Source organism: Alistipes finegoldii DSM 17242 (genome assembly GCF_000265365.1).
GTDB classification, from domain to species: Bacteria; Bacteroidota; Bacteroidia; order Bacteroidales; family Rikenellaceae; genus Alistipes; species Alistipes finegoldii.
The window spans coordinates 1,208,657-1,266,327 of the sequence record NC_018011.1; the positions used below are offsets into that span (position 1 = coordinate 1,208,657).

49 protein-coding genes and 2 tRNA genes (2 of these 51 running past the window's edge) are annotated in these 57,671 nt (G+C 61.6%); 36 read left to right on the forward strand and 15 right to left on the reverse strand.

Annotated features, from left to right (window positions below; translation table 11 throughout):
• From ALFI_RS05445 to ALFI_RS05460, 4 genes are all read right to left on the reverse strand, one after another.
• On the reverse strand, window positions 1-586 hold the 5' portion of the coding sequence (locus ALFI_RS05445; RefSeq protein ID WP_014775083.1) for a pirin family protein. 131 nt of this gene lie to the left of the window's left edge; the window shows 586 of its 717 coding nt (coding positions 1-586); it begins with the start codon at window positions 584-586; the stop codon falls past the left edge of the window.
• Window positions 587-682: 96 nt separating this feature from the next.
• Entirely contained in the window at window positions 683-1,783 is a 1,101-nt protein-coding gene (locus tag ALFI_RS05450; RefSeq protein WP_014775084.1) for an acyltransferase family protein, read from the reverse strand.
• 172 nt (window positions 1,784-1,955) lie between these two features.
• Window positions 1,956-4,052 (reverse strand): KamA family radical SAM protein, encoded by a 2,097-nt coding sequence (locus ALFI_RS05455; protein WP_014775085.1) that lies wholly within the window; start codon window positions 4,050-4,052, stop codon window positions 1,956-1,958.
• Between the two features lie 444 nt (window positions 4,053-4,496).
• Window positions 4,497-4,571: transfer RNA gene (locus tag ALFI_RS05460), tRNA-Pro, on the reverse strand.
• A gap of 80 nt (window positions 4,572-4,651) precedes the next feature.
• Here ALFI_RS05460 and ALFI_RS05465 point away from each other — a divergent pair.
• The 5 genes from ALFI_RS05465 (at window position 4,652) to rpsT (ending at window position 8,228) form a co-directional block, all read left to right on the forward strand.
• Window positions 4,652-5,806, forward strand: coding sequence for an ABC transporter substrate-binding protein (locus tag ALFI_RS05465; RefSeq protein ID WP_014775086.1), 1,155 nt, complete (start codon window positions 4,652-4,654; stop codon window positions 5,804-5,806).
• Between the two features lie 17 nt (window positions 5,807-5,823).
• The gene (locus ALFI_RS05470) at window positions 5,824-6,831 is read left to right on the forward strand and encodes an iron ABC transporter permease (RefSeq protein WP_014775087.1); all 1,008 of its coding nucleotides are present in this window, start codon (window positions 5,824-5,826) and stop codon (window positions 6,829-6,831) included.
• Between the two features lies 1 nt (window position 6,832).
• Window positions 6,833-7,597, forward strand: coding sequence for an ABC transporter ATP-binding protein (locus tag ALFI_RS05475; protein WP_009596677.1), 765 nt, complete (start codon window positions 6,833-6,835; stop codon window positions 7,595-7,597).
• A gap of 100 nt (window positions 7,598-7,697) precedes the next feature.
• Window positions 7,698-7,769 (forward strand) — tRNA-Glu (locus tag ALFI_RS05480).
• Window positions 7,770-7,976: 207 nt separating this feature from the next.
• Window positions 7,977-8,228: a 30S ribosomal protein S20 gene (gene rpsT / locus ALFI_RS05485; RefSeq protein ID WP_009596675.1), complete on the forward strand. Its 252-nt coding sequence runs from the start codon at window positions 7,977-7,979 to the stop codon at window positions 8,226-8,228.
• Between the two features lie 226 nt (window positions 8,229-8,454).
• Here rpsT and thiL read toward each other — a convergent pair whose 3' ends face one another.
• Window positions 8,455-9,492: a thiamine-phosphate kinase gene (gene thiL, locus ALFI_RS05490; protein ID WP_014775088.1), complete on the reverse strand. Its 1,038-nt coding sequence runs from the start codon at window positions 9,490-9,492 to the stop codon at window positions 8,455-8,457.
• 93 nt (window positions 9,493-9,585) lie between these two features.
• On the opposite strand from thiL, the gene ALFI_RS05495 reads away from it, so the two are divergent.
• From ALFI_RS05495 to rplI, 5 genes are all read left to right on the forward strand, one after another.
• Entirely contained in the window at window positions 9,586-10,158 is a 573-nt protein-coding gene (locus ALFI_RS05495) for an adenylate kinase (RefSeq protein WP_014775089.1), read from the forward strand.
• Between the two features lie 667 nt (window positions 10,159-10,825).
• Window positions 10,826-11,767 carry a hypothetical protein gene (locus ALFI_RS05500; RefSeq protein ID WP_014775091.1) on the forward strand — a complete coding sequence of 314 codons (942 nt, stop codon included), beginning with the start codon at window positions 10,826-10,828 and terminating at the stop codon, window positions 11,765-11,767.
• 163 nt (window positions 11,768-11,930) lie between these two features.
• Window positions 11,931-12,275 (forward strand): 30S ribosomal protein S6, encoded by a 345-nt coding sequence (rpsF, locus tag ALFI_RS05505; protein ID WP_009596691.1) that lies wholly within the window; start codon window positions 11,931-11,933, stop codon window positions 12,273-12,275.
• Window positions 12,276-12,278: 3 nt separating this feature from the next.
• The gene (rpsR, locus tag ALFI_RS05510) at window positions 12,279-12,557 is read left to right on the forward strand and encodes a 30S ribosomal protein S18 (RefSeq protein ID WP_009596680.1); all 279 of its coding nucleotides are present in this window, start codon (window positions 12,279-12,281) and stop codon (window positions 12,555-12,557) included.
• 18 nt (window positions 12,558-12,575) lie between these two features.
• Entirely contained in the window at window positions 12,576-13,016 is a 441-nt protein-coding gene (rplI, locus tag ALFI_RS05515; protein WP_009596674.1) for a 50S ribosomal protein L9, read from the forward strand.
• A gap of 272 nt (window positions 13,017-13,288) precedes the next feature.
• Here the strand turns inward: rplI and ALFI_RS05520 are convergent, their stop codons facing one another.
• On the reverse strand, window positions 13,289-14,209 hold the full coding sequence (locus ALFI_RS05520) for a DMT family transporter (RefSeq protein ID WP_009596679.1): 921 nt from the start codon (window positions 14,207-14,209) through the stop codon (window positions 13,289-13,291).
• Between the two features lie 239 nt (window positions 14,210-14,448).
• Between ALFI_RS05520 and ALFI_RS05525 the strand changes: the two genes are divergently transcribed.
• Complete coding sequence (locus ALFI_RS05525) at window positions 14,449-14,970, forward strand: YciE/YciF ferroxidase family protein (protein WP_009596673.1); 522 nt, start codon at window positions 14,449-14,451, stop codon at window positions 14,968-14,970.
• A gap of 124 nt (window positions 14,971-15,094) precedes the next feature.
• Here the strand turns inward: ALFI_RS05525 and ALFI_RS05530 are convergent, their stop codons facing one another.
• The 3 genes from ALFI_RS05530 to ALFI_RS05540 form a co-directional block, all read right to left on the reverse strand.
• Window positions 15,095-15,748 carry a DKNYY domain-containing protein gene (locus tag ALFI_RS05530; RefSeq protein ID WP_042493345.1) on the reverse strand — a complete coding sequence of 218 codons (654 nt, stop codon included), beginning with the start codon at window positions 15,746-15,748 and terminating at the stop codon, window positions 15,095-15,097.
• 282 nt (window positions 15,749-16,030) lie between these two features.
• The gene (gene rpsA, locus ALFI_RS05535) at window positions 16,031-17,866 is read right to left on the reverse strand and encodes a 30S ribosomal protein S1 (protein WP_014775093.1); all 1,836 of its coding nucleotides are present in this window, start codon (window positions 17,864-17,866) and stop codon (window positions 16,031-16,033) included.
• 334 nt (window positions 17,867-18,200) lie between these two features.
• Window positions 18,201-19,625, reverse strand: a complete 1,425-nt coding sequence (locus tag ALFI_RS05540) for a bifunctional metallophosphatase/5'-nucleotidase (protein ID WP_009596762.1) — start codon at window positions 19,623-19,625, stop codon at window positions 18,201-18,203.
• Between the two features lie 70 nt (window positions 19,626-19,695).
• On the opposite strand from ALFI_RS05540, the gene ALFI_RS05545 reads away from it, so the two are divergent.
• The 11 genes from ALFI_RS05545 (at window position 19,696) to ALFI_RS05600 (ending at window position 33,814) form a co-directional block, all read left to right on the forward strand.
• Window positions 19,696-21,366: a nucleoside kinase gene (locus tag ALFI_RS05545; protein ID WP_014775094.1), complete on the forward strand. Its 1,671-nt coding sequence runs from the start codon at window positions 19,696-19,698 to the stop codon at window positions 21,364-21,366.
• Window positions 21,367-21,507: 141 nt separating this feature from the next.
• The gene (gene gcvP / locus ALFI_RS05550; RefSeq protein WP_014775095.1) at window positions 21,508-24,333 is read left to right on the forward strand and encodes an aminomethyl-transferring glycine dehydrogenase; all 2,826 of its coding nucleotides are present in this window, start codon (window positions 21,508-21,510) and stop codon (window positions 24,331-24,333) included.
• A 558-nt stretch (window positions 24,334-24,891) separates the two neighbouring features.
• Window positions 24,892-25,431 carry an FKBP-type peptidyl-prolyl cis-trans isomerase gene (locus ALFI_RS05560; protein ID WP_014775097.1) on the forward strand — a complete coding sequence of 180 codons (540 nt, stop codon included), beginning with the start codon at window positions 24,892-24,894 and terminating at the stop codon, window positions 25,429-25,431.
• 59 nt (window positions 25,432-25,490) lie between these two features.
• Entirely contained in the window at window positions 25,491-26,162 is a 672-nt protein-coding gene (locus ALFI_RS05565; protein ID WP_014775098.1) for a pentapeptide repeat-containing protein, read from the forward strand.
• Window positions 26,138-27,484, forward strand: coding sequence for a WG repeat-containing protein (locus ALFI_RS05570; RefSeq protein ID WP_014775099.1), 1,347 nt, complete (start codon window positions 26,138-26,140; stop codon window positions 27,482-27,484). The genes ALFI_RS05565 and ALFI_RS05570 overlap by 25 nt, the downstream gene beginning before the upstream one ends.
• A gap of 40 nt (window positions 27,485-27,524) precedes the next feature.
• On the forward strand, window positions 27,525-29,255 hold the full coding sequence (locus ALFI_RS05575; RefSeq protein WP_042493350.1) for a DUF4954 family protein: 1,731 nt from the start codon (window positions 27,525-27,527) through the stop codon (window positions 29,253-29,255).
• A gap of 7 nt (window positions 29,256-29,262) precedes the next feature.
• The gene (locus ALFI_RS05580; RefSeq protein WP_014775101.1) at window positions 29,263-30,120 is read left to right on the forward strand and encodes a vWA domain-containing protein; all 858 of its coding nucleotides are present in this window, start codon (window positions 29,263-29,265) and stop codon (window positions 30,118-30,120) included.
• Between the two features lie 2 nt (window positions 30,121-30,122).
• Entirely contained in the window at window positions 30,123-31,145 is a 1,023-nt protein-coding gene (locus ALFI_RS05585) for a WG repeat-containing protein (RefSeq protein ID WP_014775102.1), read from the forward strand.
• A 22-nt stretch (window positions 31,146-31,167) separates the two neighbouring features.
• Complete coding sequence (gene trxB / locus ALFI_RS05590; RefSeq protein WP_014775103.1) at window positions 31,168-32,100, forward strand: thioredoxin-disulfide reductase; 933 nt, start codon at window positions 31,168-31,170, stop codon at window positions 32,098-32,100.
• A 38-nt stretch (window positions 32,101-32,138) separates the two neighbouring features.
• Window positions 32,139-33,062 (forward strand): ribonuclease Z, encoded by a 924-nt coding sequence (locus ALFI_RS05595; RefSeq protein WP_014775104.1) that lies wholly within the window; start codon window positions 32,139-32,141, stop codon window positions 33,060-33,062.
• The gene (locus tag ALFI_RS05600) at window positions 33,059-33,814 is read left to right on the forward strand and encodes an RNA methyltransferase (RefSeq protein WP_014775105.1); all 756 of its coding nucleotides are present in this window, start codon (window positions 33,059-33,061) and stop codon (window positions 33,812-33,814) included. The genes ALFI_RS05595 and ALFI_RS05600 overlap by 4 nt, the downstream gene beginning before the upstream one ends.
• Before the next feature lie 305 nt (window positions 33,815-34,119).
• Here ALFI_RS05600 and ALFI_RS05605 read toward each other — a convergent pair whose 3' ends face one another.
• Entirely contained in the window at window positions 34,120-34,482 is a 363-nt protein-coding gene (locus tag ALFI_RS05605; RefSeq protein ID WP_014775106.1) for a hypothetical protein, read from the reverse strand.
• Between the two features lie 357 nt (window positions 34,483-34,839).
• On the opposite strand from ALFI_RS05605, the gene pdxA reads away from it, so the two are divergent.
• From pdxA to ALFI_RS05630, 5 genes are all read left to right on the forward strand, one after another.
• The gene (gene pdxA / locus ALFI_RS05610) at window positions 34,840-35,934 is read left to right on the forward strand and encodes a 4-hydroxythreonine-4-phosphate dehydrogenase PdxA (protein WP_009596720.1); all 1,095 of its coding nucleotides are present in this window, start codon (window positions 34,840-34,842) and stop codon (window positions 35,932-35,934) included.
• A 225-nt stretch (window positions 35,935-36,159) separates the two neighbouring features.
• Window positions 36,160-38,112 carry a threonine--tRNA ligase gene (gene thrS / locus ALFI_RS05615; RefSeq protein ID WP_014775107.1) on the forward strand — a complete coding sequence of 651 codons (1,953 nt, stop codon included), beginning with the start codon at window positions 36,160-36,162 and terminating at the stop codon, window positions 38,110-38,112.
• Window positions 38,113-38,249: 137 nt separating this feature from the next.
• Window positions 38,250-38,873: a translation initiation factor IF-3 gene (infC, locus tag ALFI_RS05620; RefSeq protein WP_081488085.1), complete on the forward strand. Its 624-nt coding sequence runs from the start codon at window positions 38,250-38,252 to the stop codon at window positions 38,871-38,873.
• A gap of 328 nt (window positions 38,874-39,201) precedes the next feature.
• Window positions 39,202-40,167, forward strand: coding sequence for a long-chain-fatty-acid--protein ligase (locus ALFI_RS05625; protein WP_014775108.1), 966 nt, complete (start codon window positions 39,202-39,204; stop codon window positions 40,165-40,167).
• Window positions 40,168-40,220: 53 nt separating this feature from the next.
• Window positions 40,221-40,874, forward strand: coding sequence for an acylneuraminate cytidylyltransferase family protein (locus ALFI_RS05630; protein WP_009596761.1), 654 nt, complete (start codon window positions 40,221-40,223; stop codon window positions 40,872-40,874).
• An 82-nt stretch (window positions 40,875-40,956) separates the two neighbouring features.
• Here ALFI_RS05630 and ALFI_RS05635 read toward each other — a convergent pair whose 3' ends face one another.
• Window positions 40,957-41,841 carry a hypothetical protein gene (locus ALFI_RS05635; protein ID WP_014775109.1) on the reverse strand — a complete coding sequence of 295 codons (885 nt, stop codon included), beginning with the start codon at window positions 41,839-41,841 and terminating at the stop codon, window positions 40,957-40,959.
• Window positions 41,842-42,027: 186 nt separating this feature from the next.
• On the opposite strand from ALFI_RS05635, the gene ALFI_RS05640 reads away from it, so the two are divergent.
• Together ALFI_RS05640 and ALFI_RS05645 are read left to right on the forward strand one after the other, a co-directional pair.
• A complete protein-coding gene (locus ALFI_RS05640) occupies window positions 42,028-42,957 on the forward strand; it encodes a glycosyltransferase family 2 protein (protein ID WP_009596739.1) in 930 nt (309 codons plus the stop codon).
• Window positions 42,958-42,974: 17 nt separating this feature from the next.
• Window positions 42,975-43,871 carry an extracellular catalytic domain type 1 short-chain-length polyhydroxyalkanoate depolymerase gene (locus ALFI_RS05645; RefSeq protein WP_014775110.1) on the forward strand — a complete coding sequence of 299 codons (897 nt, stop codon included), beginning with the start codon at window positions 42,975-42,977 and terminating at the stop codon, window positions 43,869-43,871.
• 142 nt (window positions 43,872-44,013) lie between these two features.
• On the opposite strand, the gene clpB is transcribed toward ALFI_RS05645, so the two are convergent.
• The gene (gene clpB / locus ALFI_RS05650) at window positions 44,014-46,611 is read right to left on the reverse strand and encodes an ATP-dependent chaperone ClpB (RefSeq protein WP_014775111.1); all 2,598 of its coding nucleotides are present in this window, start codon (window positions 46,609-46,611) and stop codon (window positions 44,014-44,016) included.
• Between the two features lie 339 nt (window positions 46,612-46,950).
• Between clpB and dnaX the strand changes: the two genes are divergently transcribed.
• From dnaX to ALFI_RS05675, 5 genes are all read left to right on the forward strand, one after another.
• A complete protein-coding gene (dnaX, locus tag ALFI_RS16490) occupies window positions 46,951-49,254 on the forward strand; it encodes a DNA polymerase III subunit gamma/tau (protein WP_014775112.1) in 2,304 nt (767 codons plus the stop codon).
• Window positions 49,255-49,385: 131 nt separating this feature from the next.
• Window positions 49,386-50,684, forward strand: coding sequence for a tyrosine--tRNA ligase (tyrS, locus tag ALFI_RS05660; RefSeq protein ID WP_009596737.1), 1,299 nt, complete (start codon window positions 49,386-49,388; stop codon window positions 50,682-50,684).
• Between the two features lies 1 nt (window position 50,685).
• Window positions 50,686-51,039 carry a dihydroneopterin aldolase gene (gene folB / locus ALFI_RS05665; RefSeq protein ID WP_009596750.1) on the forward strand — a complete coding sequence of 118 codons (354 nt, stop codon included), beginning with the start codon at window positions 50,686-50,688 and terminating at the stop codon, window positions 51,037-51,039.
• 52 nt (window positions 51,040-51,091) lie between these two features.
• On the forward strand, window positions 51,092-52,441 hold the full coding sequence (locus ALFI_RS05670; RefSeq protein WP_009596751.1) for a sodium-dependent transporter: 1,350 nt from the start codon (window positions 51,092-51,094) through the stop codon (window positions 52,439-52,441).
• Between the two features lie 51 nt (window positions 52,442-52,492).
• Window positions 52,493-53,917: a calcineurin-like phosphoesterase C-terminal domain-containing protein gene (locus tag ALFI_RS05675; RefSeq protein ID WP_014775113.1), complete on the forward strand. Its 1,425-nt coding sequence runs from the start codon at window positions 52,493-52,495 to the stop codon at window positions 53,915-53,917.
• Between the two features lie 263 nt (window positions 53,918-54,180).
• On the opposite strand, the gene ribH is transcribed toward ALFI_RS05675, so the two are convergent.
• Window positions 54,181-54,711 (reverse strand): 6,7-dimethyl-8-ribityllumazine synthase, encoded by a 531-nt coding sequence (ribH, locus tag ALFI_RS05680; protein WP_009596738.1) that lies wholly within the window; start codon window positions 54,709-54,711, stop codon window positions 54,181-54,183.
• Window positions 54,712-54,719: 8 nt separating this feature from the next.
• On the reverse strand, window positions 54,720-55,403 hold the full coding sequence (locus tag ALFI_RS05685; RefSeq protein WP_009596731.1) for a tetratricopeptide repeat protein: 684 nt from the start codon (window positions 55,401-55,403) through the stop codon (window positions 54,720-54,722).
• A gap of 191 nt (window positions 55,404-55,594) precedes the next feature.
• Between ALFI_RS05685 and recF the strand changes: the two genes are divergently transcribed.
• Entirely contained in the window at window positions 55,595-56,941 is a 1,347-nt protein-coding gene (gene recF, locus ALFI_RS05690; protein ID WP_014775114.1) for a DNA replication/repair protein RecF, read from the forward strand.
• 14 nt (window positions 56,942-56,955) lie between these two features.
• Window positions 56,956-57,228: a DciA family protein gene (locus tag ALFI_RS05695; protein ID WP_039939733.1), complete on the forward strand. Its 273-nt coding sequence runs from the start codon at window positions 56,956-56,958 to the stop codon at window positions 57,226-57,228.
• A gap of 359 nt (window positions 57,229-57,587) precedes the next feature.
• On the opposite strand, the gene ALFI_RS05700 is transcribed toward ALFI_RS05695, so the two are convergent.
• Window positions 57,588-57,671, reverse strand: the 3' portion of a protein-coding gene (locus tag ALFI_RS05700; protein WP_014775115.1) for an OmpA family protein. It continues 1,116 nt past the right edge of the window; the window shows 84 of its 1,200 coding nt (coding positions 1,117-1,200); its start codon lies beyond the right edge, outside the window; its stop codon occupies window positions 57,588-57,590.

The window sequence follows — 57,671 nt, forward strand, 5'->3', positions numbered from 1 at the left end:
CTTCGATCACGAAGACGTAGGCGCCGTGGCCGCGGGTATTCATGCGGTATTCGACCACACGATCCTTGTCGAGGTCCAGCGTATAGAACCAAGCGTCCTGATGCACCCATCCCACATGCTCGCCGCCGCGGCCTTCGGGCGCCACGATCACATGCGGAACGTTGCGCTTGGCGGGCGCCAGCTCGACCTGATTGTAGCGGGGCGTGTGGTTCTGCGCGTCGGTCAGCACCCATATCTGCAGGAACTTGACCGGCTCGGTCTCGCTGGCGTTCATCTCGCTGTGCGTGATGCCCGTGCCGGCCGACATCACCTGAATCTCTCCCGGACGCAGGACTTTCATGTTGCCCATGCTGTCGCCGTGCCTGAGCGCGCCTTCCAGCGCGATCGACACGATCTCCATGTTGTCGTGCGGATGGGTTCCGAAACCCTCGCCCGGAGCCACGGTGTCGTCGTTCAGCACCCGGAGGGCGCCGAAATGCACCCGGCGGGGATCGTAATAGTTTGCAAAACTGAACGTATGGTGAGTCTGCAGCCAACCGTGGTCGGCATAACCGCGCGACTCGGCGCGGTGAATCGTCTTGTTCATAACGGGATTTTTTGATTTTAAACTTTAACGGACCGGGGAGCAAACTCCGCGCCAGTCGCACCTCCGCGCGGCACATTACGGAATCCGCAGATGCGACTACACTTTCAGAAAAACGTTCTTTCTGTAAAGGAAGTAGAGAAACAGCCAGCAGACGGCCACATAACCCGCACTGCTTATCACGGCAGCCACGGCCTCAGGGCATTTCGATGCGATGCCGCCGAGGAAGAAGTCGGATATACGTCCGAAGCCCACGATACGCTGGGCCAGATAAATCGTAATCGAATTGAGTCCGACGACACGGAAAAAGAGCGTCCAGCGGCGCCAGCCCCGCACGTCGATCAGGTAGTAAAACAGGGCGAACATCCCCAGCGAGTAGGCTCCCACGACGCATACGAAGGTGCTCGACCACAGTTTCTTGTTCACGGGCAGCACCCCGCTGAAGGCCAGCCCCGCCGCCAGCAGCGCCGCGGCCGCCGCGGCCATCCAAAGCGTCTTGCGGCCGCCCCGAATATCGCCGCGCCTTACGAATTCGCCCGTAAACATGCCCAGCATGGCTGTCACCACGGCGGGCACCGTGCTGAGCAGCCCTTCGGGATCGAACGACCCGTATATCAGCTTTCCGGGCAGGAACTGCCGGTCGATATAGCCTGCCAGATTCCCCTCGAAGGTCAGCGGCCCGGCGCCTGCGGCGTCGGGCGCCGCGACCAGCGCCGAAAGCGCTCCGTAACCGGCCAGCACCGCGACGGCGATTGCCGCACGGGTCTTCACGCCGAAATTGAGATACAGCACCGCGGCGATGCTCCACGCCAGTCCGATGCGTCCCAGTACGCTCGCGATCCGCAGATTCTCGAAATCGAGCTTGAACAGTCCGTTGTAAACCATGCCCAGCACGACGAGCGTCAGTCCCCGGCGGACGATCTTGGCATAGATGCGCCCTTCGGACATTCCTCCCGCACGCTGCTTGGCGACCGAGTAGGGAAAGCTGACCCCGGCAATGAAGAGGAACAGCGGAAAGATCGTATCGTGATGGGCGAAGCCGTCCCACGCGACATGGCTCATCGAAGCGGCTGCCGCATCGGTCACGGCCGAAGGCCACAAGCCGCACACGGCCACGACGAGCGACGCGAACCCCATGATGAAGAGCATGTCGAACCCGCGGAGGGCGTCGAGCGACATCAATCTTTCGGACTGTTTCATAATTCTGCCTGCACGAAAACCGGAACATGCCCCGAACGGCGCTCCGGACATCGGCGCCGGTCTTCATTTATCGTTCTTACAAAGATAATAAATATTCCTGATATATGCAACAGTTTCGAGGCCCGGCCGGAATCGCTTCCGCCGGGCCTCCTCATCGCTGTTTCGTACCGAATCACTCCAGTTCAAGGTTGCTCACCCGCCCGGTCACCCCGAACGGGAAATCGGGGTATACGTAAAGCCCGAACCGGGGTTCGGTCTCGCCGTGCGTATAGTTCCAGATGCTGGCGTAATCGTCCGCATCCTCGCCCATGTTTTCCAGCTGGCGCAGGTAGGCGGCCAGCGATTTGTTCTCGACGATATAGATTTCGCCCATCCGGTCGATGATCGGACTGTGGCGGCGCGTGCGGTCATGGTCGAAGCGCAGGATGCGCCTGCCTTCGGGCGTAATGCCCACCAGCCTGAACGACATGCTCTTGCCGATGGCCGGCAGGTTCAGCACGCTGCGGTCGGTCGCAAGGAACGGCAGCCGGTGTCTCTTCATAAAGCGGCGGAGCCGTTCGGCCGTGTCGCCGCCCTTCTCCAGCTCTGCATCCAGCTCCCCGGCCTGTTCGGGCGTCAGCCGGCCGTAAATCTTCTCCTCGTGCTGTTCCTGCAGCGACCGGCTGTTGGGCGTAAAGACGGCGTAATTCTCCTGAAACCCCTTCACCGAGAAGGTGTAGTAGCAGACCACGCCCAGCGCATTGAGCACCTGCCGCAGCCGGGTCGTATGCCCGCGGCGCGACGCCGCGACGGTATAGACCAGCTGGTTGGTGACGAGCCACCCGGCCGCGAGTATCCTGCGGATCGCCTCCTGCGCTTCGGGCGTCACCTCCAGCGGCGACTGGAAATGGGTCTGGATGATGAACTGCCGCACGCCGACGGCCGAAGCCTTCTGCTTGAACTCCCTGAGCACCTCCACCAATCCGTCGTCGATACGCATCGGCAGATAGGCCGGCAGGCGCGAACCGAGACGCACGCGCTGCAGTTCGGCGTATTTCTCGCCGTCGGGCCGCCCGGCGTTGGCCTTGCGCTTGCGGCAGGCCATGCGGTATACGGCCTCCAGTATATTGTGCAGCGTCTTGTTCTGGCTCATCAGGGCGTCCCCGCCCGTGATAAGGATGTCGCGCAGCTGCGTGTCTTCTTCGAAATAGGTCATCAGGCGGCGCAGCTTGTGGTCCCAGCTCTCCTTGGGCCGCAGGCTCTCGAACTCGAAGTTGAGCCGTTCGCTCTGAAAATCGTACATGCGCTGGCACGACGCGCACAACCCGCCGCAGGCGCGTCCCATCGTGTCGGGAATCAGGATCGCCACCTCCGGATAGCGGCGGTGGATATTGTGGCCGTCGGGCAGCAGCCACCCCGCGGCATTGGGCTTTCCGGCTTCGACGACGTCCTCCTTCTCCCACGCGCGGATGCTGCCGTAGGTCTCGACCAGCTGCGGCGAGTAGAGGATATAGCTGCGGATCGCCTCATCGCCGTATCCTTTTCCGGTCACGTCCAGCAGCGAGAGATAATAGGGCGTGGCGAAGAACGGCATCCCCTTCTTGCGGGCCTTCGACAGCAGGTACATGGTCTCCGCCGAAAGCGAATTGCCCAGAAAGCGGTTCAGCTCCGAGGGGCTTTTCACCGCCATCGCCAGATGAAACCTGAAATCGTTCCACCAGATGGCCACCTGACGGTATTTGTCTTCATAACTCATCCCCTCCGCGAAACGGAACCGCGAGGGCGTCGATTTGCGGTTCTCGATCTTCTGCACCAGCAGATGCAGCATGCGCTCCCTGTTGTCGGCCCTGATCTCCCGCACCTCGGCATCGAGTCCCGAAGGCCAGCGCTCGGAGCGGATGCGGACACGCTGCATCGAAAGCGGCGGCAGTTCCGCTCCTCCGAGACGTTTGAACAGGTAGAACAGGTCGATAAACAGGTCCGTGCGCATCTCCACATTCTCCAGACAGCCCGTAAGAAACTGCCACAACAGCGTCAGCGTCCGCACCGGCATCCGCTCGCCGGTAGACAGTTCATCGACCTCCCGCCCGTCGTAATCGATCAGCAGCCGAATCTGCTCGCCCGCATCGCCCTGCGCGGACTCCGAACGGGAGACCCACTCGCCCAGACGCCTTCGGAACTGCACGGCGTCGCCGCTCGCCTCGGCGGCGGCGACAAGTTCGGGTAACTCGTGACGGTAAAGCTGTCCAAGCTGGTAGAGCGTGAGCGCAAGCATTTTTCTTTGTTTCATAAGCTGTTGTTTTTCGTGTTAAGCATCTGTTGACAGGGGACCGCCGCAATCCCGCATCGCGGGCGTCGTCTCACGAAGTGCGGGACAGGCCCGGCGCGAAAAAAAATCGCAGAAATCCGCTGATCGCAAGAAACCCCGGCAAATTCCTCCGCATTTGAAAAACATTCCGGGGAAAATCGACATTTTTTCCGCCGCAAACATCCAGAATTGCTATCGAAGGGGTATAAAGGCAAAAATCTGCGGTCTGCACGACATGAATAATAACGGCCGCAACACGGGGTTTTGTGCAAAGATACGAAAAAAAATCGACATTCCCCGGCCCGGCGTCCGACGGCCCCGCCCCTTTTCCCCGTCGGCCGTGGCGTCAGCCGCCCGTTTCAGCCACTGCCGCCAAAACAAAATCAGCCGCCTATGTTTTCACATAAGCGGCTGACTCTCAGCTTGTCGGGGTGACAAGATTCGAACTTGCGACCACGCGCCCCCCAGACGCGTACTCTAACCGGGCTGAGCTACACCCCGTAGCGTTTCGGAGTGCAAATATAGTATATTTTTCACAAACCGGCACATTTCTGCAAGATTTTTTTCTAATTTTGTCCTCGATGAAAAGATTCCCGCCCCTCATACCGCTCCTGCTGGCGCTTCTCGGCACTGCCTGCGGAGGCTCCGCGAGCTACACTCCGGCCGATTTCACGACCGAAGTCTATACCCCTGCATACGCTTCGGGATTCGACATCCGCGGCACGGAACGCAATGCGGCGACGCTCGTCACCGTCCGCACCCCGTGGCAGGGCGGTAGCGGCGTCGAACAGCATCTGCTCGTTCTGCGCGAGGGCATCGAACCTCCCGCCGGTTTCGACGGCCAAATCGTGAAAGCCCCCGTACGCCATGTGGTCTGCATGTCGTCGAGCCACGTAGCCATGTTCGACGCCATCGGTCAGATACGTCGCGTCTGCGGCGTCTCCGGAATCGACTACATTTCCAACGCCTATGTCAACGAACACCGCTGCTGCGGCGAGGTCCTCGACGTGGGCTACGACACGAACCTCAACTTCGAGCGGCTCGCCGCCATGCAGCCCGACCTGATGCTGCTGTACGGCGTCACGGGCGAAAACACCGTCGTCACGGGCAAACTCCGCGAACTGGGCATACCCTATATATATGTAGGCGACTACATGGAAGAATCGCCGCTGGGCAAAGCCGAATGGCTGATGGTCGCCGCCGAACTCTGCAACGACCGCAGCCGGGGCGCCGAAACCTTCGGCGGCATCGCCGAACGCTACAGAGCCGTCAAAACCGCCGTCGCCGGTTCCGCACCCGCCGTCCGCCCCAAAGTGATGCTCAACACCCCTTACCGCGACACTTGGTTCATGCCTTCGTCGCGCAGTTTCATGATCCGCCTGATCGAGGACGCCGGGGGTGAATACGTCTACACGAAGAACGACTCGGACACCTCCGTCGCCGTAGACCTCGAAGAGGCCTATCTGCTGGCCAGCTCGGCAGACGTCTGGCTCAACGTAGGCCCGTGCAACACCCTTGCGGAACTGACGGCCCAGAACCCGAAATTCGCCGGCATCCCGGCCGTCCGCAACCGCATGGTCTTCAACAACAACCGCCGCCAGACCCCGGCCGGCGGCTCCGACTTCTGGGAATCGGGCGTCATACACCCCGATCTGGTGCTGCGCGACCTGAGCCTGATCCTCGGCGGCAAGCCTGCCGAAGAGGGAGAACTCCACTACTACAAACGTCTGGAATAACAAACACCCCGCTCGCAATGTCCGGACGCCGCACCGCCATACTTTTCACCGTTCTGTCGCTGCTGACCGCCGCGCTTTTCACGGCCGACCTGCTGATCGGCTCGGTCGCAGTGGCCCTGCGCGACATCTGGGCCGCGCTCACGGGCGGTTCGTGCGACCCGGCCGTGCGCGACATCATCCTCAAAATCCGCCTGCTCAAAGCCGTCACGGCGCTCTTCGCCGGCGCGGCCCTCGCCGCCAGCGGCCTGCAGATGCAGACCCTCTTCCGCAATCCGCTCGCCGGTCCCTACGTGCTGGGCATCAGTTCGGGCGCCGGTCTGGGCGTGGCGCTGTTCCTCTTGGGCGCGCCCCTGCTGGGCGTCTCGGCGCACTCGTTCGTCCAGTCGCTCGGCATCGCGGGCGCAGCGTGGCTCGGCGCGGCCCTCGTGCTGCTGATCGTCATGGCCGTCAGCCGCCGCATCAAAGACATCATGGTGATCCTGATCCTCGGCATGATGTTCGGTTCGGGCGTCAGCTCCGTGGTCGAAATCCTCCAGTACCTTTCGAGCGAAGCGGCGCTCAAATCGTTCGTCATCTGGACCATGGGCTCTCTGGGCGACGTCACGGGCGGCAACCTCGTCCTGATGCTCCCGGTCATCACCGCGGGTCTCGCGCTCTCCGTCGCCGTCATCAAGCCGCTCAACCTGCTGCTGCTGGGCGAAAACTACGCCCGCACGATGGGTCTCAACATCCAGCGCACCCGCACGCTGCTGTTCCTCTCCACGGTCCTGCTCGCAGGCACCGTCACGGCCTTCTGCGGCCCGGTGGGATTCATCGGACTGGCCGTGCCGCACCTCGCGCGCATGCTCTTCGCCAGCGCCGACCACCGCGTCCTGATGCCCGCGTCGATGCTTTCGGGCGCCGCCCTGCTGCTGGTCTGCGACCTTATTTCCAAATCGCTGGCCCTCCCGATCAACACCGTCACGGCCCTGATGGGCATCCCCGTGGTGATCGTCGTAGTCGTCCGCAACCGCAATCTCTTCTGAAATGAGCATCGCCCTTCGCCATATCACCCTCGCCTACGGCCAGCGCATCCTGCTGCGCGACGTCTCGGCCTCGGTCCCTCCGGGATCGCTCACGGCCCTGATCGGCCGCAACGGCACCGGCAAGAGCACCCTGCTGCGGACCGTCGCCGGTCTGGGCGCCGCCGCGTCCGGCGGGATCGAACTCTGCGGCAAACCCCTCGCAGCGCTCACCCCGCTCCAGCGGGCTTCGACCGTCAGCTTCGTCACCACCGACAAGGTGCGCATCGCCAACCTCGCCTGCGAAGACGTCGTGGCCCTCGGCCGCGCCCCCTACACCAACTGGATCGGACGCATGCAGGAGACCGACCGCGACATCGTGGCCCGTTCGCTCCGGCTGGTCGGCATGGAGGCTTTCGCCTGCAAAACGATGGACCGCATGTCCGACGGCGAATGCCAGCGCATCCTGATCGCCCGTGCGCTGGCGCAGGACACCCCCGTGATCCTGCTCGACGAACCCACCGCCTTCCTCGACCTTCCGAACCGTTACGAACTGGCGACGCTGCTGCGCCGTCTGGCCCACGACGAGGGTAAATGCATCCTCTTCTCGACGCACGACCTCGACGTCGCGCTGGGATTGTGCGACGCCGTCGCGCTGATCGACACGCCCGACCTGCACTGCCTTCCCGCCTCCGACATGGCCTCCAGCGGCCATATCGAGCGGCTTTTCGCCGGCGCCGGCATCTCGTTCGACCCCGCGACGCTGACGATCCGGCTCACAAAAAAGTAACGAATTCAATATTTTTCGGCTTTTTTTTTGTTCGACTCACTTTTTTGTTTACCTTTGCACCGCTAAAGTTACCCTTACAAGGGGCAGCAATAGTGGTAAAGGCCCATTCGTCTATCGGTTAGGACGCAAGATTTTCATTCTTGAAAGAGGAGTTCGACTCTCCTATGGGCTACTAACGAGGAGACCTGCGGGCCGGCACGAAACCAGAGAGGGGAGGGGAGGCGAATCCCGGAACTTCGGAAAGCCGCAAGGCGGACGGCGGCATGCGGATCTCTACGGGTGATACTTTTCGAGGAGCGGACCGAGCGTCTATCCACACGCAGCCACGGCTGTTTACCGATTTAGCAACTGAAAAAGTAAAAAATAAAAAACTGGAATTATGGCAAACCATAAGTCATCGAAAAAGCGAATTCGTCAGACGCTGACCAAGCGCGCCCACAACCGTCTTTACCACAAGACGGCACGCAATGCCGTGAAAGCGCTCCGCAACACCACGGAGAAGAGCGCCGCCGAGGCCCTGCTTCCCAAGGTAACCGCCATGCTGGACAAACTTGCAAAGCACAACATCGTGCACAAGAACAAGGCCGCCAACCTCAAAAGCGCCATCCAGCTGCACGTGAACGCGCTCTAAGCCACTTCGCCCAAAATTCAAAGCCGCCCGACGAAGGCGGCTTTTTCATTTCATCACCCCACCTAACCTTTCGGCTCACCGCTTCCGGAAACACCCCGCCCCCTCGCCGTAGTCCAGCCGCCACACCGCCGCTGTCCGACATCCCGACATACACCGTCAAAAAGAAGCCGCCCGCACACCTGCGGACGGCCCGTTCTCCAACCCTTTCGGGAAATTCCCGCACGGTTTACTCCTTCTCGGCAAACCCCTGCGCCCGCAGCCGGATATCCGACCCGTCGGGCGTCACCAGATAGGCCCCGGTCGATTCGGGCGTAATGTGGCCGATTACATCGACGCACCCCATCTTCATCACCTGCTCCTGCATCGCCAGCGGCACCGTGAAGAGCAGTTCATGATCCTCCCCGCCGTTCAGGGCCGCCACCACGGGATCGGCGTGCAGCTCCTCGGCCAGCGCATACGTCTGCTTGGCGATCGGAATCCGGTCCAGATAAATCCGCGCCCCGCACTTCGAGGCCTTGCAAATCTGCAGCAGGTCGCTGGCCAGTCCGTCCGACAGGTCGATCATCGACGTCGGAACGATGCCCTCCTCCGCCAACGCATCCACAATGTCCCTGCGCAGACGGGGTTTGAGGTATTTTTCGAGCAGGTACTCATATCCCCCGAACTTCGGTTCGGGATTCTCCACGTCCGCCAACACGCGCTTCTCGCGCTCCAGCAGCCGCAGCCCCATGTAGGCCGCTCCGAGGTTGCCCGAAATGCAGATCAGGTCGTTCTGCTGCGCTCCGCCGCGCGACACGATCCGCTCCTTGGGGGCATGCCCTGCCGCCGTCAGGCTCAGCACCAGCCCCGTCACCGAAGCCTTCGTGTCTCCTCCAACCAGATCGATCCCCTGCTCCCTGCAGGCGAAAGCGATCCCTTCGTAAAGCTCCTGCAACGCCTCGACCGACATCTTGGCCGACACGCCCAGCGAGACCATCAGCTGCGAAGGCCGGGCGTTCATCGCCAGAATATCGCTTCCGGCCACCGTCACGGCCTTGTAACCCAGATGTTTGAGCGGGAAATAGGTCAGGTCGAAATCGACGCCTTCCGTCAGCAGGTCCGTCGAGCAGAGCACGGCTTCGCCCGCAGGAGGCAGCATGACAGCCGCGTCGTCGCCCACGGCCCGCAGCGTCGAGTCGTTCGTCGGTTCGACCCCGCTGGTCAGCAGATCTATCAGGCCGAACTCTCCCAATTCGGCGATTTCGGTACGTCGTTTCTTTTCCATATTATAAATTTTTTTACAAAATTAGGGAATCTTTGCTCTTTCCCAAAAATTTAACGTATTTTTGTCCGGTAAATCCCAAAAACGGTTTCTATAATGATAAACATCGTCTTATTCGGTGCGCCGGGCTGCGGGAAAGGCACGCAGGCGCAACGGCTGAAAGCACACTACGGCATCGAGCACGTCTCGACGGGCGAGGTTATCCGCGACGAGATCCGCCGCGGCACGGAACTCGGACGCAGTATGGAATCCTACATCAAAGCGGGCAAACTGGCCCCCGACGAAATCGTCATCGGCATGATCGCCAACTACGTCGCCGAACACAAGCACGCCAAGGGCTGCATTTTCGACGGTTTTCCCCGCACTACGGTTCAGGCCGAGGAGTTCGACAAAATCCTCGCCGGACACGGTCTTCAGGTCGACATCATGATCGACATCCACGTTCCCGAAGAGGAGCTGATCCAGCGCATCCTGCTCCGCGGCAAGGATTCGGGCCGCGCGGACGACGCCTCTGAGGAGGTCATCCGCGGCCGTCTCGACGTCTACCGCCAGCAGACGGCCGTCGTGTCGGACTACTACGCCGCACAGGGCAAATACGCATCGGTAAACGGCACGGGCACGATGGACGACGTCTTCGCCCGCATCACCGACGTCATCGCTCAACTTTAACCGCAGCGCCCCCCCCAAAAAAAACACAAATCCGGAACGCACGATGCGTTCCGGATTTTTCTTGCCCCCGGTTTTCTCCCGCTCCGCCGCTCTGCCCCTGCTCCGCCGCCCTACCCCCTGCTCCGCCGTCCTACCCCCTGCTCCGCCGTCCTGTCCCTGCTCCGCCGTCCTGTCCCCGCCCCGGCTGACCTCCCGCGCACGGTCCGACATCTCCGCCACGCCCCGTCGCCATGCCCCATCCCGCGCCCCAATCCCCCGTTCCTCGCCCCGCTCCCGCCGTCCACCCTCACACGGCCAATCACCCTTACACGCCCCAGCCCCCACATGCGGCCCTGCCCCGCCCCGGCACAAAAACGCCCCGCCCCGGCACCACGTTTCCTTTTTTTCGTTATATTTGCACTTAAGGCGTTATGGTGACGCCTTATCCCACTTAAATTTTTAATACCATGAAAAAATCCTTACTCTACGCAACGCTCCTCTGCGCAGGATTCTATGCGGCGTCCTGTTCCGACAACGAGGGGGGGGGAAAGAGCCTGACCCCGCACCCGAATATTTTCGGGTAGCCTTCGACGGCCCCGCACTGGCGGCCGAACTCAACACCGACTTCACGGCATTCTGCCGTAAGTATGCCGAATACGTCGCCGATCCCGCCGAAAACGCCTTCTCCATGCGGCCGTCGTCCGCCGCTCCGAGCATGAACATGCCCCAGCCGCCCTCCGTCTTCTACTTGGGCAGCTACCTCAAAACCCCGACCGACAGCATCCTGCTCACCCTCTGCGTCGAAAAGGACGATTACGACAACGTGAAAACGATCACGGCCGCACCCGAAGATCCGGCCAAATCCCTCGACGTCTGGCAATACGGTCTGACCGCCTCCGAAACGCTCCGTCTGGGCGCGTTCCTCGGCACCAAATACAAAAGCCCCTCTTCGTCGGGCGTATTCCAGACCATCGACGACACCCTGAACCACATCGCCCAGCACGGCACCGCCGAAACGCTCGCCTGCACGATCTTCGGCGTCGTTCCACAGGCCGCATACGCCGTCTTCCAACTCGACAACGGGGCCTTCACCGCCCGGCTCATGAACAGCTACCTTAAGCTGGACTATCCCGCAATGCGCCGCTGGCTCGGCGGCGACCACGCCGCCTTCGCTGCGGAGTACTACGTTCTAGGCAACAAGATCAACGCCTTCGGCGACCTCTACGTCTACTTCTACTATGCCAAGGACACCGCCGGCAACACCTTCACCGTCGACGTACACGCCGACAAGAACGGCGAGAAAATCTCCGAAATCGACGTCTACGTCAGCGCCGACCGCAACGACGCCGACAAGCAGCTGGCCATCTGGAAGGAATACGCCCGCGACTACGCGGACAAAGGTCTGGGCGCCTTCAAAGAGGCCTATACGACCGATTCGTGGGGCGACCGGAAGGAGACGTTCGCCGATCTTGCCGCAGCGGTCGCCCATGTCGAATCCAACGGCCGGCCGGGTCCCTTCGACGGCGGCATCATCGTCGTTTTCGAAGCCGACGGCGTCGCCACGAATCTGGTGATGAACCAGCAGTACATCTACCTGCTGATCAAGGACCCGAACTACAACGTCGAATAACCTCACACACAGCCGCAAACCCCTCCGGCAGGCCGTCCCCGGCCCTCCGGAGCGAAATTAACCGGCCGAATGTCAAAAAAAGGGGCGCTTCCTTGCGGAGGTGCCTTTTTTTTCTTACATTTGCACCCGCTGAAAAGCGTAAATTAATTTAATTCCAACAATTATGAACAATTACGAAACCGTTTTCATTGTCACGCCGGTTCTGTCCGATGCTCAGGTTCAGGAGGTTGCTGACAAATTCCAAGGTGTCATCACCGAGAACGGCGGTCAGATTGTGAACAAGGAGTCGTGGGGCCTTCGCAAGCTCGCCTATCCTATTCAGAAGAAGACCACCGGTTTTTACTTCTTGGTAGAGTTCACGGGCGAAGGCATGCTCATCAACACGCTCGAAACGCAGTACCGCCGCGACGAGCGTATCATCCGTTTCTTAACATTCAAGCAGGACAAATTCGCCGTCGAGTATTCGGAGAAGCGTCGTGCAAAACTTTCTAACAAATCGGAGGAGTAAACCATGGCACAGGAGAACAAAGCACAGTCTGAAATCCGTTACCTCAACCCGGTGTCGGTAGACGTCAAGAAAAAGAAATACTGCCGCTTCAAGAAACTCGGCATCAGATACGTGGACTACAAGGACGGAGAATTCTTGAAGAAGTTCCTCAACGAGCAGGGCAAGATCCTTCCCCGCCGCCTGACGGGTACTTCGCAGAAGTTCCAGAAGAAGGTCGCACAGGCCGTGAAGCGTGCGCGTCACCTCGCCATTCTGCCCTTCGTAACCGATTGCATGAAATAATTAAAGGAGGAAGAGACAATGGAAGTTATTCTGATCAAAGATATGGAAAATCTGGGTTACGCCAACGACATCGTGAACGTAAAACCCGGTTACGCGAACAACTACCTGATCCCTCAGGGTTACGCCAAGGCTGCCACGGCATCCGCCAAGAAGGTCCTCGCCGAGAATCTCCGCCAGCGCGCTCACAAGGACGCCAAGATCCTCGCCGACGCTCAGGCGCTCGCCGAGACCATCGCCAACCTGCCGCTGTCGCTGGCCGTGAAGGCCGAGGAGGGCAAACTCTTCGGTACGGTTACCGCCGCCGATCTGGCCGAGGCGCTTGCCGCCAAAGGCATCGAGCTCGACCGCAAGGTGATCGTCGTTGACGCCATCAAGACCGTCGGCGAATACGAGGCTGTCGCCAAACTCCACAAGGAGGTCAAGGCAGTCATCAAATTCTCGGTTACCGCCGCCGAATAATCCGGGGACGGAGGACCTGCCACCGGGTGCGGCGACAATCCCGGCAACGGGGTCCGAGTCCGGCAAGACAGTAAAAAGGAGAGCTTCAGGCTCTCCTTTTTCATTTTCGCCGGCGCTCCTTTTCCATTTCGGGCAGTTCCCGGCTCCGCCCCGGCATTTCGCATCTCTTTCCGCATCCGTCTCTCTACACTCCCCAAATTCCCCTTCACCTTCCACCGAATTTCACTTCGGGCGCCATCCGGAGCCCCGGCCACACCGTAACCGTCTGCGCCCTAATGCGGCGCGGCCGTCGGCGGATCTACATGCCGCGGCGGCACCGAGTAGGAGCGGAGCACCAGCCCCACCCCGACGAAGATCACCAAGGCGAAAATCACCGTGTCGGCGTGCAGTTTGTCGAGTCCCATGCCCACCGAAATGGCGATCGCCAGTACGGGCTGCAAATAGGTGTATATGCTCGACACCGTCGCGGGCACGCTCTTCAGCGCATAGTTGAGCATCAGGTTGGGAAGATAGGTCGGCACCGTCAGCACGAACAGCGTCGGGAAAAGCGCATGCTTCGCAATGGCGGCGTAATCCGTATGAACGATCTCCTTCAGGCCGAAGGGCAGGGCGACGACCGCCGCCACGCAGTAAAGCCACCTCAACACGGTCGTAATCCGGTATTTGGCGATCAGCCGCTTGAACCACACCATGTAGAGCGACGTAACGCAGGCGCAGAGCAGAATCATCACGTTGCCCCAGAGGTGCGAATGCTGGTGCGACGACGACGCGCCCGCCAGCACCACGGCCACGGCACCCGCCATGCCGAGCACCAGCCCCGCGATCTTCAATTTCGTGAAACGGTCCATCCCCAGCAACACCGAGAGCAGCAGCACCAGCAGCGGCACGATGGTGTCGATGATCGAGCCGTCGATGGGCGAAGTCATCGAAAGGCCGTACATGATGAACACCTTGCGCAGCACGCCGATCAGCAGCGCGGCGCCGATCAGCTTGCGCACGTCGGCCTTTGCGACCTTTTCGGCCTTCTGCCACAACAGCGGCACCAGCGAAAAGAGCGCCGTCGCGATCAGCGACCCGGAGACCATCGCCATCGGATGGACGTAACGCGGCAGCACGATGTTGTAAAAAGGGTAGTCCATGGCCCATACGATATTGCAAATCAGCAGGGCGATATGGGGTTTGAATCTGTTCATCCGTTTCGGGGTTTATCCCGCCCAAAAACAAAAACAGTGTCCGTCCTCCCGTCCCGTCTCCTTCGCGGCCATGCCGCCCGCAGCACCGCCCAAAGGCCGTCCGTCGGACGACGCGCCCGCTCCGCACCTCCTCCGAAGTGCTGCGCCGGAGAGGGCTGGCATGGAAGTTGTTTTTTAAAAGACCGATTTTGCTGCAATCGCAGCCCCCTTGCACATTAAAAACTTTAAAACGAAACGTTATGAACACCAAGAAAAACAAAAAAACCGATTCGCCCCACTTCCGTGAATTCTTCCTCGACCAGATCAAAGACGTCTACTGGGCCGAGAAACACCTTTCGTCCGGACTCAAAAAGATGAGAAAGGCCGCCACCAGCCCGAAGCTGGCCGCCGCATTCGAGAAACACATCGAGGAGACCGCAGGCCAGATCGAACGGCTGAAGCGGGTTTTCGAACTGCTGGGCAAAACCCCGCAGGCCAAGAAGTGCGAAGCCATGGAAGGACTTGTCTCCGAGGCCGAAAGCATGATCGAGGACACCCGGAAAGACTCCTATACGCGGGATGCGGGCCTTATTCTGGCCGCCCAGAAAGCCGAACATTACGAGATCGCCTCGTACGGCACGCTGAAAGTCTTCGCCGAGATGATGGGCGAGACCGAAATCGCCCGCGAACTGGGCATGATCCTCAAAGAGGAGGTCTCCACCGACTCGCTGCTCTCGTGTCTGGCCGAAGAGGATGTGAACGAAATGGCCGTGGCCGAATAATGCCCGCCCTCCGGGCCGGAAAGGCCGAACCTCCGACCCGACTATAACGATTTTCCCCTGCCGCAGATCGTCGCGGCAGGGGAAAATCGCTTCCGGGCCCTTTCCCGGTCGCTGCGTCGTGCCGTCACCGCCGCTGCGAAGGGACTTCAAACGTGGCCGGAGACGCGCCGTCGATCTTTTCGCCCCGGTAATAGACGCTCCACGCATCCTTTCCATACCCTTTGCCGATATTTTCGAACGACGAAGCCGAAGCGCCGCCGACTTTGCGGCCCTGAAAAAACACCGTCCACGCATCCTTTCCGTATCCCCCGCCGAGACTGACGAACGAACCGGCCGCAGCCCCTTCCACCTCGCGCTCCCGGTAATAGACCGTCCAGCTGTCTTTGGAATAGCCGCCGCCCAGCGTCCGGGTCATCTTCGCATTCGCACGCTGCCGCTCCCCGTACAGATAGGTATTCCAATTATCCCTGCCGCGTCCCTTTCCCAGACTCTCGAACGACGAAGCCGAAGCGCCCTTTACCTCTTCACCGCAGTAAAACACCTTCCAGTTGTCCTTGCCGTAGCCGTCCCCCAGATCGACGAACGACGAAGCCGAAGCCCCCTCGACCTTCAGCCCCCGGTAATAAACCGTCCAGCTGTCCTTGGAATACCCTTCGGGCCTTCTGTCCCGCCCCGAATGCACGCCGCCGTGCCGGGCAGCGCTCACCTGAGCGAAACACGCATCCCCGCCCGACAGAAGCGCGAAGGCGGACAGCAAAACCACTATCATTTTTTTCATAATACAGCCGTCAGTTAGTTTCTACTATTCAAACCCCAAATATACCCGCTTATTGCGCCGCGCCCAAGAAATCCGCCGAAAAATTCACCCGCCGCCACCGATTCGCAGCCATCGAGAGACTTTCGACCGACGAGAGATGTCCGAACGACGAGAGACTTCCGAACGACCGGAAACCGTCTTCTCACAACCGCCCCCCCCGACAAAAAAAGTCCGCAGGCTCACACCTGCGGACTTTCGCCTATATCGGACGGAACGCAACCGCTCCGCCCTCTCTTCCGGGGATTACTCCTCGGTCTCCTCCTTGGCAGCGGCTTTCTTGGCGTTCTTCGCCTCGGCAGCCTCCATGGCGCTCTTCAGAGCGGCCAGACCTGCGATATCGCCCAGCGTCGTCTTCTCGACCGAAGCGTTGATCTTCTTCACGGTCGATTTGGTCGCGTCGGCAGCGGCACGCTTCTCAGCTTTCTCGGCTGCAACTTCGGCGCGCTTGGCCTCCTCGTACGTACGAACGTGCGAAAGGGTGATACGCTTGGTAGCCTTCGAGAACTCGATCACCTTGAAGTCGAGCTTGTCGCCGGCCTTCGGCGTGGTGCCGTCCTCCTTGGTGAGCTGGCGTGCGGGGCAGAAGCCCTCGATGTTCTCGCCCAGAGCGACAACTGCGCCCTTGTCGGTCATCTCGGTAATCGTACCCTCGTGGATGCTGTCCACCGAGAACTGGTTTTCGAACTCGTTCCACGGGTTCTCCTCCAGCTGCTTGTGGCCCAGCGACAGACGACGGTTCTCCTTGTCGATCTCCAGCACCACGACCTCGATATCCGCGCCTACCGACGTGAATTCGCCGGGGTGCTTCACCTTCTTGGTCCAGCTCAGGTCCGAAATGTGGATCAGGCCGTCGATACCCTCCTCGATCTCTACGAAAATACCGAAGTTGGTGAAGTTGCGAACCTTGGCCGTGCACTTCGTGCCGACGGGATATTTGGTTTCGATATTCTCCCACGGATCGGGCGTAAGCTGCTTGATGCCGAGCGACATCTTGCGCTCCTCACGGTCGAGCGTCAGGATAACGGCCTCGACCTCGTCGCCGACCTTCATGAACTCCTGCGCCGAACGCAGGTGCTGGCTCCACGACATCTCCGACACGTGGATCAGACCCTCCACGCCGGGAGCGATCTCCACGAACGCGCCGTAATCGGCCATCACGACCACGCGGCCCTTGACCTTGTCGCCGACCTTGAGGTTCTGGTCGAGCGCCTCCCACGGATGAGCCGTAAGCTGCTTCAGACCCAGTGCGATACGCTTCTTGGCGTCGTCGAAGTCGAGGATCACGACCTGAATCTTCTGGTCGAGCGCCACGATCTCTTCGGGATGGTTCACGCGGCCCCACGAAAGGTCCGTGATGTGGATCAGACCGTCCACACCGCCCAGATCGACGAATACGCCGTACGAAGTGATGTTCTTGACGGTACCTTCGAGAATCTGGCCCTTTTCGAGTTTCGACATGATGACCTGCTTCTGGGCCTCAAGCTCGGCCTCGATGAGCGCCTTGTGCGAAACGACCACGTTGCGGAACTCCTGATTGATCTTGACGACCTTGAATTCCATGGTCTTGTCCACGTATACGTCGTAGTCGCGGATCGGCTTCACGTCGATCTGCGAACCGGGCAGGAACGCCTCGATGCCGAATACGTCTACGATCATACCGCCCTTGGTGCGGCACTTGATGTAACCCTTGATGATTTCGTCCTTTTCGAGGGCCTCGTTCACACGGTCCCACGACTTGAGCTGACGGGCCTTCTTGTGCGAAAGGGCCAGCTGGCCGTTCTTGTCCTCGGCCGACTCGACATACACTTCGATTTTGTCGCCCACCGCCAGATCGGGGTTGTAACGGAACTCGGAAACGGGGATGACGCCCTCGCTTTTGTAGCCGATGTTCACAAGAACCTCACGCTTGGTTATGCCGGTTACGGTACCTTCCACGACTTCGCCGACATTGACGTTCGAAAGCGTCTTGTCATACGCTTCGGCAATCTCCTCCTTGGGCTGCGAATAGACGCCCAGATCGTTTTCAAATGCGTTCCAGTCGAAATTCTCGTTTGCGACTACAGTTTTCGTTTCTTCCATAACGGAAATACTTTGTGCGATACAATCGCTCGTTAAATGATTAATAATGAAATTCATAGCCCCTCATCCGCGCCTCGTGCGCGCATACGGGGAGTGCAAAGATACTCTTTTCAACTGAAAAAATGAAAGATTGAGCGCAAAAAATCGCTTACCGACAGTTTTTTACACCTTCCGACCGCGGGCACGCCCCGGACGACTCCGCCGCCGCGCCCGCACACTTTCCGGCCGACCGGTCGCGCAGCCGGGACACAGCCGCAAATGCTTTTCCCGCCCGTCGCAGGCCCCGGTCACAAACCACTGTTCCGTCCGGACGCAGGCCGTCCCGTCCGCAGGCCTACTTCCGCCGCACCCGCTGCCGCGGCGTGTTGTCGATCCGGAGCGGAGAGTCCTCCTCCAGCTCTTCGAGCAGAAGCCCGGTCACATCCTCCTCGGTAATCTTGCCGTCGGTGTAATTCAGGTCGTTGTAATTCTTGTAGACGTAATCGCTGACGGCGACCGTGTAGACCTTCCCTTCGCGCAACTTGGGGAACTCCACGTCGAGCGCATTGTCCGCCTGATCGGTAACGATCACATAGGGCGTTGTCGAAATCAGGTCGATGCGGTGCGCCTCCTTGACGTTCACCGGATCGTTGTATTTCGAAACGATCATCCTCCGCATATCCGCCGGCGTCATCTTCATCTCGGCCACCAGCGTCCCGAACGGCTCCAGCCCGTATACGCTGGCCGCGCTCACGCCGCCCGCGGGAATCGAGTCGAGCCGCACGCCCCCGATGTGGTAGAATCCGACCTCGGCGTCGATCCCGTCGGCCACCGCCCCGGCCATCCAGTTCGCCAGCCCCCATTTGTTCGCGGCGTTCCCGAACTCGCCCATCGGTCTGTTCAGCTCCGGATTGGCGTAACAGGCGTCCACCTGCTTCTGGAAAACCGGATCAGGCTCGTAACCGGCCAGCGGCACGAGCCGGAAATCCACGCCGGCGACCTTCCTGCCCTTCATGCGTATCGTCGTGACGCCTATGTTCCGCAGATCCTTCCCCGTCTGCGTGAGCAGCGTGCCGCCGATCAGCGTATCGACCTCCTCGTGCGTGTGCCCGCCGATCACCACGTCGTACTGCGAAGCGCCCCCGGCGAGCAGTTCCCGGTCGCGGTCGTCGCCCATGTGCGAAACGAGCACCAGCACGTCGCACTTCGGGCGCAGCTCGGCGGCGTATTTCAACGCCATCTGCTGCGGATCGGGAAAGGTCAGCCCCGCGAAGCTCGACGCATTGCCCGCCGGATGCCCCGGCCCCTCGTAGTTGGTCACCACGCCGACGAATCCGATGCGGAATCCGCCCTCTTCGAGCACCGTGTAAGGCGGCAGCGGAGGAAAGGAGCAGGTGTCGCTCACTACATTGGCGCACACCACCTCGAAATCCATGCTGTCTATCATCCGGCCCAGAAACGCCTGCCCGTGGTCGAATTCGTGGTTACCGAGCGTCGCCACGTCATACCCCAGCCTGTTCATCAGCGCGATCATCGGCATCCCCGGCGTCGCCGCCCGGTCTACGTAGGCGTTGCCCGTCCAGCGGTCGCCGGCATCGACCAGCACCACCAGCTGCGCCGTGTCGCGGCACGCCTCGACGGCCGCCGCCAGACGCGGGAAGTTCCGGATTTTGGCGTGCATGTCGTTCGTCGACAGCAAAACGAGCGTCCGCTCGCGGGGGGCGCAGGCCGCCGCGAGCGCCGCCGTGACGATCAGAACCGTGCGGAGTATTCTTTCCATAATATCGTTTTTGAGTTTGTCAAAGTTACAAATAATTCATATCTTTACACTTCATTCAGCAGAAAAACTTATGGCAGACAGCATCAAAGTCATATGCGACAACCTCGGAGGTCCGATCCGGGTGGCGATGGGCACCCCGCTCTCCGACGTGGCCGCACAGCTGACGCCGGGACGCTACCCGTTCCTCGCGGCGTTCGTGAACAACCGCATCAAGGAGCTCAACTACAAAATATATACCCCGGTGACGGTCCGCTTCGTGGACATCACCGACTTCGCGGGCATCCGCGTCTACCAGCGCACCTCGTGGTTCATCCTCCAGAAGGCCGCACGCACGCTCTTTCCGGGACATACGCTCCATATCCGCCACTCGATGGGCCAGAGCGGCTTCTACTGCGAGCTCGAAGGGCTCGACGAGTTCACCCACGAACAGGCCGCAGCGCTCGAAGGGCACATGCGCGAAGTGGTGGCGCAGAACCTCCCCATCGAGCGCACCAAGGTGCTCACGAGCGAGCTCCGCGCCATCTACGCCGAACAGGGCTTCGACGACAAGACGGCGCTGCTCGACACCCGTCCGCGGCTCTACAGCGACCTGTACACGCTGGACGGCACGGCCGGCTACTTCTACGGGGCGCTGGCCCCCTCGACGGGCTACATCGACCGCTTCTGCATCGAACCCTACTACAAGGGCTTCTATCTGGCCCTGCCCCTGCGGACGAACCCCGGCGTGCTCAACAAGAACGTCCAGCAGGAGAAGATGTTCGGCATTTTTCAGGAGTACCAGTCATGGGTCCGGATCATGGGCGTCCCCACCGTGGGCGACGTCAATTCGAAGGTGCTCGCGGGCGACGCCGGCGGCATGATAAAACTCGCCGAAGCGTTCCACGAACGCAAATTCGCATGGGTCGCCGACACCATCTACGACGCCAACCTCTCGCGCGGCGTGCGCATCGTGCTTATCTCCGGTCCCTCGTCGAGCGGCAAGACCACCTCGGCCAAGCGGCTGGGCATCCAGCTGGGCGTGCTGGGGCTGAAACCGGTGCTGATCTCGCTCGACGACTACTTCGTGGACCGCGAAAAGACCCCGAAGGACGCCGACGGCGAGTATGACTACGAAGCGCTCGAAGCCATCGACCTCGAACTGTTCAACGACCACCTCCGCCGCCTGATGCGCGGCGAGAGCGTCGATATTCCGCGCTACAACTTCATCACGGGACGCCGCATGCAGCACAACGACCCGCTGACGCTCGACGAGCGTTCGATCCTGATCGTCGAAGGCATCCACGGACTCAATCCCCGTCTCACGCCGGGCGTTCCCGAAGAGCAGAAGTTCCGCATCTACATCTCCTGCTTCACGTCGGTGGCCATGGACAACCTCTCGCGCATCGCCACCACCGACAACCGCCTGCTGCGCCGCCTGACGCGCGACTACCGGCAGCGGGGCGCCGACGCGCTGGCCACGCTCTCGCGCTGGGCCTCGGTCCGCCGCGGCGAGGAGAAGCACATCTTCCCCTATCAGGAGAACGCCGACGTCATGCTCAACTCGTCGCTCTTCTACGAGATTTCGGTCCTGCGCCCCTTCGCCGAGAAAATCCTCCGCGAAGTGCCCGACACGGTGCCCGAATACGACGAAGCGCGCCGCATGCTGAAGTTCCTCGACAACTTCATCCCCATTCCGCCCGACGAGATTCCGCCCACCTCGATCCTGCGCGAATTCATCGGCGGCAGCAGTTTTCAATATTGAGAATCGTCCGCACGCCCCGGCGTCACCCGGACGCAAACCATGCAAGACAATAAACGACCGCCCGGTTCCGACCCGGCCCCGAAACGATAATTCCGCCGCACCGCGGCGCCAAGTCCCCATAACTTCATACAACTAACAGATATGTTCGACAAATTTTCCGAACGCCACATCGGCGTCAGCAACGAAAAGGAGCTCAAAGCCATGCTCGAAACGATCGGCGTCAAGTCGGTCGACGAGCTGATCTCGCAGGTCATTCCGCACTCCATCCGGCTCAAGAAACCGCTCGCGCTGCCCGCGGAGGGCATGAGCGAGTACGAATTCGCAGGCCACATCCGCGCGCTGGCCGAGCGCAACCGCTGCCTGCGGTCGTTCATCGGCATGGGCTACTACCCCTGCGCGGTTCCCGCCGCCGTCACGCGCAACGTCTTCGAGAATCCCGCGTGGTACACCTCCTATACGCCCTATCAGGCCGAGATTTCGCAGGGCCGTCTCGAAGCGCTGCTGAACTTCCAGACCGCCGTGATCTCGCTCACGGGCATGGAGATCGGCAACTGCTCGCTGCTGGACGAGGCCACCGCCGCCGCCGAAGCGATGCTGATGATGTTCGCCCTGCGCTCGCGCGAAGCCGTCAAGGAGGGCCGCAACCAGCTCTTCGTCGACCGCAACATCTTCCCGCAGACGCTCGACGTGCTGCTCACCCGCAGCGAACCCTTCGGCATCGAACTGATCGTCGACGAATACGACGAATACAGCTTCACGGGCAAGGAGTTCGGCGCCATCGTCCAGTATCCGGCCGCCAACGGCGCCGTGCGCGACTACGCGGACTTCACGGCCGCCGCCCACGCCAAGGGCGCGCTGGTCACGGCCGTCGCCGACCTGCTGGCGCTGGCGCTTCTGAAAGCCCCCGGCGAATGGGGCGCCGACATCGCCGTCGGCTCGACCCAGCGTCTGGGCACCCCGATGGGGCTGGGCGGTCCGAGCGCGGGCTACATGACCACGCGCGAAGCCTTCAAGCGCAACATGCCGGGCCGCATCATCGGCGTCTCGGTGGACCGTCTGGGCAACCGGGCGCTGCGCATGGCGCTCCAGATGCGCGAACAGCACATCAAGCGCGAGCGCGCCACGTCGAACATCTGCACCGCCTCGGCGCTGATGGCCTCGATGGTGGGCTTCTACTGCGTCTACAACGGTCCCGAAGGGCTGAAGCGCGCCGCCGACACGGCCCATCTGGCCGCCGCGACGGTTGCCAAGGCGCTCGAAGCGATGGACTACAAACTCGCCGCAACGGCCTATTTCGACACGCTCGAAGTCGCCGCCGAAGCCGCCGTCGTACAGTCGCTGGCGCTCGAAAGCGGCATCAACTTCTTCTACCCGACCGAAGGTTCGGTGCGCATGTCGTTCGACGAAGTCACGACTCCGGAGGAGATCGCCGAGGTCATCCGCATCTTCGCCGCCGCCAAAGGCAAGAAAGCCAAGGCCGTAAAGCCCGTCACCGAAAGCAACGTCCCGGCCGGCCTGCGCCGCCGTTCGGCCTACCTGACCGAACCGGTCTTCAACGCCTACCGTTCGGAAAGCGCCCTGATGCGCTACATCAAACAGCTGGAACTGCGCGACATATCGCTGGCCAACTCGATGATCTCTTTAGGTTCGTGCACCATGAAGCTCAACGCCGCGGCGCTCATGCAGCCCCTTTCGCTGGCCGGCTTCCAGAACATGCACCCCTTCGCCCCGGCGGATCAGGCCGAGGGTTACATGCAGTTGATCACGGAGTTGGAAAACGATCTGGCGACGATCACGGGCTTCGCGGCCTCGTCGCTGCAGCCCAATTCGGGCGCGGCGGGCGAGTACACGGGGCTGATGGTGATCCGCGCCTACCACCAGAGCCGCGGACAGGGCTACCGCAACGTTGTGCTGATCCCGGCATCGGCCCACGGCACCAACCCAGCGTCGGCCGCCATGGCGGGCATGAAGATCGTCACCGTGGCGTGCGACGCCAACGGCAACATCGACGTGGAGGACCTCGAAGTCAAGGCCAAGGAGTACAGTTCGGAGTTGTGCGGCCTGATGGTGACCTATCCCTCGACGCACGGGGTGTTCGAAAGCCGCATCCGCGAAATCGTGGACGCCGTACACGACGCGGGCGGACAGGTCTACATGGACGGCGCCAATATGAACGCACAGGTGGGCCTGACCAATCCGGGCTACATCGGCGCCGACGTCTGCCACCTCAACCTGCACAAGACCTTCGCCATGCCCCACGGCGGCGGCGGTCCGGGCGTGGGTCCGATCTGCGTCGCCGAGCACCTCAAAGCCTTCCTCCCCTCGCATTCGGTTATGGCGACGGGCGGCGACGAAGGCATCACCGCCGTGGCATCGGCTCCTTGGGGCTCCGCACTGCTGCTGCCCATAACCTACGGTTATATCAAGATGCTGGGTGAAGCCGGACTGCGCCGCGCCACGGAAATGGCAATCGTCAACGCCAACTACATGTCCGCCGCGCTCGCATCGGAGTTCAGGACCTACTATTCGGGCGAGACGGGCCGCGTGGGTCACGAGATGATCCTCGACCTGACCAACTTCAAGAAGGACTACAACATCGACTGCGGCGACATCGCCCACCGGCTGATGGACTACGGATTCCATGCCCCGACGCTCTCGTTCCCCGTGCACGAGACGCTGATGGTCGAGCCGACCGAATCGGAGCCGAAAGCCGAAATGGACCGCTTCATCGAAGCCCTCGTGTCGATCAAGCGCGAATGCGAAGCGGCCGTCGGACAGCCCGACAACGTGGTGGTCAATGCGCCCCACACGGCCGTGGAGATCGCGGGCGAGTGGCCGCATCCCTACACCCGTCAGCAGGCGGTCTTCCCGCTCGAATGGGTGCGCCAAGCGAAGTTCTTCCCCTATGTTTCGAAGATCGACGCCGGCTACGGAGACCGCAACCTCTGCTGCAGGAATTGCGAATAAATCGTGAAAGCCGCGATTATTAAGGAATTATATGTAACTTTGCAGCCCGTACGGCGCGGATTCCGCCGCTGACGGAGCCGCCGGCCGGTTCGAAAGAACGGTCCCGGCGGCAGGCGCCGCAGCGCTGCAAGCCAACGTCCGGATTCCGGCAGGCGCGTTTTTTGCCGTATGCGGAAGTAACCGCATGCAGAAAACAAGCCGTGCAGAAGCGGACAAGCCCCCAAAGGCAGGCGGAGCGCGGAAACGCTCCGCGAGCCAAGCCCCGCCGGAGGGAAATGCCGGGCGGGAACGCAGACCGGGAATAACAGGCGGTAGCGCAGACCCAAACGCCGGGCGGAAATGCCGGACGGAAACGCGGAGAAGGGCCGCAAGGCAGAAACGCCGGCAAAAACGGACAAGCCCCCAAAGGCAGACGGAGCGCGGAAACGTTCCGCGAGCCAAGCACCGCCGGAGGGAATGCCGGGCGGAAATCCGGGCGGCAACGCAGACCGGGAACAACGGGCGGAAATACCCGGCGGGAACAACGAAAACGAAAAAAACATTTTTTAACGAATTATTATGAAAGTAGAACAGAACAAAATGGTCGGCGTGGACTACAAGCTCACCGTCGACGGACAGATCGCAGACCAGTCGCGTCCGGGCCAGCCGCTCGAATTTATCTTCGGAACAGGCATGCTGCTCCCCAAATTCGAAGAGGCGATTCTGGGCAAGGAGGTCGGCGAAGCCGTCTCGTTTACCCTTGAGCCGAAGGACGGTTACGGCGAACTGATCGCCGACGCCGTGGTAGACCTGCCCAAAAACATATTCATGGTGGACGGCAAACTCGCCGAGGACATCCTCTTCGTGGGTTCGCAGGTTCCGATGAGCGACAATCAGGGCAACCGCATGATGGGCATCGTCAAGGAGGTCGGCGAGGAGACCGTGAAGATGGACTTCAACCACCCGATGGCCGGCAAGACGCTCAACTTCGACGTCGAGATCGTATCGGTGCGCGACGTAACGCCCGAAGACCTGCAGGGCGGCTGCTCGTGCGGAGACTGCGGAGACGACTGCGGCGGCGGTTGCGACCACGAAAAAGGGCACTGCGACTGCCACTGACAGAAAAGCGGGACTTGCAGAAGCCCCGCTTTTTTTAAAACCCCGAAACCGACTCTGCCATGACCCAGACCGAACTGCTGAAAATGATCGGCAGCGGCGCCGTACGAGACCTCGACCTGACGGGCCGCGAATTGAAGAACATCGATTTCAAAGGCTGCCGTGTGGAAAACGTGACATTCGACGAATGCACGCTCACGGAGTGCAATTTCGACGGCTGCGGGATGGAGCGCGTCTCCTTCCGCAAGGCCGTGCTGCGCAACTGCCGTTTCCGCAGGGCGAAGATCGCATGGAGCGACTTCCGCTACTGCGAGATCGAAAGGGCCACTTTCGAAGAGGCCGAAATCCGGTTCTGCGACCTTTACCGCGCCATGCTCACCGGAATCGTCATCATGCGCAAGGCTCGGATCGGAGAGACGAGCCTCTACTACGCCTACTTCGGCGAAGGGGTGAACATACGCCGCGAAAACATCGCCGACGGCAGGCTGCTCCAGCAGGACCTCGACGCCTACAGGCGGTTTCTGATCGAATGGAACACCTCCGGCACGGGAGTCCGCCGGAACGACCGCGCCGAGCAGTCGGCGTGGAGCCCCGATGCAGCGCTGCACGCTGGTGGACATGCTCAACGTCGTCCAGACGACGATCGGCATCCTGCTCACGGGCATCTTCGGCTTCATCCTCGGCAACAAGATACGCAATCAGTAAAGCCGTGTTCACACTGCGCCAATACCTGACCACGCTGGCCGATACGCACGGCCTCACCCGGACGCTGGGCGAGATCGAGGTGTGCCGCGACGGAAAGGGGCGCATATGCTACTCGGCAGGCAACAGCGCCGTCGTATTCCGCATCCGCTGCGAAGGCCGCGTCCGCTCGCTGCGCTGTTACATGCACCATCCGCGCCATCTGGCGGAAATCTACGGCGAGAAACTGCTGCCGCAGGAGCTTTTCATCTACACCTCGCCCGCAGGCGGCGTCTGGGTGGATGTGGTGCTGAGCGACTGGATCGAAGGCGTGACGCTTCACGAAGCGGTCGCCGCAGCCGCCGAGGCGGGCGACACGGCGCGACTGAGGAGATTCGCCGCCGCATTCGACCGCATGGCCGCGGCGCTCACGGCGGACGACTGGGCGCACGGCGACCTGAAACCCGAAAACATCGTCGCGGACAACCGGGGACGGCTCCACCTGATCGATTTCGACGCCATGTTTCTGCCCGCCTTCGCAGGTCGGCACAGCCCGGAGCTGGGCACGGCGGCTTTCCAGCATCCCGCGCGCACGGTGCGGGATTTCGACGCTTCGCTCGACGACTATCCGGCGGCCCTGATCTCCACGGCGCTGCATGCGCTGGCGCTCGACCCGACGCTGTACGCCCGCTATTCCGATGCCGACGGGCTGCTCTTCACGCCGCAGAAGATCGGGACCGACGCGGCGCTCTGCGAGGTGCTCGCGCTCTTCGAGCGCAGGGGACTCGCGGCGCAGTACCGGATTGCACGGTTGCTCCGTTCGCCTTCGCTCCGGCTGCCGGGACTGCCGCAACTGCTCGCACTGGCGGCGGAAACAACGGAAACGGATGAAATAACGGGACCTGAGGAAACGAAGAATGCAGTGAATACGGCAACGACAGGGACAACCGGAACCGGGGAAACAGCCGGAACAACAGGCCCAAAGCGGGCAATGGGAGCGGAAGAAACGGCAGGCGGAAATTCCGGCTCGGCAGAAGGCCCAGCGGGCGACTCGGCAGACGGCACAACAGAGGACCCAACGGACGGCGCCGTCGCCGAAGCGGCCGAGCTTTTCGTCGAAAACGGCCTGTGGGGCTACCGCACGCCGGAACAGGTCGTCGTGCCGCCGCTCTACGACTGCGGATTCGACTTCACCGAAGGGCTGGCGGCGGTACGGCTCGGAGCGACATGGCACTATATCGACGGCGCGGGCCGGACCCGGATCAGCTGTCCGGGGTGCGAAGCCGTGAAGCCGTTCCGCAACGGACGCGCCCCGGTCGTCCGCGGCGGAAGGCGGCTGGAGATCGACCGGGAGGGCCGCGAGTTTGATATTTAGCCTTAAATCGTTATATTTGCATTTGCTTAATACGACACCGATGCCTCAACTCAGATATATGACTCCGGCGGAGATTTCCGCCGCCGAATCCCTCGGATCTTCGGCCGAAGCATGGTCGCAGGTGAGGGTCTCCGAAGATTTCACGCCCTTCCAACTGCTGCAAAGCCATCTGGAGGGGACGGTCGAGATCGGCTCCGGCGCGCGCATCATCCGATCGCGCGTATGCAACTACCGGATCGGCGAGGGCGCGCTCATAGAGGGCGTCACGGCTCTCGAATGCCGCCGCCGGAGCACGTTCGGCAACGGCGTGGGCGTAGCGACGATGAACGAGTGCGGGGGCCGCACGGTCAGGATATTCGACCGGATGTCGGCGCAGATAGCCTATCTGATGGCCGTCTACCGCCACCGGCCGCAGACCGTTGCAGCGCTGGAGCGCATGGTGGAGGCCTATGCCGAAGCGGGTGCGTCGGAGATGGGCAGCGTAGGCCGCAACACCCGCATCGTAGGCGCGAAATTCATCCGCGAAGTCCGCATCGGCGACGAAGTGTGCATCGACGGGGCCTCGATGCTCGAAAACGGCACCGTCTGCGACGGGGCGCATATCGGCGTGGACGTCAAGGCCTACGACTTCATCGCCGCCGAGAAGGCGCACATCGACAACGGGTCGATCGTCGAACGCTGCTTCGTGGGCGAGAGCTGCCGGCTGGACAAGGCCTTCACGGCAGCCGAGTCGCTCTTTTTCGCAAACTCGCACTGCGAAAACGGGGAGGCGGCCTCGATCTTCGCGGGTCCCTACACCGTCTCGCACCACAAATCGTCGCTGCTGATCGCCGGCATGTTCTCGTTCTTCAACGCCGGGAGCGGCTCCAACCAGAGCAACCACCTCTTCAAGAGCGGCGCCGTACACCAGTCGGTGCATCTGCGCGGCTGCAAGTTCGCCAGCGGGGCCTACATCATGTCGCCGGCGCTCGAAGGGGCCTTCACGATGATCATGGGACACCACTCGTACCACCACGACACGTCGGCGTTTCCCTACTCCTACCTGATCGAGAAGGAGGGCCGCACGACGCTCATGCCGGGCGCGAACCTCACCAGCTACGGCGCCGTGCGCGACATCGAGAAGTGGCCGGCGCGCGACCGCCGCGAACGCAAACGCGACGTCATCAACTTCGAAGAATACAACCCTTACATAACCGAAGCGATGCTCAGGGCCGTGGACACGCTCCACACGCTGGCCGAAGAGGACCCCGACGCGCCGTCGTACGTCTACCGCAAGGCGGTCATCCGCGCCGCGGCCCTCAAACGGGGCATCGGACTTTACAACAAATTCGTCGTCGCGGCGCTGGGCGCCATGCTCGACCGCGGCGAATCGGCCTCACGCTACGACGGCAGTGGCCGCTGGCTCGACGTGGCGGGGCAGTACGTCACCAAACGCGAGGTCGAAGCGATCCTCGACGCCGTGGACCGCGGCGAGCTGACAACGCCCGAAGAGGTGGACAACCGTTTCAGGGTCTTTTTCGTGCATTACGACGACTACGCCCACAGCTGGGCCGAAGGGATTTACGCCTCGCTGCTGGGGCGCGTGCCCACCGCGGCAGAGATCGGCGACGCGATCGAGGCGGGGCGCAACGCAAGGGAGGCGATGCGCCGCACGACCGACGCCGACCGCGAGCGCGACTGTTCGCTCGACATGGCCGTCAGCTACGGTCTGGACAGCGACGACGAGCGCGAAGTACGCGACGACTATTACTCGGTCCGGGGATTAAAATAGACGCAACATGTATACACAAAGCATCACACGCAACCACCGCACGGCATTCATACTGGCCATAGACTGTTCGGGATCGATGGCCGAAAGCATCCTCTTCCGGGGACGCAGGCTCACCAAGGCCGAGGCGGTGGCAGGCATCACCAACGACCTGCTCTTCGAGCTGGTAGAACGCGCCCGCCGCAGCGACGGCATACGCGACTATTACGACATCGCCGTGATCGGCTATTCGGGCGACGACGAGGTGCGCTCGCTGCTGCCCGACGGCGAAGAGCTGGTGCCGGTGAGCGCCCTCGCGGCGCGGGAGATGCCGGTGCGTACGGAGGTGATCGAACACCGTCTTCCCGACGGCAGCATCGCCCTGCGCGAGATTCCCGCACCGTCGTGGATCGAGTCGCAGGCGGCAGGACAGACGCCCATGTGCGAAGCGCTGCGCCGGGTGCGCGACATCGCCGCCGAATGGACCGCACGCGCGGCCAACGCCGAGAGTTTCCCGCCCGTGGTGTTCAACATCACCGACGGCGAGGCGACCGACTGCGACGACGAGGAGCTGCGTGCGGTATGCAACCAGATCAAGGCGCTGGAGACCGCCGACGGCAACGTGCTGCTGATAAACATCCACATCGCCGCAGGCGACGCCGGGCGGCACGTATTCTTTCCCGAAGCCCACGAAGCCAACTACACGAACCGCTATGCGGCGCTGCTGTACGACTGTTCGAGCGAAATGCCGGCGGTATTCAACGAAGCCATACGCGAAGCCAAAGGCCCCGGCGCGGTGCCCCCGTTCCGGGGCATGAGCTACAACGCATCGGCGGCCCAGCTGGTCACCATGCTCAACATAGGTTCCATCAGCGTCAAAACCGAATAGCCATGACAGCGACCATCCAACACTTCACCCGTGCGCTGCTGACGCCCGACCTGTCGCTGGCGACGCTCTCCGACGCCCGCGCCGTCACCGACTGCAACGGCATGCCGCGCATGGTACGCACCACGCGGTTCGCCGAAGCCGAAATCGAATGGCGCGGCGAGCGGTGGCTCGCCGCCATGCCCCTGACGCCTGCAGCACTGCCCCGCATCGAACGCACGGCTTCGGTCCTGCGGCGCATGAACACCGAACACCTGACGCAATTCCGCATTCTGCCGGAGGAAATGCGCTGGACCGACGCGCTGGGCAACGAGCGGCGCACGGGACTCGTCCTGCAGCAGCTTCCGGGCCGGGAATTCGCCGAGGCGCTGCTCACGGAGGACAAAACGGTTCTGCTCGCGGCGCTCGACACGCTGCGCGAAGCCCTGCGGGAGCTGGAATTCACGCACAACAACCTCCGGGAAAGCAACCTCCGCTGGCACCGGGGACGAATCATACCGATCCGTTATTACGACGCCCGCATAGGCGCGGCGGAAAACGGCGGGGCCGATGCGGAGGCGTTCGAGGCCCTGAAACGCCGGATCGCCGAGGCGCCCATGCCCCGGCAGTCGGTAAACGACGTCGAAGCGGTCTACAATCCGGTGCGGAAGCTGACCGGGCACCGCTGGACGAGCCACGTATTCGAAGGGCTGGTATGCGTCGAGGACGAAGGCGGATTCGGATTCGTCGATACGGACAACAACCCGGTGATTCCGTCGCAGTTCCTCTGGGCGGGCGACTTCCACGAAGGCCGCGCCGAGGTTCAGACGCGGACCGGCATGGGACTGATCGACCGCGAAGGAGGCTACGTCATCCCGCCCGAATACGAAATCGTCGATTACGACCCGGCGGTCAGCATCGTGCACGTCCGCCACGGCGGACGCTGGGCGCTGTTCGACTATCTGGGCCGCCGTCTGACGGAGTTCGGCCGGGAGGATATGCAGGAGCCTGTCCGGCAGGAGCCGTGCAGGTCCGAAATTTGCAGATAACAACGTCACAAAACATACGACAATGGAAGAAACGATCAAATGCCTGATTATCGGCAGCGGCCCCGCAGGGTACACCGCAGCTATCTATACTTCGCGCGCCAACCTCCGGCCCGTACTCTACGAGGGTATCGAGCCGGGCGGGCAGCTCACGACCACGACCGACGTGGAGAATTTTCCGGGCTATCCCGACGGCGTCAGCGGCCAGCAGATGATGGCCGACATGCGCCGTCAGGCCGAACGCTTCGGAGCCGACATCCGCATCGGAACCGTGACGAGCGTGGACCTCTCGTCGCGTCCGTTCCACGTGGTGATCGACGGCACGACGCAGATCAAGGCCGAGACGCTCATCATCGCCACGGGAGCATCGGCAAAATACCTCGGCCTGCCTTCGGAAACGAAATTCCGCGGCATGGGCGTCAGCGCGTGCGCCACGTGCGACGGATTCTTCTACCGCAAGAAGGACGTGGCCGTGGTCGGCGGCGGCGACACGGCCTGCGAGGAGGCCACCTATCTGGCCTCGATCTGCCGCAAGGTCTACATGATCGTGCGCAAGCCCCACCTGCGCGCTTCGAAGGCCATGCAGGAGCGGGTGTTCAACACCACCAATATCGAAGTGATGTTCAACCACAACACCGCCGAGGTGCTGGGCGACGAATCGGGCGTGACGGGCGCGCTGCTGCGCTGCAACGACGGCAAGGAGGTCAGGATCGACATAGCGGGATTCTTCCTCGCCATCGGCCACCATCCCAATACGGAGCTTTTCGCCGACCAGCTGACGCTCGACGCGGAAGGGTACATCAAAACGGAAGCGGGCACCTCGAAGACCAATATCGAAGGGGTCTTTGCCGCGGGCGACGTGCGCGACCCGCATTACCGGCAGGCCATAACGGCCGCGGCGTCGGGCTGCATCGCGGCGATCGACTGCGAACGCTTCATCCTGAACCGCGCAGAGTAAACCGAATCACGCAGAGCGAACAAAAACAGGCACCCCGCATGAGTTTCAGCGTCACCATACTCGGATCGTCCTCCGCCAAGCCCACTCTGAGCCGCCATCCGTCGGCCCAAGCGGTCAATGTGCACGAGCAGTACTATCTGGTCGATGCGGGCGAGGGAGTGCAGCAGCAGCTGATCCGCTGCGGGATCACCCCGCTGAAACTGCGCGCCGTGTTCATCTCGCACCTGCACGGCGACCATGTCTTCGGACTCTTTCCGCTGATCTCGACGCTGGCGCTCTACGGGCGCAAAACCCCGCTGCGGGTATTCGCCCCGGCGCCTTTCGGCGAGATACTGGCCTGCCACCTGCGGTTTTTTGACAGCGAGCTGCCCTATCCGGTGGTCTGGACCGAGGTGGACACGACCAAGCACGCGCTGCTGCTGGAAAACCGCACGCTCGAAGTGTGGAGCATTCCGCTGCGCCACCGGGTGCCGACGGCGGGATTCCTCTTCCGCGAGAAGGAGCCGCCGCTGAACGTCGAGAAGTTCAAGATCGCGAAATACGGCCTTACGGTCGCGCAGATCACCGCCGCCAAGCGGGGCGAGGAGATCGCGCTCCCGACGGGCGAGGTCATACCCAACGCGGAGCTGACCTACCGCCCCTATGCGCCCCGGTCGTACGCCTACCTCTCGGACACCAACTTCTCGGCGAAGGCCGCGACGCTGGCCAAGGGCGCGGACCTGATGTACCACGAGGCGACCTACGCCGCCGCCGAACAGAAAACGGCCAAGGAGCGGGGCCACTCGACAAGCGCCGACGCGGCCAAAGCCGCCCTAAAGGCCGGAGCCAAGCGGCTGATAATCGGACACTATTCGTCCCGCTACAAGAACGAAAACATATTGGTCGAAGAGGCCCGCGCGATCTTCCCGGAGACCTATCCGGCCACCGAAGGCGTCACCTTCACCATAGAGAAACAACGATGACGAAAGCCGAAATACAACTCGTCCGCGCGCTGGCCGACAAACGCGGACGCACGGAACACGGACTGTTCGTGGCCGAAGGGGAGAAACTCATCGGCGAACTGCGCGGCTCGCACCTGAAGGTCCGCAAGATCTTCGCGCTGGAGGGCGTGTTCGCAGGGCCGGAGGTCGAGACCGTCGCCCCGCGCGACATGGAGCGGCTGTCGCTGCTCAAAACCGCCGCCAACTCGCTGGCAATCGTCGAGACGCCCCGCTACGGGCTGGACATGCGGTCGCTCGCGGGGCGGCTGACGCTGGCGCTCGACGACGTGCAGAACCCCGGCAACCTCGGCACGATCGTCCGGCTGGCCGACTGGTTCGGCATCGCCGACATCGTCTGCTCGGAGGCTTCGGCCGACTGCTTCAACCCGAAGGTCGTGCAGGCCACGATGGGCGCGATTCTGCGGGTGCGGGTTCACTACACCGATCTGGGAGCGTTTCTGCACGACGCGGGAGCCGCCGGGCTGCCCGTTTACGGCACGTTTCTGGAAGGGGAGAATATCTACGGCACGACGCTTACGGAAGAGGGCGTCGTCGTCATGGGCAACGAAGGCCGCGGCATCTCGCAGGCCGCGGCGCGCGCCGTGACGCACAAGCTCTTCATCCCGCCCTACCCCGCCGACCGCCGCGGGTCGGAGTCGCTCAACGTGGCGATGGCCACGGGCATCGTATGCTCGGAATTCCGGCGTCGGGCAGGCATGGGAAGCGGGAAATAGGCCCGCCGCACCACAAATAAAAGACTGCCGGGATTGCTCCCGGCAGTTATTTTTTTTGCGACATCCGGCAAGGCCCGCGGCGCGGGAACCGACTGCGGCACAAGGGAGGTTCGGCAAAGGCAGGCGCGACGCAAAGCAGATTCAGCACAAGGCAGGTCGGCACAAGGCAGGTCGGCACAAGGCAGATTAGACACAAGTCCGGCGCAACGCAAAACCGATTCAGCGCATGCCGCCCGGCGGCAAACCGATAACAAACCGCGAACAAACCGACAAAGCCCCGCAACAGACAGGCGCCGGCAAAAGGCTCAGCCCACGGCAACGGCGGCATGCTCCTGCACGATGGCGGCGATCCGCCGCACCTGCGCCAGCGCTTCGGCACACTGCCAGCGGGAGAAAAGCGCCTCCGATTCGAGCCGGCCTATGGTCTGCACGAGCCGGCCGACGGCCTGCAAGAGCGTCTGCAGTTCGCCGGGCGAGGCCGAGCGCAAGTCGGTGGCGGCCAGCAGCACGGCAGTCTCCCGGCCGCGGCGTTCGAACTCCGAAAGCGCCGCATTGCTCCGGCGCCGGTCGTAGGGAGCCACCCATAATATTTCGAACATCAGCCGGAAAACCGTATCGACCAGTTCCGGATTGTGTTTTTTAGTCGTCTTTTGTGCGCAAGGTTCCATCTTTCGGGCGGTTTATCGAAAAAAGCGCGGGCAGTATCACCGAATCCACCATCGAGGTATTGGACGACCTGTAACGTAGAATACGGTAAATGCCCACGCCGAAAACAGCGAGAGCATCAACCTTTGTTCCTTACGTTACGCGAAAGTGTCCAATTTTCGACGGTAAGAAAAAAGCCGATGCGCTTTAATCCGAATATGTCATCAGCCCTAACAGGCTGCATAAAACAAAGGTAGGAAAAAATAGTCCATCCGCAAAACATTACGGATCGCCGCAGTGCAAAAAAACATTTTAATTGCATCCGGCCTATTGCAGATTCTGAATAATATGTATCTTTGTAGATTGAAATACTTGTATCCATGTCAGAACAGAAACTTAAAATAGGCATCACGCAGGGCGACACGAACGGCATCGGCTGGGAGGTCATCCTCAAGGCGCTGGCCGATCCGCGCATGACGGAGCTTTTCACGCCCGTCGTATACGGCTCGCCCAAGGCCGCGGCCTATTACCGAAATACGCTCGCACAGACCGAACCGGTGCAGTTCAACGCCGTAACGTCGGCCCGCGACGCCCGCCGCGGCAAAGTGAACCTCGTCGCATGCGGCGACACGGAGCAGATCGAACCGGGCAAAGCTTCGGCCGAGGCCGGGCGCGCCGCCGTCGAGGCGCTGCGCCGCGCGACGCAGGAGCTGAAGGAGGGGCTGCTCGACGCCATCGTCACAGCCCCCTTCAACAAGGAGAGCGTGCAGGGCGACGGGTTCCACTTCACGGGCCATACCGAATTCATCGGGGCCGAACTGGGCGGGGAGCCGATGATGATCATGTGCAGCGAGATTCTGCGCGTGGGGCTGGTCACCAAGCACATTCCGGTGTCGGAGATCAGCGGCAGCATCACCGGGGAGAAGATCGTGCGCGACCTGCATACGCTCCGCCGCACGCTGAAAGAGGACTTCGGCATCGTCGAGCCGCGCATCGCCGTGATGGCTCTCAACCCGCATGCCGGGGACGGAGGACTGCTGGGACGCGAGGAGCAGGAGATCATCCGCCCGGCCGTCGTCGAGGCGTTCAATCAGGGCGTGCTGGCGTTCGGGCCGTTTGCCGCCGACGGGCTTTTCGCAGGCGGAGGATACGCAAAATACGACGGCATACTGGCCATGTACCACGATCAGGGGCTGGCGCCGTTCAAGACGCTTTCGCCCGACGGCGTGAACTTCACGGCCGGACTCTCGAAGGTCCGCACCTCGCCCGACCACGGCACGGCCTACGACATCGCCGGGCAGGACAAAGCCGACCCGCAGTCGATGCGCTCGGCGATTTACGCCGCGATCGACATCGTCGAGCACCGCCGCGCATGGGCCGAATGGAGCCGCAACCCGCTGCAACGCGCCGAACGCGAGAAGGGCGGCCGCGACGTCTCGGTCAAGGACCTGCCGCAGACCGAAAAGGAGGATTAGCGCAGGAGCGACGAAAAACCGGGATCTGGGCCGGAGGAAGAGGAAGAGGAAGAGCAAGAGCAAGAGCAAGAGCAAGAGGAAGAGCAAACGACATCCGCCGTATCCGCCCAAAGATTGCGGGCAGGGCGCAGCAAGAACAGAAACAGCAAACCGGGCAAACCGGAGGCGTATTCCGTCTCGTAATTGTGGAAGCGCCGAAGGCCCCGAAAACTTAATTTATATTTTATGATCAAAATCACTTTTCCCGACGGCTCGGTCAGAGAATACGCCGAAGGGACTACTGCTTACCAGATCGCAGAGAGTATCAGCCCTCGTTTAGCTGCCGACTCTCTTGCCGCTTCGGTAAACGGCGCGACGGTAGACATGACGCGCCCGATCGGGGAGGACGCCTCGGTCAAATTCTACAAATGGGACGACGAAGAGGGCAAGCACGCCTTCTGGCACACCTCGTCGCACCTGCTGGCCGAAGCCCTCGAAGCCCTCTATCCGGGCATCAAGTTCGGCATCGGCCCCGCTATCGAAAACGGCTTCTACTACGACGTCGATTCGCCGACGCCGATCACCGAGGCCGACCTTCCGAAGATCGAACAGAAGATGCAGGAGCTGTCCCGCAACAAGGAGCAGCTCGTCCGCCGCGAGGTCCCCAAGGCCGAAGCGCTCAAGACCTTCACCGAGAAGGGCGACCAGTACAAGGTCGAACTGATCTCGGACCTGCAGGACGGAACCATCTCATTCTATACCAACGGTGCGTTCACCGACCTCTGCCGGGGTCCGCACATCCCCAACACGGGTTACATCAAGGCCCTCAAGCTGACTTCGGTGGCAGGTGCCTACTGGCGCGGCAACGAGAAGAACAAGATGCTGACGCGCATCTACGGCATCTCGTTCCCCAAGAAGTCGATGCTCGACGAATACCTCGTGATGATGGAGGAGGCCAAGAAACGCGACCACCGCAAGCTGGGCAAGGACCTCGAACTGTTCTGTTTCTCGCAGCGCGTGGGACAGGGTCTGCCCTTGTGGCTGCCGAAAGGCGCCGCACTGCGCGACCGGCTGGAGCAGTTCCTGCGCAACGTGCAGAAGGAGTACGGCTACCAGCAGGTCATCACCCCGCATATCGGCAACAAGGAGCTGTACGTGACTTCGGGACACTACGCCAAGTACGGCAAGGATTCGTTCCAGCCGATTCACACCCCGATCGAGGGCGAGGAGTATCTCCTGAAGCCGATGAACTGCCCGCACCACTGCGAGATTTACCGTTCGAAGCCGCGTTCGTACAAGGAGCTGCCCGTCCGGCTGGCGGAATTCGGCACCGTGTACCGCTACGAGCAGTCGGGCGAACTGCACGGACTGACCCGCGTCCGCGGATTCACGCAGGACGACGCCCACCTGTTCGTACGCCCCGACCAGCTGCTCGAAGAGTTCGAGCGGGTGATCGACATCGTGCTCTACATCTTCAAGACGCTGAAGTTCGACAACTATACGGCACAGATTTCGCTGCGCGACCCCAACAACAAGGAGAAGTACATCGGCTCGGACGAAAACTGGGAGAAGGCCGAAAGCGCCATCATGCAGGCCGCCGAGGAGAAGGGACTCAATACGGTCGTGGAGTATGGCGAAGCCGCGTTCTACGGTCCCAAGCTCGACTTCATGGTCAAGGACGCCATCGGCCGCAAGTGGCAACTGGGAACCATTCAGGTGGACTACAACCTGCCGGAGCGGTTCGACCTGACGTACAAGGGCGCGGACGACAAACTGCACCGCCCGATCATGATTCACCGCGCGCCGTTCGGCTCGATGGAGCGTTTCGTGGCCGTACTGCTGGAGCATACGGGCGGCAAGTTCCCGTTGTGGCTCTCGCCCCAGCAGGTCGTGGTGCTCCCCATTTCGGAGAAGTTCAACGACTACGCCCTGCAGGTCGCGGAGTACCTCAACCGCAGCGACGTGAGGACCGAGGTGGACGACCGCAACGAGAAAATCGGCCGCAAGATCCGCGACAACGAACTCAAGCGCATCCCCTACCTGCTGATCGTCGGCGAGAAGGAGGAGGCCGAAGGACTCGTGTCGGTACGCGCGCAGGGCGAAGGCGACAAGGGTCAGATGACGCTCGAAGGCTTCCGCGACTTCATCGCCGGAATGGTGAAGGAGGAGATCGAGGCTAACAAAATGGAAAAGAAATAACGACTCCGGTCCGCATCCGGGACTTCCCCTTTCGGGGGAAATTCCGGACGGCGGGGTTTACGGCACGCCGCAGGTCACGCCCCGGCAGCCGGACAATGAAAAACAAAAGTAATTAACCACTTTAATACTTTACGATTATCGCAGCACCGAAACCATTCCCGCCGAGGCCATTCAACCCCGGGAATAACCGGCCGAAACCGGCAGCCGGCACCAACAACCGGTACGGGCGCCGCCCGCCCGAAAAGGAGAATCCGCACCGCATCAACGAGCAGATAACGGCTCCCGAAGTGCGCGTCGTGGGCGACAACGTCGAACAACCGCTGGTTTTACCCATACGCGAAGCGCTGAAGCTCGCCGACAGCATGGAACTCGACCTGATCGAGATCTCGCCCAAGGCCGAGCCGCCCGTATGCCGCATCGCCGATTACCAGAAATTCCTCTACCAGCAGAAGAAAAAGGCCAAGGAGCTGAAAGCCAATCAGGTGAAAGTCGTGATCAAGGAGATCCGCTTCGGTCCGCAGACCGACGACCACGACTACAACTTCAAGCTCAAGCACGCCACCAACTTCCTGAAGGAGGGGTGCAAGGTCAAGGCGTACGTCTTCTTCCGCGGCCGTTCGATCGTCTTCAAGGAGCAGGGCGAAATCCTGCTGCTCCGCTTCGCCACCGACCTCGAAGAGGTCGCCAAAGTGGAGATGATGCCCAAGCTCGACGGCAAGAAGATGAACATGATGCTGGCGCCCAAAACCAACAAGAAGTAGCGGCGGAGCGGTTCCGACACCGCGCGAAGCGACTATATCCGATCCATAATCGGGGTCCCGGAAGGGAGTCCGATTGTGGATTTTTATTTCATGACCGACGCAAGCGGCAGAGAGGCGGCGGCCTTTCACACACCTGCGGAAGCGGACCTGCAGGCATGCACCTGCGGGAACGAGCTTTCAGGGACGGGCTTTCGGGAACGGGCTTTCGGGAACGACGCGGGGGACAGACTTTCGGAAGCGCTACGCAGGGAACCGCCCTGCCGGACTTATTCCGTCCGCAGAAAAGGGATTTTGCCGAATTTCGAAATATATTTACCTTTGCAATGAAATGATTACGCAGGACGACATATTCGGGATCACGGACGACGCGGCGTTCGAAGCCGCCGCACTGGAGGTATTCAGGCGGCAGGCGGCCGAATGCCCGCCCTATCGCGAGTATCTCGCGCTAGCCGGAGTGCAGCCCGAAGAGGTGCGAGCGGCCCGCGAAATTCCGTTCCTGCCGATCGAAATCTTCAAGACCCACGACGTCTACTGCGGCGGCACGGAGCCGGAGGCGGTCTTCACCTCGTCGGCAACAACGGGCATGACGCCGTCGCGCCACCCGATGCGCTCGCTGGCGCTTTACGAACGGACGTTCCGCGCAGCATTCCGCACGTTCTACGGCGAACCGGGGCAGTGGAGCCTCTATGCCTTGCTGCCCAATTACCTGCGCCGCAAGGGGTCGTCGCTGGTCTACATGGCCGACCGGCTGATCGCCGACTGCGGTTCGGGCGGCTTCTACTTGGACGACTACGACGCGCTGCTGACGGCCATGCAGGCCGATCCGAAGCCCAAAATCCTGCTGGGCGTAAGCTATGCACTGTGGGATCTGGCGGAGCGTTACGCCCCGAAGCTCGAAAATACGGTCATAATGGAGACGGGCGGCATGAAGGGTTACCGCGAAGAGATTCCCAAGGAGGAGTTCCACAAAATCCTGTGCGGCGCATTCGGCGTCGGCGCGATACACTCCGAATACGGCATGGCCGAGCTGACTTCGCAGGCCTATTCGCAGGGCGGCAACCTCTTCCGCTGTCCGCCGTGGATGCGCGTCACGACCCGCGACGTGAACGATCCGTTCGATCCGCAGCCCGCGGGAACGCGCGGAGGGCTGAACATCGCCGATCTGGCGAACTGGTGGTCGTGCGCGTTCATCCAGACGCAGGACGTGGGCCGGGTCGATGCCCGCGGAGCGTTCGTCGTCGAGGGGCGCATCGACCACAGCGACATCAGAGGATGCAACTTACTGGTACAGTGAACCTAAACGGGTTTCCGCCGCAAGGCGGGCAGGCCCCGATATAAAACCGAATTATGAAAACAGCAGCATTCGTCCCCATACGGCTCAACAGCCAGCGCGTCAGCGGCAAGAACCTGCGTCCGCTGAGCGGGTCGCCGCTCATGTGCCACATACTCCGAACGCTGACCGAGGTCGAAGGAATCGACGAGGTTTACGTCTATTGCAGCGACGAGCGGATCCGCGAATTCCTGCCCGAAGGGGTGCGGTTCCTGCGCCGCAGCGAGGAGCTGGACCGCGACACGACGCTGGGACGGGAGATTTACGACAGCTTCACCGCCGAGGTCGAAGCCGACCTCTATGTGCTGGCGCACGCCACGTCGCCCTTTATCCGCGCCGAGACCGTCGCGGATGCGCTCCGGAAAGTGGTTTCGGGCGAATACGACTCGGCATTCAGCGCCGAAAAGATACAGACGTTCGCATGGTACGAGGGGCGGCCGCTCAACTATTCGCCCGAAAACATCCCCCGCACGCAGACCATCGAGCCGGTGTATATCGAAACCAGCGCGTTCTTCATCTTCCCGCGGGCCTTGTGGACCGGGCGGCACCGCAGGATCGGCGACAGGCCCTACATGGCGGTAGTGGACCGCATCGAGGGGCTGGACATCGACTATCCGGAGGATTTCACGATGGCCGAGATCATCGCCGCAAGCCGCAACCTGCCCAAATAAATTCCGGCGCATCTACCGGCACATCAGGCGATACGAAGAAGGAGAAATTTCGATTCCTCCTTTTTCGTTTTCATCGGGCAGCTCACTCCGGGTTCCGTTCGTAGGCGTCGATCATCGAACCGCGGGTGCGGTTGACGATCCGCGCACCGAGCGCGGCGGCATAGTCGCGCAGGACTTCGTGGCCGCGGAACAGTTCGGCGACTTCGGCCAGATAGTCCGCCATCGTATAGGGCACATGGGGAACCTTCTTGTAAATAGGCTGCGGCGCGGCGGCTTCCGCTCCGTCGTAATAGTGGCGGTCGATGCGGCAGAGCCGGTTCCCATCGTCCACGCAGAGTCCGTCCAACAGCGTATGGTCCACGCCGTAAAGCTCGATCCGCTTATACCCCAGCAGCAGAGCGACGTATTCGCCGACCTGCACCACCGTTCCGAAATTGGCGCTTCCCAGCCCGCGGCGGAAAAGCCAAAATTCGAGACTTCTGAAACCGCGGTACATCTGGGTATGGAAGCGGACGATGCGGATATTGGAATTGGGCAGCGCGGCGCGGTAGTCGAAGCCTTCGGGGTTATAGTACTGCACGTAGAGGTTCATCGGCCACGCAACCTTGCGGGCGAGCGTCGCGTAAAGCGCCCGGACGCGGTCGCGGCATGCGCTGTCACGGAAGAACATCGGGTCGGAAAGGACGTAATACTTCGGCTTCACGACCTCGAAGCGGTCGTCTTCGGCGAAAAAATTGACAGCAAGGAAATCTTCGGTTTCGTATTCGCGGCGTTCGATCAGCCGCGGCAGGTCACCGGCCAGCGAGGGGCCGTTGCCCAGAATCACCATCGACTGCGCCGGCCGGCCGACCGTTCCGGCACGCCCGACGTAGTTGCGGAAATTCTCCTTGACTGCCATCACGGCGAAATACAACGCCGTGTCGAACGAGTTGCGGATGAAAGCGATGAGTTTCTCGGCTGCGGTCATAGTGCGTTATTCGTTAATTCCCGTCCGGAACGGGAAGAGCGGAACGGGAGCGGCGGGAGGGACTCCGCGCGCATAGGGCCGGCCGGTTTCAGCCCGGAAGGTCGCCTGAAGAGTGCCGCGCACCCGTTAATTATTTGCAAATGTAGCAAAAGATCGGTATCTTCGCAATAAATCAAACCGCTAAAAATGGCATCCGCAACCATCTCGGTCATCATACCCCTCTACAACAAGGAACGCGAAATCGGCGACACCCTGCGTTCGGTGCTAGCCCAGACGCTGCCCCCGGCAGAGATCGTCGTCGTGGACGACGGTTCGACGGACCGCAGCGCAGAAATCGTGCGCGGCATCCGCTCGCCGCTCGTGAAACTCGTCACGCAGCCCAACGCCGGCGAATGCGCGGCCCGCAACCGCGCCATCGCCGAATCGACGGGCGACTACATCGCCCTGCTGGACGCCGACGACACGTGGGAGCCGGGATTTCTGGAGGAGATCGCCGCGATGATCGCGGAGTTTCCGGGCTGCGGGGTCTACTCGACGGCCTTCAACATCGTCAGCCACGACGGGCGTTTCCCGGCCCGCACCCCTTCGGAACGCGGTGTGGTCGCCAACTTCTTCCGCGACTCGGCGCACCGGTACATCTCGATCCCGTCGGCCAGCGCAGTACCGCGCGCGGTCTTCGAGGCGGTGGGCGGATTCCCCGAAGGGATGAAGATCGGCGGCGACATGTATATGTGGATCAAGATCGCCCGCCGCTACGCGGTCTGCTTCTCGCCCAAGCCGCTGGCGAACTACTCGAAGGTCGCATCGAACCGCTCGGCGTCGAGCTACACGCCCGAACGGACGCGCTATTCGTTCGAGGAACTTTACGACCCGTCGGCGCCTGAGGAATACAACGAATTCGTGGCCCGCGCGGCATTGGGCAAAGCGCTCATCATCAGCGCCAAGGGCGGCACAAAAGAGGCGGCGCGCGCGGCGGAGTTTTTCGGCTACACCAAGACCTACCGCCGCACGCTGCGCAAGGTCCGCGTCCTCAACGCCCTGCCCCGCAGCTGGCGCGCTCCGCTGATCGGGCTATACAACAGTCTGGCATGGCGCATCGCCCGCAAGGGTCTGTAAATCGAATACTGCTGAAAATGAGACACCTGCTGAAATCCGCCGCGGCAAAGGGTTTTCTTCTTACGGCCCTTCTGCTCTTCGCGGCAAGCATCTGCCGGGCGCAGTCCGTGGCGCCGGAGACCCCGGATTACATCCTGCGTTCGGGCGGCATGGAGCGCACCTACAAACTGCACCTGCCCGCCGGCCTGCCGGAGAACGCCCCGCTGGTCGTCGTCCTGCACGGCTACGGCGGCAACAACAATCCCGACCGTTTCGCCATGAACGCCACGGCCGACCGCCACGGTTTCGCCGTCTGCTACCCGCAGGGCGCGAAAGACGGACGCGGCAAGAGCTGCTGGAACGTGGGATACCCCTTTCAGGCCGACATGACCGTCGACGACGTGCGGTTCCTGACCGAGCTGGTGCGCCATTTGCAGAAAAAGCACGGACTGAGCCGGCACAACGTCTTCTGCACGGGCATGTCGAACGGCGGAGAGATGTGTTACCAGCTGGCGGCGCAGCGTCCCCGCCTGTTCGCCGCCGTGGCGCCGGTTTCGGGACTGATGCTCGACTGGCTCTACAAAGCGGACCGGAGTACGGCGCCGGTTCCGCTCTTCGAAATCCACGGCACGGAGGACAAGACCTCGGCATGGCTGGGCGATCCGCAGAACAAAGGCGGCTGGGGAGCTTATCTGCCCGTGCCGCTGGCCGTACATTACTGGGCGGCGAAGAACCGCTGCACCGTCATGCAGACCGACACGCTGCCGGCAAAGGCCCCCGGCGGCCGCACGGTGATCGCGCACCGCTTCACGGGCGGCGCTGGGGGAAGCGAGGTGTGGCTTTACGAAATCGTCGGCGGCAAACACGCGTGGGGCGAGCAGGACATCGACACGGGCGAGGAGCTGTGGAAATTCTTCAGCAGGTTCGTAAAGTAGGCGGAACGTCTCCCGCAGGGCCGAAAGAGGAGTGCTCCGAACGCGGGCGGCAATAAAAAATGGTTCCGGAAAAATCCGGAACCATTTCGTTTTCAGGAAGCGGCGCATCCGAGACCCCGCTCCGGCGGTCTTGCGGCCGCTCTCAGTTGGCGAAGGTCAGGCCCTTGTCGTCGGCGCCGATCTTGATCGGTTTTTCGCGGTTGACGTCGCCGGCCAGAATCCGTTTCGAGAGTTCGTTGACGATGTAACGCTGGATCGTACGTTTGACCGGACGCGCGCCGTAGAGCGGGTCGTAGCCGGCGGCGGCGATCCATTCGCGCGCCTTGTCGCTGTATTCGAGGCGGATGCCGGTCTCGGCCAGCATCCGGCGCACGGCGCCCAGCTGGATGTCCACGATGCGCTCGATATCCCGGCGCGTCAGCGGCTCGAACATCACGATCTCGTCGATACGGTTCAGGAATTCGGGCTTCAGCTGCTGTTTCAAAAGGTCGATGACGTCCATCCGGGTCTTCTCGACCACTTCGGGCGCGAGCTTCTCGCCGCTGAACGCCGCCGCGAAATTCTCCTGAATGATATGCGATCCCATGTTCGAAGTCATGATGATGATCGTATTGCGGAAGTCCACCGTGCGGCCCTTATTGTCGGTCAGACGGCCGTCGTCGAGCACCTGCAGGAGAATGTTGAAGACGTCGGGGTGCGCTTTCTCGATCTCGTCGAGCAGCACGACCGAATAGGGCTTGCGGCGCACGGCTTCGGTGAGCTGGCCGCCCTCGTCGTAACCGACGTATCCCGGAGGCGCTCCCACCAGACGCGACACGCTGTGGCGCTCCTGATACTCGCTCATGTCGATACGCGTCATCATCGAGTCGTCGTTGAAGAGGAACTCGGCCAGCGCTTTGGCCAGCTCGGTCTTGCCGACGCCCGTGGTGCCGAGGAAGATGAACGAGCCGATCGGCTTGCGGGGGTCGTTCAACCCGGCGCGCGAACGGCGCACGGCGTCGGAAATGGCGGCGATGGCCTGCTCCTGACCGATGACGCGCCGGTGCAGCTCGTCCTCCATGTGCAGCAGTTTCTCGCGTTCGGAAGCCAGCATGCGCGTCACGGGGATACCCGTCCAGCGCGACACCACCTCGGCGACGTCCTGCGCATCGACCTCTTCCTTGATCATCGAGCCGTTGGCCGACGCCAGCTTGTACTCCTCCTGAAAGGCGGCGATCTCCTTTTCGGCCTCCTGAATCTTGCCGTAGCGGATTTCGGCCACCTTGCCGTAGTCGCCCTGCCGCTCGGCCTGCTGGGCCTCGATCTTCAGCTGCTCGATCCGGTCCTTGTTCTCCTGAATCCTCTTCAGCAGATCGCGCTGGCCCTGCCATTTGGCACGCATCTCGGCGTCTCTGGACTTCAGTTCCTCGATCTCCTTGGTGAGCTGCTCCACACGCTCCCTGTCCTTCTCGCGGCGGATCGCCTCGCGCTCGATTTCGAGCTGGCGCACACGCCGGTCGAGGGTGTCGATCTCCTCAGGCACGGAGTTCATCTCCAGACGCAGGCGCGAAGCCGCCTCGTCCACGAGGTCGATCGCCTTGTCGGGCAGGAAACGCGAGGTGATGTAGCGCGTCGAAAGTTCGACGGCGGCGACGATCGCCTCGTCCTTGATGCGGACCTGATGGTGGTTCTCGTAACGGTCTTTCAGTCCGCGGAGGATCGAAATGGCGTCTTCCTGCGTCGGCTCGTCGACCATCACCTTCTGGAAACGGCGTTCGAGGGCCTTGTCCTGCTCGAAGTATTTCTGATACTCGTCGAGCGTCGTGGCGCCGATGGTCCGCAGGTCGCCGCGCGCAAGCGCGGGTTTGAGGATATTGGCGGCGTCCATCGCGCCCGACGACTTGCCGGCGCCGACGAGGGTGTGGATCTCGTCGATGAACAGCAGTATTTCGCCTTCGCTGGCGACGACCTCCTGCACGACGGCCTTGAGCCGCTCCTCGAACTCGCCCTGATACTTGGCGCCCGCGATAAGGGCGCCCATGTCGAGCGAGTAGATCACCTTCGATTTCAGGTTTTCGGGCACGTCGCCGTCCACGATACGGTGGGCGATGCCCTCGGCGATGGCAGTCTTGCCCACGCCGGCTTCGCCGACCAGAATCGGGTTGTTCTTGGTGCGGCGCGAGAGAATCTGCAACACGCGCCGGATCTCCTCGTCGCGGCCGATCACCGGGTCGAGCTTGCCCGAACGGGCCTGTTCGTTGAGGTTGACGGCGTACTTGCCCAGCGCGTCGAACTGCTGTTCGGAGGTCTGCGAATCGACCGTCGCACCCTTGCGGAAGATACGGATCGCTTCGAGAAGCTCCTTCTCGGTGGCGCCGCTGCGCTTGAGGATGTCGGCCGCCTGTCCGCGTTCGGCCACGAGCCCCAGCAGAAGGTGTTCGACCGAAGCATATTTGTCGCCGAAGTTCTTGGTGAAGTCCACGGCGCGCTGGATCACCTTCGAGGTTTCCTGCGCAAAGAACTGCTCGCCGCCGCCCTCGACCCGCGGCAGGGAGCCGACGGCGCGCTGGGTTTCGTCGCGCAGTCCGCGCACGTTCACGCCGACGCGTCCCAGCAGGAACGTGGCCAGCGAATCGTCCTCGCGGATCAGCACCGCGAGCAGATGGAGCGGCTCGACAGCCTGCTGTCCGCGCTCCCGCGCAAGGTTGAGCGCTGCCTGCAACGCCTCCTGCGCCTTGATGGTCAAAGTGTTTATATTCATAATCGCAAAGTTAAATTTCACACGGTCCGATGGTTCGCGTCCGGGGCCGCAACCCGCGGCTTACCGCCGCGCATGCAAGTCCGACTCCCCCTCAAATCCCCGCCCGGCGGGGACTCGTCGCATTGCGACCGGATCGCAGACGCAAACCATTCGTCATCAACATCCGCAAAACACCTGCCAACCTCATTTTTCGGTCATTGTGTCATGTTTTGTCACAACACGCTGTCAAAATGCGCCAATTTGGCGCAACGGCGGACGGGCGCGCAGGGACGGCGGAGGGGACAATTTTTAATCCCGAATTTTCAAATCTTCGCTCATATTTCTTATCTTTGCGGAACTATGAGTGATTTTATCGTCAGCGCACGCAAATACCGCCCCGCGACCTTCGCCTCGGTCGTCGGGCAGAAACATATTACCTCGACGCTCAAAAACGCCATCGAGCGCGCCCAGCTGGCCCATGCCTACCTCTTCTGCGGTCCCCGCGGCGTGGGAAAGACCACCTGCGCCCGCATCTTTGCAAAGGCCATCAACTGCCTGAGCCCCAACGGCGCAGAAGCCTGCAACGAGTGCGAATCGTGCCGCTCGTTCAACGAGGGCCGCTCGCTGAACATCCACGAGCTGGACGCCGCATCGAACAACTCGGTGGAGGACATCCGCACGCTGATCGAGCAGGTGCGCATCATCCCGCAGGTGGGCCGTTACTCGGTATTCATCATCGACGAGGTCCACATGCTCTCGGCCGCAGCCTTCAACGCCTTCCTCAAGACGCTCGAAGAGCCGCCCGCACACGCCATCTTCATCCTCGCGACGACCGAGAAACACAAGATCATTCCGACCATCCTCTCGCGGTGCCAGATTTACGACTTCAACCGCATCCGCGTCGAGGACAGCGTCGAATACCTCAAATACATCGCCGGGCAGGAGAACATCTCGGCCGACGAAGAGTCGCTGAACCTCATCGCGCAGAAAGCCGACGGCGGCATGCGCGACGCCCTGTCGATGTTCGACAAGGCCGTGTCGTTCTGCGGCACGACGCTCGACTACCGCAACGTGGCCCAGACGCTCAACGTGCTGGATTACGACACCTATTTCAGCGTTACGGAGATGCTGCTCGCAGGCAACTACGTCGATGTGCTGGTCACGTTCGACACGGTGCTCTCGAAAGGCTTTTCGGGGCAGACCTTCACGGCGGGACTCAACCGCCACATGCGCGACCTGCTGATGGCCAAGCGCCCCGAAACGCTGCGGCTGATCGAAATGACCGGAACGCTGCTCGAACGATACCGGACGCAGGCGGGCGCCTGCAATGTCGAGTTCCTGTTCGGAGCCATCTCCATTCTGACGGAGCTCGACGGGAAGATCCGGCAATCGTCGAACCAGCGATTGCTCGTCGAGCTGGGCCTGATGAAGATCGCAGGACTCGGCCAAAAAAAAAATGACGATCTGACCTCCTCCGGGGAGTATTCCCTCCCCGCCCTCTCACCCCGTACGGCCGCAGGCGCGGCGGCGACTCCGACGGCTGCGGCACGACCCGCGCCGCAGCAGAGCGCGTCTACAGTTCAGGCGCAGACAGTTTCCGCGGCAGGGCAAGCGACGCCGGGTACGCCCCAGCCGGGTGCGGGAGCAACGGTGCAGGCCGCAGTTCGGCCGGAAGCAGGACAAACCGCGGTTCGACCGGACGCAGGACAGGCCGCAGCTCCACCGGCGGCAGGACAAACGGCACCGTCCGCAGTTCAGCCGGGAGCAGAACAAACGGGGCAAGGCTCTGTACGGCCGGAAGCAGGACCGGCGGCATCGGCCGGCATACCGCAGGTATCCGGATTTTCCGTACGCGGAGCTACGATGCAGACGGCGGGTCCGCAGGCAGCGGAAGTTTCCGCTCAGGACAACGCTCCGCAGGCTGCGGCAGCCGGACAAACGATACCGGGCGGAGCGGCGAATCCCGCGGCGCAAGGAGGAATGGCGAATCCGGCGATGCAGAGCGGGACACCAAACCCGACCGCGCAGGGAGGAGCGGCGGGACCGACGGTACTGGGCGGAACAGCGCATCCGACGGCACAAGGCGGAGCGGCCGTCCCGGCGGTGCAAACCGCAGGCGGAACAACCGCAGAAACGACTCCGCAGCCCGCACCGGCAAGACCCGCAGTGCAGACCGCACCGGCTCCGGCACGGCGTCCGCTCATATCGGGCGCTTCGCTCTCGGAACTGCTCGCCTCGGCGGGCAGCGATCCCGACGAAGAGCTTTCGGACGGCGAATCGCCCGACGAAGCCGAAGCCGCAACCGTCGATCCGGAGTGCGCCGAAAAGCTGGAGCACGCCCGCAGCAGGATACTGAACCTCATCAAGGAGAAACGCCCGCGCTTCGTGCCGGCCTTCGAGCTGATGACGTTCCGCGACAACACGATCTCGGTGAGCGTGCCGACGACCGAACTGCGCGAAGAGATTCTGCGCAGTAAGACGGGAATGCTGATGCGCATCGCCGAACTGGCCGGAATAGAGGGAATGATCGAATTGGAGGTCATCGTAAACGAGGAGATACGGGCGGTGCGTCCGATCAAACTCGAAGACCGGGTACGGTACATTACGGAGAAAAACCCGCTGGTGGCGGAGCTTCGCAAGGCGCTGGATCTGGAAGTGGAATAACGCACCCGACTTACGGCGCACGCCGCAGAACGGGTTCAGGCGAACGGCCGCAGACGGAGGCGCATGCAGACCGCCGGCACGACCGGCCGGACGCCGGACAATATTGATAATCAAGACAAAGAAACAATAAAATGGCAACAAAGAATTTCATCGAAGAACTCGAATGGCGCGGCATGATCCACACGATCATGCCCGGCGCAAAGGAACAACTCGAAAAAGAGATGACGACGGCCTATCTGGGCATCGACCCCACGGCCGACTCACTGCATATCGGACATCTGGTGGGCGTGATGATCCTCAAGCATTTCCAGATGTGCGGCCACCGTCCGCTGGCGCTCATAGGCGGCGCGACGGGCATGATCGGAGACCCCAGCGGCAAGTCGCAGGAGCGCAACCTGCTCGACGAGCCGACGCTCCGCCACAATCAGGAGGCGATCAAGCGGCAGCTCGCCAAACTGCTCGACTTCGAGTCGGACGCGCCGAATGCCGCCGTGCTGGTCAACAACTACGACTGGATGAAGGACATCTCGTTCCTCGAATTCATCCGCGACATCGGCAAGTGCATCACCGTCAACTACATGATGGCTAAAGACTCGGTCAAGAAGCGTTTCAGCGGCGAGGGCGACGGCATGTCGTTCACCGAATTCACCTACCAGCTGGTACAGGGCTTCGACTTCCTGCACCTCTACCAGACGATGAACTGCAAGGTGCAGCTGGGCGGCGCCGACCAGTGGGGCAACATCACCACCGGTACGGAGCTGATCCGCCGCAAGCTGGGCAGCGAAGCCGAGGCGTTCGCCATCACCTGCCCGCTCATCACCAAGGCCGACGGCACGAAGTTCGGCAAGACCGAGAGCGGCAACGTATGGCTCGACCCGCGCTACACCTCGCCCTACAAGTTCTACCAGTTCTGGCTCAACGTCAGCGACGAGGACGCCAAGCGTTACATCCGCATCTTCACGCTGCTGGACCGCGAGACCGTCGAGGCGCTGACCGCCGAACATGAAGCGGCGCCCCACCTGCGCATACTGCAGAAGCGGCTGGCGCAGGAGATCACCACGATGATCCACTCCAAGGAGGAGTACGAAAAGGCCGTCGAGGCTTCGGCGATCCTCTTCGGCGGATCGACCTCGGAGGCGCTGCGCAAACTCGACGAAGAGACACTGCTGCAGGTGTTCGAGGGCGTGCCGCAGTTCCGCATCGCCCGCGCCGAGCTGGGGCTGCCGTTCGTGGACCTCTGCGCCGAGAAGGCGCAGGTCTTCCCCTCGAAGGGCGAATGCCGCAAGATGGTGCAGGGCGGCGGCGTGTCGCTCAACAAGGAGAAGGTCGCCGACGCGGCGCGCGAGGTGACCGAAGCGGACCTGATCGCCGGCAAGTACCTGCTGGTGCAGAAGGGCAAGAAGAATTACTTCCTCCTGATCGCCGAATAAGATGGAGTACCGCATCGTTCTCTCGCGGATGGAGTTCCGGGCGCTGCACGGCTGCTACGAACTGGAACGCAAGGTCGGCAACCGTTTCACGGTCGATCTGGAACTGACGGCAGAGCTGGGCGACGCCGCCGTGCAGGACGACGTGCGCAAGACGGTCAATTACCTGACGGTCTACGAAGTGGTGCGGATGCAGATGCGCATCACGCAGCACACCATCGAACGGGTGGCGATGAACATCATCGAAGCGATTTACGCCGCCTTCGCGCAGGTACGGCATGTAAAATGCACCGTATCGAAACTGGCGCCGCCGCTGGGCGGAAAGCTTGAGAAGGTGAGCGTCGTGCTGGAGAAATAGGACGGGTGTGCGCCATGCGCGCACCCGTTTCCGATAATAAACAGGTTAGGTTATGCATCATAAGGAGAGTCGCGCCACGCTGGGTGGCAAATTGAGCGCCGTGCTCGTCGCGGCGGGCAGCTCCGTGGGGCTGGGCAACATCTGGCGGTTTCCGTACGTCGCCGGAGACAACGGCGGCGGAGCCTTTCTGATTATCTACATCCTCTGCGTACTGCTGCTGGGGCTGCCGCTGATGATCGCGGAATTCTCCGTGGGACGGGCGTCGCACCTCAATGCGGTGGGCGCCTACCGGAAGCTGAACCGCCGATGGAGTTTTCTGGGCTACAACGGCGTGCTGGCGGCATTTCTGATTCTGGGATTCTATTTCGTGGTTTCGGGATGGACGGCCGAATACATGGTACACTCCGCCACGGGCGAGATCGCCCGCTACTCTACGGCCGAGGAGTACAAAAACCTCTTCGAAACCTTCATCAGCAATCCGTGGCGGCCGGTTCTCTACACCTGTCTGTTCGTGCTGGCGACCCACTTCGTGATCGCGCTCGGTGTGCAGAAGGGCATCGAGCGTTCGGCCAAGATTCTGATGCCGCTGCTCTTCGTCATCCTGATCATCCTGTCGGTCCACTCGCTGCTGATGCCGGGCGGCGAAGCGGGACTGAAGTTCCTTTTCGCTCCGGATTTCTCGAAAGTGACGCCCACGACGGTGCTCGTCGCGCTGGGACAGGCGTTCTTCTCGCTCTCGATCGGCATCGGGACGATGGTCACCTACGCCTCGTATTTCAAGCCCGACACCAACCTGCGCCATACGGCGCTCAACGTCACGATCCTCGACACGCTGGTAGCCGTTCTGGCCGGCGTGGTGATCTTCCCGGCGGTATTCAGCGTGGGCATCGAGCCTTCGTCGGGTCCGTCGCTGGTGTTCATCACCCTGCCGAGCATCTTCAACGACATGCCCCTGAGCATGGTCTGGTCGTCGGTATTCTTCCTGCTGCTGGTCGTGGCGGCGCTTACCTCGACGATCTCGCTGCACGAAGTGGTGACGGTCTACCTGCATGAAGAGTGGCACCTGAGCCGCAAGACCGCGGCATGGCTGACGACCGCCGCAACGGCCGCGCTTGCATCGCTGGCGTCGCTGTCGCTGGGCGTGCTGAGCGGCTGGACGATCTGCGGACTTTCGCTTTTCGACTCGCTCGACTTCCTGACTGCCAACATCCTGCTGCCCGCGGGCGGATTCTTCACCTGCGTCTTCGTCGGCTGGAAACTCGACCGGCAGATACTCAGGGACCAGATCACCAACAACGGGGAGCTGAAATTCCGCATTTACGGCGTCTTCATCTTCCTGCTGCGCTACGTCTGCCCGGCCGTACTGCTGCTGATCTTCCTCGACAACCTCGGCGTATTTTAACGCCGGGCCGACGGCAATAGCAAAAACCTGAAACCAATAACAACCCGAACCATGAAACATCCGCTACTTCTACTGCTGATCTGCTGCGGGCTTTGCACCGCAGTTTCCGCCCGTCCGATCCGGGGAACCGTCAAATGCGGCGGCAGGCCGCTCGGCGGAGTCGCCGTGACGGACGGCTACACCTTTGCGCAAAGCGACGCGCAGGGGGCGTTCGCCCTCGATGCCGACGAGGAGGCGTTATTCATCAGCGTCGTAACCCCGGCGGGGTACATCGCACCGCTCAAAGAGGGCGTCCCGCAGTTTTTCCTCCCCTACACCCCTTCGGCCAAACGTTTCGACTTCGAACTGCAGGCGTGGCCCGGAACCGCGGCATGTTACGAACTGCTGGCCATCGCCGACCCGCAGCCCAAGACCGACGAGCATTTCGAACGGCTCCGCACCGAGATAATCCCGCCGCTGCAGGCCGCAACGGCCGCAAAAAAAGCGCAGGGAGTCAATCAGGCCGCGATTCTGCTGGGCGACATCGTATGGGACTCGCCGCAGTTGTTCGCCAAAGTCAGGGAGAAGTTCGCATCGCTCGGAATCCCCGTTTACGGCGTGATCGGCAATCACGACCACGACCTGAACAAATTCACCGACCGCGAAGCCACCGAAAACTACCGGTCGCATTTCGGCCCCACCTATTATGCCTTCGACATGGGCCGCACCCACTACGTCGTTCTCGACGACATCGTCTACCACGGCGCCCGCAAATACGACGAGCAGATAGACTCGATGCAGCTGCGCTGGGCGGCGGCCTACGCCGAACGTCTGCCGGCGGGTTCGCGCGTCTGCTTCGCGATGCACGCTCCGGCCATGAAGTCGTGGCGCGACGAACGCCGCGTCATGGAGTCGGCCGAAACCCTGATGGACGCCTTTGCTGGCCATGAAATCCATTTCATATCGGGACATACGCACATCAACTCGAATTTCGACATCCGCGAAGGCGCGATGGAACACAACGTGGCGCAGATATGCGGCAACCTCTGGCGGGACCCGATCAACCGCGACGGCACGCCCAAAGGCTGGCAGCTTTTCCGCGAATGCGGCGAGGATTTCGCGTGGACCTACCAGAGTCTGGAGATGCCCGAAGCCCGGCAGCTGCGCGTATGGGGTCCCGGCACGGCGGAGGACTACCCCGCTTCGGTGATCGCCAAGGTATGGAACTGGGATTCCTACTGGACGGTCGTATGGTATGAGGACGGCCGCTACCGCGGCTCCATGCAGCGCATCTGGTTCAACGATCCCGACTACATCGCCAACATCGACTCGCTGAAGGTCGCCGGGAAGACGGTATCCAAGTCGCAGCGGCCGCGCACGACGCACTTCTACTTCAAGGCCCGCCCTTCGGCGTCGGCCCGCGAGATCGAAGTCGTCGCCACCGACCGTTCCGGCCGCCGCTACTCGGAGCGCATAACGCTCCCGACAAAGGAATAGGACAAAAGACAGACAGGCCGCCGCAGACAGACAAGGCGGACGGCAAACAGACACGCAGACAAGGCGCTGCGGACAGACAAACCTGACACAGACAAAGGCAGACGCAGACAAATAAGGCTGACGGTAAACAAAGACCTATGCAGGCAGATAAGGCGGACGGCAAACAGATACACAGACCGCCGCTGCGAATGCGGCCGCCTGAGAACGAAAAAAACGGAGAGTCGTACAACTCTCCGTTTTTCATGTATCTGCATCGCTGCCGATCAGTTGATATTCCGCCGGTCGGGTTCGTGGTCCGGCGAAGCGGCTTCCATCTCGATCTGCAGTTTGACCATATTGACGGCCGTGGCGGCGGCTTCGTCGCCCTTGTTGCCGTGACGGCCTCCGCAGCGGTCCAAAGCCTGCTGCATGTCGTTCACGGTCAGCACACCGAAGGCGATGGGCATGTTCCACTGGATTTGCAGCTGCGTGATGCCCTGCGTAACGCCCTGACAGATAAAGTCGAAATGACGGGTATCTCCCTGAATGACGCAGCCCAGCGCGATCACGGCGTCCACGTCGGTATATTCGGCGAAGAACTGCGCGCCGAGGGCCAGTTCGAACGTCCCCGGAACATACTTGATCTGGATGTTCAGGTCGGGACATCCGGCGGCGCGGAGCGTCCGCACGGCGCCTTCGAGCAGAGCTTCGGTGACCTCGCGGTTCCACTCGGCCACGACGATTCCGAACCGCATGTCCGCGGCCGAAGGCAGGGGTGAGTCGAATTTGGAAAGGTTGTGATTCTTGGTCGCCATAGTCCCGGTTATTTCACGCTGCCGAGGAGCTTCTCCGCCTCACGCGCATCCGTCGATGCGGGATAGGAGGTCAGAATCTGCTCGTAAAATGCGGCTGCCTTTTCGTTGTTGCCCTGAGCCTGCTCGGCCAGACCCGCCTTGCGCAGGTACATCGGTGCCGTCAGGTTGTTGTCGGCGGCCTTGACGGCCTGCTCGTAGAATTTCACCGCCTTGGCGTAGTTCTGCTGCTCGACGGCGATGTCGCCCTGCAGGCCCAGATTCTGGGCGTTGATGAGCGCTCCGGGGATGCCCTTGACCGGCGAGTATTTCGCCAGATATTTGGCGGCGTTCTCCAGATCGCCCGTCTTCAGGTAGCAGATACCCGCATAGTGCTTGGCGAGGTTGCCCGAAGGCGTCGAACCGTACTCTTCGATCACGTCGAGGAAGCCGGCGCCGTTGGCGTCGCCTTCGAGTGCGAGCTGATAATCCGGATTCTGCTCCTCGAAACGGTACTGAGCCTCGGCGATCCGCTCGGCGGCTTTGGTGGCGCGAGGGGCTACGATCAGTGCGCGGTATCCGAAAATAAGGGCTGCAAGAACCAGCAATCCCAGAAAAATATACGCCATGTTACGGCCGTTTTTCTCGAAGAAAAGCTCAGTTCTGTTCATTGCTTCGCCGAGGGTCTCCTGCTCGGCTACATGCTGCTTTGCCATATGAAAAATATCTTGTTTTAGTTAAATTTCGGTATGTTAGTCTGCAAAGATACAAAACTATTCAGAATGTGCAATGCGCTGTCCGCTTTTTTTGTATCTTTACAAAAAACAGACGGCGCCCCGTACGGGCGGCACTTCGGCAAATCGCAAACAAGTTTGCATTTGCACTCACCTTGCATTATCTTTGGGCTATGTTTCTGAAGAAAATATCGCTGCTGAATTTCAAAAATATCGAACAGGCGGAGCTTGCCCTCTGCCGGGGCGTCAACTGTCTGGTAGGCGACAACGGAGCCGGCAAGACCAACGTCATCGACGCGGTCTACTACCTGTCGATGTGCAAGTCGTCGCTGCCCATGACCGACGGGCAGAGCATCCGCCACGGCGCCGACTTCTTCCTCGCCGAAGGGCAGTATCTCACCGACGGGGGAAAGAGCGAAAACATCGTGTGCTCCTTCTCGCGCAAAGGCGGCAAAGTGCTCAAACGCAACGGCAAGGAGTACGAACGGCTCTCGGACCACGTGGGGCTTGTTCCTGCCGTGATCGTATCGCCGGCGGACAGCGCCCTGATCAGCGACGCCTCGGACGAACGGCGCCGCTACCTCAACGCCTTCATCTCGCAGCTGGACCGGAGCTATCTGACCGCCGTGATGCGCTACAACGCCGTGCTGGCCGAGCGCAACCGGCTGCTCAAGAACATGCCCGACGAGACGATGCTGCAGATTTACGACATGCAGCTCGTCGAACAGGGCGAGCGGATTCACGCCCGGAGGCGGGAGTTCGCCGAGCGGCTGCAACCCGTGGCGGCGGAGTATTACCGCATACTTTCGGGCGACCGCGAGCAGGTCGAACTGCACTACAAATCGGAACTGAACGACCGTCCGTTCGGTGAGATTCTCCTCGCCGCGCGGCAGAAGGATCTGGCCAACGAGTTCACCACGTCGGGCATTCACCGCGACGATCTGGTGCTCAGGATCGGCGGCTACCCCTTGCGCAAATACGGCTCGCAGGGCCAGCAGAAGTCGTTCCTGATCGCCCTGAAACTGGCCCAGTACACGATAGTCGCGCAGGAGAAAGGCGAGAAGCCGATCCTGCTGCTCGACGACCTGTTCGACAAGCTCGACGCGGGGCGCGTGGAACAGCTCATACGGCTGGTGTCGGAAGATTCGTTCGGGCAGATCGTCATTACGGACTGCAACCCCACCCGTCTGCGCCGGATTCTGGACAAGGCCGGCGGGGCGTACTCCCTCTTCACGGTCGAAAACGGCGGCATCGGGCAGGAGACCGCAACGGCCGGAGCGCCGGCTTGCGGCGGGCAGCTTCCGGCCGAAGAGAGCACGAAGGAAGCAGCGGACCGAACGCGGCATGCCGGGCCGCAGGAGGCTGGGTCTGCGGAAGGAATCCGGACGGCAGCGGTGCAAGGCGAAGTTTCGGAGGATTTACGCAACGCGGCGTCCGCAGGCGAAAAATCCGGCGGACAGGACGCCTGCGTGACAGATACGGCAGACAAAACATCCGACGGAAAAGAGGGAGCGCGATGAGACGGACCAAGACGATGCTGATGGGCGACCTGCTGGAAGAGTTTTTCAAACGCCCCTATGTCGCGGCCAAAGTCGCCGAAGGAAAGCTGCCCGACACATGGCGCGCCGTCGTGGGCGACCGCGCCGCAGACTTCACCACGGAACTGAAGCTGGAAAACCACATTCTCTATGCCCGCATCCAGTCGAGCGTGCTTCGTTCGGAACTCTTCTACCAGCGCGAAGCGCTCAAGGAGGAGCTGAACCGGCGTTCCGGCGTCCGGATCGTCAATGCGGTGATTATCAGGTAGATTTCCGGTACGGAAGGAACGGAAGATACGGGAGGTACGAGAGATTCGGGAAATACCGGAGCAACGGCAAATAAGAGAGATAAGAACACGGCAGGCACGGAAAATACAGGAGATACGACAAAAATACGGACACACGAAAAGGCTGGGGCTAGGGCTGAGACTGAGACAGACTGAGACAGACTGAGACAGACTGAGACAGACTGAAACAGACTGACTGCCTGAGAAACACGGAAAATGCCGGGGCATACTTTCCGCCCCGCTCCGGATCACACAAAAAAAGGATGCGCCTGTAAAGGCGCATCCTTTTTTTTTATCCGGCCGGGCCGACCGGGCGAACCGGTCATTCCGTCCCGCGGGGATTACTGGATAATCGCGGCGCGGTTGGCGGCCTGAACCTTCTTGAAGGGATCGGGGGAGTTGCCCTTGCCCTCGTAATTCAACTG

Excerpts from the sequence above, each read along its gene's own strand:
- ALFI_RS05450 (WP_014775084.1), bottom strand. The coding sequence starts at position 1,783 with ATGAAACAGTCCGAAAGATTGATGTCGCTCGACGCCCTCCGCGGGTTC.
- ALFI_RS05455 (WP_014775085.1), bottom strand. The coding sequence starts at position 4,052 with ATGAAACAAAGAAAAATGCTTGCGCTCACGCTCTACCAGCTTGGACAG.
- ALFI_RS05465 (WP_014775086.1), top strand. The coding sequence starts at position 4,652 with ATGAAAAGATTCCCGCCCCTCATACCGCTCCTGCTGGCGCTTCTCGGC.
- ALFI_RS05470 (WP_014775087.1), top strand. The coding sequence starts at position 5,824 with ATGTCCGGACGCCGCACCGCCATACTTTTCACCGTTCTGTCGCTGCTG.
- ALFI_RS05475 (WP_009596677.1), top strand. The coding sequence starts at position 6,833 with ATGAGCATCGCCCTTCGCCATATCACCCTCGCCTACGGCCAGCGCATC.
- rpsT (WP_009596675.1), top strand. The coding sequence starts at position 7,977 with ATGGCAAACCATAAGTCATCGAAAAAGCGAATTCGTCAGACGCTGACC.
- thiL (WP_014775088.1), bottom strand. The coding sequence starts at position 9,492 with ATGGAAAAGAAACGACGTACCGAAATCGCCGAATTGGGAGAGTTCGGC.
- ALFI_RS05495 (WP_014775089.1), top strand. The coding sequence starts at position 9,586 with ATGATAAACATCGTCTTATTCGGTGCGCCGGGCTGCGGGAAAGGCACG.
- ALFI_RS05500 (WP_014775091.1), top strand. The coding sequence starts at position 10,826 with ATGCGGCCGTCGTCCGCCGCTCCGAGCATGAACATGCCCCAGCCGCCC.
- rpsF (WP_009596691.1), top strand. The coding sequence starts at position 11,931 with ATGAACAATTACGAAACCGTTTTCATTGTCACGCCGGTTCTGTCCGAT.
- rpsR (WP_009596680.1), top strand. The coding sequence starts at position 12,279 with ATGGCACAGGAGAACAAAGCACAGTCTGAAATCCGTTACCTCAACCCG.
- rplI (WP_009596674.1), top strand. The coding sequence starts at position 12,576 with ATGGAAGTTATTCTGATCAAAGATATGGAAAATCTGGGTTACGCCAAC.
- ALFI_RS05520 (WP_009596679.1), bottom strand. The coding sequence starts at position 14,209 with ATGAACAGATTCAAACCCCATATCGCCCTGCTGATTTGCAATATCGTA.
- ALFI_RS05525 (WP_009596673.1), top strand. The coding sequence starts at position 14,449 with ATGAACACCAAGAAAAACAAAAAAACCGATTCGCCCCACTTCCGTGAA.
- ALFI_RS05530 (WP_042493345.1), bottom strand. The coding sequence starts at position 15,748 with ATGAAAAAAATGATAGTGGTTTTGCTGTCCGCCTTCGCGCTTCTGTCG.
- rpsA (WP_014775093.1), bottom strand. The coding sequence starts at position 17,866 with ATGGAAGAAACGAAAACTGTAGTCGCAAACGAGAATTTCGACTGGAAC.
- ALFI_RS05540 (WP_009596762.1), bottom strand. The coding sequence starts at position 19,625 with ATGGAAAGAATACTCCGCACGGTTCTGATCGTCACGGCGGCGCTCGCG.
- ALFI_RS05545 (WP_014775094.1), top strand. The coding sequence starts at position 19,696 with ATGGCAGACAGCATCAAAGTCATATGCGACAACCTCGGAGGTCCGATC.
- gcvP (WP_014775095.1), top strand. The coding sequence starts at position 21,508 with ATGTTCGACAAATTTTCCGAACGCCACATCGGCGTCAGCAACGAAAAG.
- ALFI_RS05560 (WP_014775097.1), top strand. The coding sequence starts at position 24,892 with ATGAAAGTAGAACAGAACAAAATGGTCGGCGTGGACTACAAGCTCACC.
- ALFI_RS05565 (WP_014775098.1), top strand. The coding sequence starts at position 25,491 with ATGACCCAGACCGAACTGCTGAAAATGATCGGCAGCGGCGCCGTACGA.
- ALFI_RS05575 (WP_042493350.1), top strand. The coding sequence starts at position 27,525 with ATGCCTCAACTCAGATATATGACTCCGGCGGAGATTTCCGCCGCCGAA.
- ALFI_RS05580 (WP_014775101.1), top strand. The coding sequence starts at position 29,263 with ATGTATACACAAAGCATCACACGCAACCACCGCACGGCATTCATACTG.
- ALFI_RS05585 (WP_014775102.1), top strand. The coding sequence starts at position 30,123 with ATGACAGCGACCATCCAACACTTCACCCGTGCGCTGCTGACGCCCGAC.
- trxB (WP_014775103.1), top strand. The coding sequence starts at position 31,168 with ATGGAAGAAACGATCAAATGCCTGATTATCGGCAGCGGCCCCGCAGGG.
- ALFI_RS05595 (WP_014775104.1), top strand. The coding sequence starts at position 32,139 with ATGAGTTTCAGCGTCACCATACTCGGATCGTCCTCCGCCAAGCCCACT.
- ALFI_RS05600 (WP_014775105.1), top strand. The coding sequence starts at position 33,059 with ATGACGAAAGCCGAAATACAACTCGTCCGCGCGCTGGCCGACAAACGC.
- ALFI_RS05605 (WP_014775106.1), bottom strand. The coding sequence starts at position 34,482 with ATGGAACCTTGCGCACAAAAGACGACTAAAAAACACAATCCGGAACTG.
- pdxA (WP_009596720.1), top strand. The coding sequence starts at position 34,840 with ATGTCAGAACAGAAACTTAAAATAGGCATCACGCAGGGCGACACGAAC.
- thrS (WP_014775107.1), top strand. The coding sequence starts at position 36,160 with ATGATCAAAATCACTTTTCCCGACGGCTCGGTCAGAGAATACGCCGAA.
- ALFI_RS05625 (WP_014775108.1), top strand. The coding sequence starts at position 39,202 with ATGATTACGCAGGACGACATATTCGGGATCACGGACGACGCGGCGTTC.
- ALFI_RS05630 (WP_009596761.1), top strand. The coding sequence starts at position 40,221 with ATGAAAACAGCAGCATTCGTCCCCATACGGCTCAACAGCCAGCGCGTC.
- ALFI_RS05635 (WP_014775109.1), bottom strand. The coding sequence starts at position 41,841 with ATGACCGCAGCCGAGAAACTCATCGCTTTCATCCGCAACTCGTTCGAC.
- ALFI_RS05640 (WP_009596739.1), top strand. The coding sequence starts at position 42,028 with ATGGCATCCGCAACCATCTCGGTCATCATACCCCTCTACAACAAGGAA.
- ALFI_RS05645 (WP_014775110.1), top strand. The coding sequence starts at position 42,975 with ATGAGACACCTGCTGAAATCCGCCGCGGCAAAGGGTTTTCTTCTTACG.
- clpB (WP_014775111.1), bottom strand. The coding sequence starts at position 46,611 with ATGAATATAAACACTTTGACCATCAAGGCGCAGGAGGCGTTGCAGGCA.
- dnaX (WP_014775112.1), top strand. The coding sequence starts at position 46,951 with ATGAGTGATTTTATCGTCAGCGCACGCAAATACCGCCCCGCGACCTTC.
- tyrS (WP_009596737.1), top strand. The coding sequence starts at position 49,386 with ATGGCAACAAAGAATTTCATCGAAGAACTCGAATGGCGCGGCATGATC.
- folB (WP_009596750.1), top strand. The coding sequence starts at position 50,686 with ATGGAGTACCGCATCGTTCTCTCGCGGATGGAGTTCCGGGCGCTGCAC.
- ALFI_RS05670 (WP_009596751.1), top strand. The coding sequence starts at position 51,092 with ATGCATCATAAGGAGAGTCGCGCCACGCTGGGTGGCAAATTGAGCGCC.
- ALFI_RS05675 (WP_014775113.1), top strand. The coding sequence starts at position 52,493 with ATGAAACATCCGCTACTTCTACTGCTGATCTGCTGCGGGCTTTGCACC.
- ribH (WP_009596738.1), bottom strand. The coding sequence starts at position 54,711 with ATGGCGACCAAGAATCACAACCTTTCCAAATTCGACTCACCCCTGCCT.
- ALFI_RS05685 (WP_009596731.1), bottom strand. The coding sequence starts at position 55,403 with ATGGCAAAGCAGCATGTAGCCGAGCAGGAGACCCTCGGCGAAGCAATG.
- recF (WP_014775114.1), top strand. The coding sequence starts at position 55,595 with ATGTTTCTGAAGAAAATATCGCTGCTGAATTTCAAAAATATCGAACAG.
- ALFI_RS05695 (WP_039939733.1), top strand. The coding sequence starts at position 56,956 with ATGCTGATGGGCGACCTGCTGGAAGAGTTTTTCAAACGCCCCTATGTC.